The organism is Streptomyces sp. NPDC104307 (assembly GCF_055584045.1).
The window spans coordinates 1-57,671 of the sequence record NZ_JBVJMU010000014.1; the positions used below are offsets into that span (position 1 = coordinate 1).

The window sequence follows — 57,671 nt, forward strand, 5'->3', positions numbered from 1 at the left end:
GCCGGGGGTCCGGCCATTCTTCTCGCCCCCGGCTCTTCCCCCGCAACTCCAGCAGCGGGGGTTGTACATGTCCCCCCGGCCCGGGGGCGGGGCGGGGGGGGGGGGCCCCCCCCCCCCCCCCCCCCCCCACCACCGGCGTATCCGCTTACGGTCGTCCCGCTGCGAGTCGCCGATCCAACGGTGGCCGCCCACAAGGGAGATCGGGGGTGTGCTCGTGCGGATCGGACTCCTCACCGACGGTGGTTATCCGTATGCGACCGGTGAGTCCAGACTCTGGTGCGACCGTCTGGTACGGGGACTTTCGCAACACGAGTTCGATCTCTTCGCGCTGAGCCGCGACGCCGAACAGGAGGCGCGCGGCTGGGTCCAGCTCCCCCTCCAGGTGAGCCGGGTGCGGACGGCGCCGCTGTGGACCGCCGACGAGGACGCCCTTGGCCTGCACGCCCCCAGGGGGCTGCTCGCTCGACTGCTGACCGGCGGGGGCGCGCACTCCTACGGACGGCGTGAACGACGGCGCTTCACCACCCACTTCACGGCGCTCGCGACCGCGGTCTGCGCTGCGGGCGCGTCCCTGACCGAGCGGGGCGACGGCCCCGAGGACGGGCTGCCCGCCGAGGACGCCCGGTTCATCCGGTCCGCGCGGCCGACCGGTGCCGGGCGGCCTGCCGACGACGTGCGCCTCACCGATGACGCGCGGTTCACGGACGGCCTCTACGGGCTGGCCGAACTGGCCTGCGAACACGGCGGACTTCCCGCGGCGCTCCGCTCCGAGACCGCGGTACGGATCCTGGAGGCGGCCTGCCGCGCGCCCGGCACCGGCCGCACCGTCCAGGCCGCCACCGTCCCCGACCTCCTCGCCTTCGCCGCGGAACTCGACCGGTTGCTCCGCCCGCTCTCCCTCGACTGGTACGACGAGGAGAGCCTCGGTGCCGTGGACCTCTGCCACGCCACCTCCGGAGGCGCCGCCGCCCTGCCAGGGCTGCTGGCCAAACGCTTCTTCGACGTGCCGCTGCTGGTCACGGAGCACTCCGTGCGCCTGCGGTCGCACTACCTCGCGGCGGCGGGCACTCCGCTCAGTGCGCCGGTGCGCGCCCTCCTCGCGAACTTCCACGGCCGGCTCGCCGCCGAGGTGTACCGGCAGGCCGCGCTGATCACCCCGGGCAACACCCACGCCCGCCGCTGGCAGGAGCGCTGCGGCGCGGACCCCGCCAAGGTGCGCACGGTCTACCCCGGAATGGAGTCCGGCCGGTTCGCGGCGCTGGGCGAGACCGAGGGCGATGGCGGCCCGGACACCCTGGTGTGGGTCGGCCGGATCGAGCCGGCCAAGGACCTGGTCGCCCTGCTGCACGCCTTCGCGGAGGTGCGCGGGGCCGAGCCCGACGCCCGGCTGCGCATCATCGGCGCGGCGGCCCAGGGGCCGGAGGGCGCCGGCTACCTCGCACAGTGCCGGGCGCTCGCCGCCCAGCTCTTCCCGGACGAGGCCGCCGACGCGCACGCCGTGGGCGACAACCCGGTCTCCTTCGAGGAGATCGGCGGGGCCGAGGTGCCCGACCTCGCCCAGGCGTACGCGGCCGGCGGGATCGTGGTCCTCTCCAGCGTGGTCGAGGGCTTCCCGATCAGCCTGGTCGAGGCGATGTTCTGCGGCCGGGCCACGGTCTCCACGGACGTCGGCGCGGTCGTCGAGGTCATCGGCGGGACGGGGCTCGTGGTGCCGCCGCGCAATCCCCGGGCGCTCGCGGACGCCTGTCTGGCACTGCTGCGCGACCCCGAGCGCCGTGCGCGCCTGGGTGCGGCCGCCCGCGCCCGCGCGCTCGAACTCTTCACGGTCGAACAGAACCTCGCGGCATTTCGCGGCATTTACCTGGAGCTGATCGCCGGTGCGCCGGTGCGCAGGGACGCGGTGACGGCGAACGAGGACGGCGGACCGCGCCCCTTCGCCACCCCGCCGGAGGCCCATGTCCTGGGCCTGTGGCCGGAGCTGGACGAAGACCTCGCCCCGGGACCGGCCGAGCGCACACCCAGCTGGGCCGGGAGCGGAGTCTGCGCGGGGGCGCGCGGAGGGGGGGACGGCGATGCGTGACCAGAAGGCGGCCGGACCGGGCCGCCGTACAGAGCGGACCGGGCCGCCCGGCGCCCCCGGTGAGGAGCACGGAGGAACGACGATGGGCCGCCCGACCGAGGTACCCGGCGCACCGGCGACCGGAAGCGGCTGGGACCCTCGCTCGCGGGCGCTCGTCCCCGGTTCACCGGCCGGGAGCGCCCCGGCGGCGACGGCAGTCCAAGGCACACCCGAGCACCCCGACGCGCCAACCCAAGACGCCCCGGAGCATGTGACCGAGCCCGCCGCGCCCGCCGCGCCCGCCGCACCTTCCGCGCCCGCCGCGCCTTCCGAGCCCGCCGAGCCCGCCAAGCACTCCACCTCCTCCGTACCCTCCGCGTCGTCCACGTCCTCCGCACCCCCCAAGTCCTCCGCGCCCTCCACCCGCGCCCCCGAGATCGGGCACGCCGCCCCGGTGCGGAAGCTCAGTACCGGGCGGCGCGGTCCGGCCGATCCGGTGAAGTCGCTCATGCACCGGCACCGCGAACTCTGCGAACGTGCCGTCGACCCGCTGGAGATCGCCGCCGGGCTCGAAGCCTGCGGCGTCACCGACCGCACCGCCGCCCGCTACCGGCACCGCGACGTCTTCTCGCTGGCGGAGGAACTGTTCGCCCGGGTACCGGGTATCCCTCGGGAGCCCGTCGCCGTGCTCTCCGCTCCGGCGCGTGACATCCGGACGCGCGCCGCGTGGTCGCTCCGGGCGCTGCTGCCGGGCGCCGCCTGCCTGGCGACCCTGCTCACGCTGCGGCTCACCGACGGGGTACTCGGCGGCGGGGCGCGGCTCGCCATCGGCAGCGGCGGCGCCCTCCTCGCGCTCGTCGGGCTCGCCGTCACCCTGCGCACGGGGCCGCTCTCCGCCGGCGGCCGCGCCACCGGAGCCGCCAACCTGTACGGCTGCTGGCTGCTCGGCTACGCCCTGTACGGCGAGGCCCTGCTCCGCCAGGTGCTGAGCGGCGGACCGGAAGGCCCCTGGGACATCACCCCGGCGCCGCTGCTCGGGCTCGCCGTCGCGGTCGCCCCGGCCGCCTGGTGCGCGCACCTCTTCTCCGTGCACGCCCACCGCAAACTCAACGGCAGCCGCGCACTGGAGGAGTTCGCGGCAGGCGTGCGCCCCCTGCTGTTCGGTGCCGTCGCGTTCTTCCTCTGCGCCGTCACCGGGCTGCTGTACCTGGCCGGACTCGGGACCGGGGGCGGCGCCCCCGTCGGGGCCGCCGGACTCGGGGTACTGCTCCTGCTGGCCCGGCTCCTCACCGTCCACGGCTTCCCCGGACCGGCCACCACCGGACTCGCCGCCGCCTGCGCCGTCGAGGCCGCCGCCCCCGCCCTGGTCCTGGGCGGCCGGCTGCCCGGCCTCCACCCCCTCGCCCGGCCCGTCGACGCCCTCGTGGCGGCGGCGGGTGCCGGCGCCGTACCCGCCGTGGCCTGCGGCGCGGCCGCGCTCGGCCTGCTGACCACCGCCACCGTCGCGCTCTCCCGAGCCTCCGCCCACACCGCCGCCTGACGCACACCACGACGCACCACAGACACCCCGCGGAGCCGACGCCGCGGGTCCCTTCCCGCACCGCACGCAACTGCCTCAAGGAGACACCGGACATGACCCCCCAATACCTCGCACCGGCAGCCCGCCGTCGGCACCCAGGGGGCGCACGATGAGGGTGCTGCTGCTCGGAGCCAACGGATTCCTCGGCCGGTTCGTCGCCGACCGGCTGCTCGCCGACCCGGCCGTACACCTCACGGCGCTCGGCCGGGGTGACGACGCCGACGTACGGTTCGACCTCGCCAGCGGCAGCCCGGGAGCCCTCACCCGCTTCCTGGACGCCGTCCACCCCGGAGTCGTCGTCAACTGCGCGGGCGCCACCCGCGGCGGCGCGCGCGACCTGACCCGCCACAACACCGTCGCCGTCGCCACCGTCTGCGAGGCGATGCGGCGCAGCGGCTGCACCGCCCGGCTGGTCCAGGTCGGCTGCTCCTCCGAGTACGGACCCTCGCAGCCCGGCTCTTCCACCGCGGAGGACGCCATCCCGCGCCCCGGCGGCCCGTACGGCGTCAGCAAGCTCGCCGCCACCGAACTCGTCCTCGGCTCCGGCCTCGACGCGGTCGTGCTGCGGGTCTTCTCGCCGGTCGGCCCCGGCACCCCGGCCGGTTCCCCGCTCGGCCGGCTCGCGGAGGCGATGCGCCGCGCCATGCAGTCCGGCGACAGCGACCTGAAACTCAGCGGCCTCGGCGTGCAGCGCGACTTCGTCGATGTGCGCGACGTCGCGCGCGCCGTGCACGCCGCCTCGCTCTCCGCCGCCCAGGGCGTCGTCAACATCGGCACCGGCCGGGCCGTGCGCCTGCGTGACGCCGCCGCCGTACTGGCCAAGGTCGCCGGTTACGCGGGAGCGCTCCACGAGCTGGACACGCCCCCCGCCCGGCTGCCCATCGGCGCCCCCCGCACCTCCACCGAATCGGTCATGGAGCACCTCTCGGCCACCCCCTCGCCCTACCCGGACGGCTGCGGCGCCTGGCAGCAGGCCGACGTCCGCACGGCCAGGGACCGGCTCGGCTGGCGCCCCCGGATCAATCTGGAGGAGTCCCTCGCGGACATCTGGATGGAGGCCGCGTGCCGTATCTGACCAGCAGCGGCACGGCCCGCCGCACCAGCGGCGCGGAGCGGCTCGGCTTCGGCGTCCCCGGCTACGCGCACCCGCTGCTCGCACCCGTCGAATGGGCCGAGCTGACCCGCCCCGGCACCCCGCTGCACTGGGCCGTCCTCGACATCGACAACGGCCCCGGGACCCGTCCCGACCCGCACTGTCTGGAGGCCGCCGGCCGGCTCCGTAACGCCCGCGAACGGGCCGTGCACGGCGACGAGGCGCTGGACACCGTACGGGCCTCGGCCGGACGGCTGCTCGGACGGCTCGATCTGGCCTTCGGCAACCGGCCGTTCGACGAACTGCTCACCGACGCCAGGTCGTTCCTGGACTGGTACCGCGTCGACGGCTTCTACCTCGACCGGTGCCCGGCAGAGCGTCCTGGGCTCCCCGCGGTGCGCCGGCTCACCAGCACGCTCGCCGCGCTCCTGGCGGACAGCGACAGCGCGCGGGACGGCGGGCACCTGGTGCTCGGGCACGACACCCACCCGTACCCCGGCTACGCGGAGGCCGCCGACCAGCTCGTCACCTTCCGCGGCCCGTGGACCGACTACCGCTGGTCGCAGGTGGCGGAGTGGACCGCCGCCTACCCGCCCGGCCGGTTCGCGCACTTCGTCCACGGCGTCCCGCGCAGCCACCTGGAGGAGGCGATGCGGATCGCGCGCTGGCAGGGCGCCGGGACGATCTTCTTCACCGACCGCACCGGGGCGGCGGACCCGGCGCACGGGCGTGGACAAACCGATCCATTCGCGACGCTGCCCAGCTACTGGGACGAAATCGTCTCGCGGATCGGACCTGGTATCTCGGAATGAGAGGGGGCGTGGCAGTGTTACGGCAAGAACAACCGTACGTAGTCGAAGTACGTAGAAACCGACCACCTGCATTGTTGAGGTTCCTGTGTCGCTGCCACCCCTGGTCGAGCCAGCTGCTGAGCTCACCGTCGACGAGGTCCGCAGGTACTCCCGCCACCTGATCATCCCGGATGTCGGGATGGACGGGCAGAAGCGGCTGAAGAACGCGAAGGTGCTCTGTGTGGGCGCCGGCGGTCTCGGCTCGCCGGCCCTGATGTACCTGGCCGCCGCCGGTGTCGGAACGCTCGGCATCGTGGAGTTCGACGAGGTCGACGAGTCGAACCTGCAGCGCCAGATCATCCACAGTCAGGCCGACATCGGCAAGTCCAAGGCCCTGTCGGCCAAGGAGACCGTGCAGGGGATCAACCCCCTGGTGAACGTGATCCTTCACGAGGAACGGCTCGAAGCCGAGAACGTGATGGACATCTTCGCCCAGTACGACCTGATCGTGGACGGCACGGACAACTTCGCCACCCGCTATCTCGTCAACGACGCGGCCGTGCTGCTGAACAAGCCGTACGTCTGGGGTTCCATCTACCGGTTCGACGGCCAGGCGTCCGTCTTCTGGTCCGAGCACGGCCCCTGCTACCGCTGCCTCTACCCGGAGCCGCCGCCCCCCGGCATGGTTCCCTCCTGCGCCGAGGGCGGGGTGCTGGGCGTGCTCTGCGCGTCCATCGGCTCCATCCAGGTCAACGAGGCCATCAAGCTGCTCGCCGGAATCGGTGACCCGCTCGTCGGCCGGCTGATGATCTACGACGCGCTGGAGATGCAGTACCGCCAGGTCAAGGTCCGCAAGGACCCCGACTGCGCGGTCTGCGGCGAGAACCCGACCGTCACCGAACTCATCGACTACGAGGCCTTCTGCGGCGTCGTGTCCGAGGAGGCCCAGGAGGCGGCGCTCGGCTCCACGATCACTCCCAAGCAGCTCAAGGAGTGGATCGACGGCGACGAGAAGATCGAGATCATCGACGTCCGCGAGCCGAACGAGTACGAGATCGTCTCGATCCCCGGTGCGAAGCTGATCCCGAAGAACGAGTTCCTGATGGGCAACGCCCTCCAGGACCTGCCGCAGGACAAGCGCATCGTGCTGCACTGCAAGACCGGTGTCCGCAGCGCCGAGGTCCTCGCGGTCCTCAAGTCGGCGGGCTTCGCGGACGCGGTGCACGTCGGCGGCGGCGTGATCGGCTGGGTCAACCAGATCGAGCCCGAGAAGCCGGTGTACTAGAAGAACACGTCGAAGGGCCCGGTCCGCGCGGACCGGGCCCTTCGACGTGCCCAGAGGTTATGGACAGGTCCTGCCGTCCGCCGGGACCTTCCCGTCCAGGAAGTACGTGTCCACCGTCGACGTCACGCAGGTGTTCCGGCCGTAGGCGCCGTGCCCCTCGCCCTTGTTGGTGAGCAGCACGCCGACGCCCTTGCCCAGCTCGTCCGCCATCTTCCGGGCACCCTCGTACGGTGTCGCCGGGTCGCCGGTCGTCCCCACGACCAGGATCGGAGCGGCCCCCGGAGCGCTCGCCTCCGGGTTGGCGCGCTCACCCTTCACCGGCCAGTCCGCGCACCAGCCCGCCGTGTCCCAGGCGAGGAAGGCGCCGAAGACCGGTGACAGCTTCTCGAACTCGGGGAGCAGCGCCTTCGCGTCGGCCGCCGTCGGCCGGGCGCTGCTGTCCGCGCAGGAGATGGCTCGCTGCGAGTGGCTCTCGGTGCCGTAATGGCCCTTCTCGTCACGGCTGTTGTACGAGTCGGCCAGCTGCAGAAGCATGCTGCCCCGGCCGCCCTCCGCCTCGTCCAGAGCCTGGGTCAGGACCGGCCAGCTGTCCTTGGAGTAGAGCGGCATCACGATGCCCGTGAGCGCCAGCGACTCGTTGAGCTCGCGGGACGTGCCGGTCGGCAGCGGCTTCCTGTCGATCTTCGCCAGCAGCCGGGCGATGCGCTGGGTGCCCGCCTTCGGGTCCTGGCCCCGGTCCTTGAGGTAGTTCTCCAGTGCACGCTGGAAGCCGGTCGTCTGGTTGCGGGCGTGCCCGACGGCGTCCGCCGTGGGGTCGACGACGGCGTCCAGGACGGCGCGCCCCACGTTCCCGGGGAAGAGGTGCGCGTATGTGCCGCCCAGCTCGGTCCCGTACGACATGCCGAAGTAGGTCAGCTTGCGGTCACCGAGCACCTCGCGGATCAGGTCCATGTCGCGGGCGGCGTTCGATGTGCCGACGAACGGCAGGACCTTGCCGGAGCGGCGCTCGCAGCCGGCGCCGAAGTCCGCGCCGTCCTTCATGAACGCCGCCTCCTCCGCCGCCGTGTCCGGAGTCATGTCCACCTTCCGGGCGGCGTCCTCCTGCTCCTGGTCGGAGCGGCACCGCACCCCGGCGCTCCCGGCCACCCCGCGCGGATCGAAGCCCACCAGGTCGTAACGGGTGTTGAGCTTCCCGTACGAACCGGCGGCGCGCGGCAGGATGGAGACGCCGGAACCGCCGGGGCCGCCGAAGTTGAACAGCATCGAGCCGAGACGCCGCCCCTTGTCGCGGGCCTCCTTGCGGATCAGCGCGATCCCGATCGTGTCGCCCCCCGGCTTCGCGTAGTCCAGCGGGACGCGGACCGTCGCGCAGCGCCAGTCCGCACCGGGAGCGGTCCCGCCCTCGGGGGCCTCGCAGCGCTTCCAGTCCGGGTGCTGCGAGGTGAGCGAGCCGGGCAGGGCCGGGAGCCGCGCGGGCTTCCCGTCCTCGGTGGACGAAGCTGCGGCGGACGGTGAGCCGGCCGTACCGCCGTCCGCCGCCCTGCCGGGCTTGTCGTCCGTACCGTCGTCGCAGCCCGCGAGCACCCCCGTCAGCAGCAGCGCGGCGGCGGCCAGCGCCCCGGCCCGTGCGTATGAGACCACGTGCGTCCCTCCCCTGTGTCCCCCGTGTTTCACCCTGCCGGATCGGCAGTTCGCCCATCGTAGGACGGTGCCGGGACGGTGCCGGGCCGCGCTGCTCAGCCGCAGACGGTTCCGGCCGCCGGCACCTTGCCGTCCAGCAGATAGCCGCCCACCGCCTTCTGCACGCAGGCGTTGCCGCTGTTGTACGCGCCGTGCCCCTGGCCCTTGTACGTCATCTCCACGCCGACGCCCTTGCCGAGCTCCTCCGCCATCGCCTTCGCGCCCTTGTAGGGGGTCGCGGGGTCACCGGTGTTGCCGATGACCAGTTGGGGGGCCGAGCCGGGGGCGCTGACATCGGGGTGCGCCCAGACACCGGCGACCGGCCATTCGGTGCACGCCATCAGGCCCCAGCCCAGGTAGTCACCGAAGACCGGTGAGGCCTCGCGGAAGCGCGGCAGCTTCTCCTTCGTCTCCTCCAGCGTGAACCGCTCCTTGGAGTCGGCGCAGCTGATGGCGGTGTTGGCCGCGGCGGAGTTGTCGTAGTGGCCCTTGTCGGAACGGCCGTTGAGGGAGTCGGCCAGTGCCAGCAGCAGCCCGCCGCTGCCGCCGTCGGCCTCGTCGACGCCCTGCTCCAGCAGCGGCCAGGTCTCCTTGGAGTACAGGGCCGCCGCGATGCCGGTGGTGGCCTGGGTCTGGGTCAGCTTGCGTGCGCCGAGCCCGGCCACCGGCCGCTTCTCCAGCCGGTCCAGCAGATCGGAGATCCCCTGCTCGACCCCGTCGGCGTCGGAACCCGGCAGCTTGCAGGCGTCGCCCCGCTTCGCGCAGTCCTTGGCGAAGTTGTCCAGCGCGAGCTGGAACCCCTTCGCCTGGCCCAGCGAGGACTGCTCGGCGTCCTCGGTCGGGTCCACCACCGCGTCCAGTACCGACCTGCCCACGTTCTTGGGGAACAAGTGGGCGTAGACGCCGCCCAGTTCGGTGCCGTACGAGATGCCGAAGTAGTGCAGCTGGTGGTCGCCCAGCACCTGACGCATCAGATCCATGTCGCGGGCGGCGTTCGTCGTCCCCACGAAGGGGAGCTCCCGGCCCGAGTTCTTCTCGCAGGCGGCCGCGAACGCCTTGGTGTCGTCGGTGAACGCCTTCTCCTCCGCGGCGTCGTCCGGCGTTCCGTCCTCCTGGTAGCGGGCGTCCAGCTGCTTGTCGGTCTCGCACCGCACGCCGTCGCTGCGGCCGACCCCGCGCGGGTCGAAGCTCACCAGGTCGTAGCGGGTGCGCAGCTTGTCGTAGTCGGTGCCGAAGGCGGGCAGGGTGGTGACGCCGGAGGCGCCGGGGCCGCCGAAGTTGAAGATGAGGGAGCCGATCCGCTTCTTCGGGTCCATGGCCTTCGCGCGGATGAGCGCCAGGCCGATGGTGTCGCCCGAGGGTTTGGCGTGGTCGAGCGGGACCTTCATGACGGAGCACTCCCAGACGGCCCCGCCGGGCAGCGGCGAGGGTGCGGCGCCGCCGCCCTCCGCCTGGGACGGGGCGGGGCAGCGCTTCCACGTCAGCTGCTGGGTGGCGAGGGCGGACGGACCGGGGCTCGCGGCGGCGTTCGCCGGGTGCGGCGAACCCTGCGAGCGGTCCGGCGCGTCGTTGTCACCGCCGTCCGAGCAGCCGGTGAGCGGAAGCAGCACGGTCACGGTGGCGGCGAGGGCGGCGGCACGCAGGGCAGGGGAGGTCCTCATCGCTCCATCGTGCGGCGGTGGCGGGGAAGGTGCACGGGGCACCGGTCCAAGCGGGTGGCCCGCCGCCCGGACCGGCGCCACAGTGGCTTCTAGAGCTCGCCCTTGCGGGTGAGGTGGTTGAAGCAGATCCAGCCGGGCAGCACTGGCAGCCACAGGGTCATCAGCCGGAACAGCAGCACCGCCGGGGCCGCGACCTCCTTCGGCAGGCCGACCGCGATCAGACCCAGCGTCAGCGCACCCTCGACCGCGCCCATACCGCCCGGGGTCGGCGCGGCAGAACCCAGCGCGTTGCCGGCGAGGAAGACCACCGCGATGCTCGCGTAGCTGAGGTGGGGGGTGTCGGGACCGCTGAACGCCCGGACCGACGCGTCCAGGCACATCACGAACAGGCCGGTGAGCAGCAGCATTCCGCCGATGCCGGTGAGCAGCTTCTGCGGTCGCTGTACGACGTCGAGCATGCGCGGTACGACCCCGGCGAACAGCGACCGCACCCGGGTCACCACGAACTTCCGCAGGAACGGGATCGCCGTCACGACCAGCACCAGCACCGCGACCGTCAGCAGCCCCGCGATCACCGTCCTGGACGGGGTGAGCGAGGACGGGGTCTTCTCGGTGCCGGTCAGATAGCCGAAGGCGCCGAGCAGCAGGATGTGACAGCCGAGGCCGAAGAGCTGCGAGGCTCCGACACTCGCGACCGCCAGCCCCGGGCGTACGCCGGAGCGTTGCAGGAACCGGGTGTTCAGCGCGACACCGCCCACCGCGGCGGGCGCCACGATCTTCACGAACGAGCCGGCGATCTGCGCCAGTACCGTCTTGCCGAACGGCACCCGCTCCGGCACGAAGCCCAGCAGGCTCATCGCCGCCGCGATGTAGCTGAGGGCGGAGAAGCCGAGCGCGGCCGCCACCCAGCCCCACTCCGCCTGCTCGACCACCGCACCGAAGTCGGCTTCCGTGACCTGCGAGATCAGGAAGTAGGCGGCGATGGCGCCCGCGATGAAGCTGAGCAGGGTGCGCGGTTTGATGCGCTCCAGCCGGACCGGCTCGACCGGGGCCTGCGGCCGGATCAGCAGCACCTCGCGGCGGATCAGGGTGAGCAGATCCTCCTCGCGCGCCCCGTCCAGCGCGTCGTCCATGGCCCGCTTCTCGGCCTGCTTCTCGGTCCGCAGCGACTTGCGGGCGGCCTTGCGGTCCGCGTCCCCGGAACTCGCGGCGCCCTGGGTACGGGCCCGCTTCGCCGCGTCCGACGCGTCGAGCACCGCCTCGCGCTCCCGCTGCGACCGCTCCCGGGCGAGCCTGCGCAGATGCGCCCGGGTGGAGCGGCTGAGCGCGATCGGCTGGAGCAGCGGCAGGCAGTCCGCGACGGTGTCCGGGCCGACGACCGCGAGTGCGGCGGCCACCGCCCGCTCCGCGCCCACCCGCAGACCGGTCGTGGTGAGCAGCTGGGCGATGTCCATCCGCAGCACCAGGTCGCCCGCCGCGATCTCGCCGCCGCGCAGGTCCGTGACGAACACCTTGCCGGAACGGTCCACCAGCAGGGCGTCGCCGGTGAGCCTGCGGTGCGCGATCCGCCGGGACTGGAGCGCCTGCACCTGGCGCCAGGCGTCGCGCACCAGGTCGTCGGTGATGTCGGCGTCCTCCAGCGCGTCCAGCGAGCGCCCGCCGATGTGCTCGTACACCAGCATCACGGCGTCGGGGCCCAGCTCGGAGGTGGCGATCAGCTTGGGCGCGTTGGCCCCGGCGGCGATCGCCGCGTACGCGAGCAGTGCCTCCTGCTCCAGCGCCTGGCGCAGCGACTGGATGGACCGCCGCTGGGTGATCCCGCGCAGGGTGAGCCTGCGCCACACCCGGTAGAAGAAGCCCTGGGCCTGCTGTTCCCGGTCGACGACCGTCACGTCGAGCGGTGCGCCGTCCTCCAGGGAGACCAGGTAGCGGCGGCCCCGGTCGTTCTGGTCGCCGGAGTCGGGGGCGTCGTCGGCCCGCATCGCGGTGACGGGTCGGAAGCCGACGTGGCGCAGACCCGCCATCAGGTGCTGGCCGGTCGGCCGGACGTTCGGCGAGCCGACCGCGTACAGCGTGCCGTACGCCACCGTCCAGCCGATCAGCACCGTGAGGATGATCGAGAGCGGTGTCGTGTAGCCGCCGACCAGCATGGCGAAGGCGTCGAGCAGCAGCACCACCCACAGCACGACCCGCCAGCGCGGCCGTCTCGCCATCCCGACCGCCGTCATATAGGCGATCACCGGGGCGAGATAGCCGTGCACGGGATCGGTGAGCGCGTCACCGGGCGCCGGCTGGGTCAGGGCGTCCTGGATCGTTCCGGAGGCGGTCTTGGCGACCCACAGATCCGCCGCGAGCGTCACTCCGTGGGCCAGCACGGCGGCCAGCACACCGTCCGCGATCCGCAGCCCGTCGCGTTTGATCAGCCGCTCGATCGCGAAGGCGACCGGCACCAGCAGGACGGCGATGCTGGAGACCAGGCCGGCGATCTTGATGAGTACGTCGGGCGCCTGGCCGGTGCCCTTGTTGATGTCCTCCTCAAGACCGGTGGTCGTGCCGTGGGCGAACGCGGCGACGGAGAACAGCACGACGATCGCCAGGACGCCGATGAGGAGCCGCAGCAGATCGGAGGGACGGTGCACCCGGGCGGGGAGCAGGGGTTCGTCCCCCGAGACGCGTTCGGACAGCTCCTCTTCCGAGGTCGACAGCGTCGAGCCGGCCGGCCTCCCGGAAGGACTCTCCGGACCGGTGCCGGAATCCGGCCGGCCCTCTTCCGGGCGCGGCTCGGCATCAGAGGCGTCGGCCGCCTTCGGTGGCTGCACGCCCTGCTCCTTCGTCGCCTCTGATTGGTCTTCGTGTTCTCGTATCACCGGTCACCGCCCGGACGATGGTGGCACGGCCTGTGGACGCAGGAGGGCATCAGGGTGCGATGCAGGGGCGCGCGAAGCGCAAGATACGCCCCTTTTCCCGGCCTCCGCACGCTGTGTGTGCGGCCGGACACGGAATCGGCCGGGCTGTCGGTGGCGTACGGCAGGATGGGCCGGATGAGCGAGAACCCGACGAGTGACGCGCTGCCGGAGTACGCGGAGCGCGTGCTCGACGTCGCCGAGCTGATCCCGCCCGGCCGCGTCATGACGTACGGCGACATCGCGGAGTGGCTGGGGGACGGCGGCCCGCGTCAGGTCGGCCGGGCCATGGCGCTGTACGGCTCTGCGGTGCCGTGGTGGCGCGTGGTGCGCTCCGACGGGACGCTGCTGCCCGGCCACGAGCTGCGCGCGCTGAACCACTACCGCGCGGAGAGCACCCCGCTGCGCGAGGCCCCGGCCAGTGCGGACGGTCACGTTCCGCGCCTGGACATGAGACGGGCGCGGTGGGACGGAGTGCCGGGCGCGGCGGCGGACGGCAGGGCGGGCGGTCCGGGGGCGGACGGCGGCGGGGGTGCTCACACCTGACAGCTTCGGCCATCCGGCGGCCCATCGTGCGGAGCCGGGCCCGTACGGCGTACGGGAAGCGTGACGTGCGCAGCGCGCGGAGCCCGCTGCCCGCCGGGCGTGCGCCGCCCACGTGGAGTGCGCTGGTCCTGGAGCCTGCACCGGTCCCGGAGTCCGCGCCTGTCCTGGAGTCCGCGCCGTGCGTACGGATTCCGCCGGCCCCGGCGCGTCCGTTGTCGTCCGGCCCGGCTCCACCGGATTCGCCGTCCGGGCCGAACGTGACGATCCCCGCATCCGTACCGCCGCGATCGGGCCCGTCGCCGGAGTAGCGTCGTCAGTTCGCGGCAGCTGCCGCGCCCCCAGCATCAGCACACCCACCAGGACCGGCGACCCACGTGAGCTCCTCCTCCACCACCCGGCACAGTCCGCACCGTCAGGCACGGCGTGGGACCACGGGCGCGTACCGGCTGGTGCGTACCCCGCCGGGCTCCGTGGAACCCCCTCTCCTGGACGCGGCGCAGCGCGCGGTGGTTGACCACCAGGGCGGGCCGCTGCTGGTCCTCGCCGGACCGGGCACGGGCAAGACCACCACGCTCGTGGAGACCGTCGCCTCGCGCGTCGCGCGGGGCGCGGACCCGGCCCGCGTCCTGATCCTCACCTTCAGCCGCAAGGCCGCCGTCGAACTCCGCGACCGGATGGCCGCCCGGCTCGGCGCCGTCCGCAGCCCGCAGGCCACCACGTTCCACTCCTTCTGTTACGCCCTGGTCCGCGCCCATCAGGACGCCGATCTCTTCGCGGACCCGCTGCGGCTGCTCTCCGGTCCGGAGCAGGACGTCACGGTCCGCGATCTGCTGGCCGGCCAGCTCGACCTGGAGAAGCAGGGGCGCGCGCACATCCGCTGGCCCGACGAGCTGCGGGCCTGCCTGACCACCCGGGGCTTCGCGGACGAGGTACGCGCGGTGCTCGCCCGCAGCCGTGAGCTGGGCCTCGGCCCGGACGCCCTCGCGGACTTCGCCCGGCGCACCGGCCGCCCCGACTGGAGCGCCGCCGCCGAGTTCCTCGCGGAGTACCTCGACGTGCTGGACGCCCAGGGGGTGCTGGACTACGCGGAGCTGGTCCACCGGGCGGTGCTGCTCGCGGAGCGCCCCGAGGTGTCCGCGCTGCTGGCCGGCCAGTACGACCTGGTGTTCGTCGACGAGTACCAGGACACCGACCCGGCGCAGGTGCGGCTGCTGCACGCGCTGGCCGGGAACCGGGGGAGCACCCCGGGCGGCGGCGGTGGCCGGGACCTGATCGCGTTCGGTGACCCGGACCAGTCGATCTACGCCTTCCGGGGCGCCGATGTGAACGGCATCCTCGACTTCCCCGAGGTCTTCCGGCGGGCGGACGGTGCCCCGGCCCCGGTCGGCGTCCTCAGCACCTCGCGCCGCTCCGGGGACCGGCTGCTGGCGGCCACCCGGCTGCTCACCCGCCGGATGCCGCTGACCCGGCTGCCCGCCGCGAAGGTCCGCGCCCACCGGGAGCTCGGCGCGGTCCGCGAGGGCGGCACCGTCGAGACGTACACCTACCCGACCGCCTCCACGGAGCTCGACAACATCGCGGACCTGCTGCGCCGGGCGCATCTGGAGGACGGGGTGCCGTGGCACGAGATGGCGGTACTGGTCCGGTCCGGCGGCCGCACGATTCCCGCGATGCGGCGGGCCCTGACCTCGGCGGGCGTTCCGCTGGAGGTCGACGGCGATGACCTGCCCCTGCCCCACGAACCCGCGGTGGCCCCGCTCCTGACCGCCCTGCGCACGGTGGCGACGGCGGCGCTCCACCGGAACGCGGGCGCGTCAGCAGAGACAGAGGCGGCGGCAGAAGCGGAGGCAGAACCCCAGGCAGACCCCGAAACAGAACCCCAGGCGGAACCGGAGCGCCAGCCCCCCGCCCCGGCGGCCTGGCTCGACACCGAGACCGCGCTGACCCTCCTCGCCTCCCCTCTCGGCTCCATGGACGCCGCCGATCTGCGCCGGCTGGGCCGGGCCCTGCGCGACGAGGAGCGTGCCGCCGGGAACCGGGTGCCCGCGCCCTCCGGCGATCTGCTGGCCCGCGCCCTGGCCGAGCCGGAGCGGCTCGTCGCGCACGATCCGGCGTACGCCCGTGGCGCCCAGCGCCTCGGCGCCCTGCTGCGCAAGGCGCGTGAGCTCCTGGAGGGCGGCGGCACCGCGGAGGAGGCCCTGTGGGAGCTGTGGTCCGGCACCCCCTGGCCGGGCAGGCTGGAGCGGGCCGCGCTGCGGGGCGGCGCGGGCGGGCGCAACGCCGACCGCGATCTCGACGCGGTCTGCGCCCTGTTCGACACGGCGGCCCGCGCGGAGGAGCGCACCGGCGGGCGCGGCGCGCTCAACTTCCTGGAGGAGGTCGACGCCCAGGACATCGCCGCCAACACCCTCTCCAGGCGCTCCGCCCGGCCCGATGCCGTACGGCTGATGACCGCGCACCGGTCCAAGGGCCTGGAGTGGCGCATGGTCGTCGTCGCCGGGGTGCAGGAGGGCCTCTGGCCCGACCTGCGACGCCGGGGCTCGCTGCTCGAAGCGGACCGGATCGGCCGCGACGGTCTCGCCGAACCCCTCACCCCCGGCGCCCTCCTCTCCGAGGAGCGCCGGCTGTTCTACGTCGCCGCCACCCGCGCCCGCGAACGGCTCGTCGTCACCGCCGTCAAGGCGCCCGCCGACGACGGCGACCAGCCGTCCCGATTCCTGACCGAACTCGGCGTCGATCCCCGCGACGTCACCGGCCGCCCGCGCCGCCCCCTCGCCGTGGCCGCCCTGGTGGCCGAACTGCGCGCCACCACCGTCGACCCCGGCGCGTCCGACGCCCTGCGCGAGGAGGCCGCCCACCGCCTCGCCCGGCTCGCGGCGCTCACCGACGACGAGGGGCAGCCGCTCGTGCCCTCTGCCCACCCCTACCGCTGGTGGGGCCTGTACGAGCCGACCCGCTCGGCCGTCCCGCTGCGCGACCGGGACCAGCCCGTCGCCCTGTCCGGCAGCGCGCTCGACCAGCTCGCCAACACCTGCGCGCTCCAGTGGTTCCTGGGCCGCGAAGTGAAGGCCGACGCCCCGGCGACCGCCGCCCAGGGCTTCGGCAACGTCGTCCACGTACTCGCCGACGAGGTGGCCTCCGGCCGTACGCCCGCCGACCTGGCCGTCCTCATGGAGCGGCTCGACTCGGTCTGGGACGGGCTGGTCTTCGACGCCCCCTGGAAGTCGCAGCAGGAGAAGGAACAGGCGCGCGTCGCCCTGGAGCGCTTCCTGCGCTGGCACGTCATGGACCGCACCGGCCGTACCCCGGCCGCCAGCGAGCACGACTTCGACGTGACGCTGGAGGCGGGGGAGTACGAGGTGCGCATCCGGGGCTCCATGGACCGGGTGGAACGGGACGACGACGGCCGCGCCTACGTCGTCGACTTCAAGACCGGCAAGCAGTCCCCGACGAAGGAGGAGGTCGCCCGCCACCCCCAGCTCGCCGTGTACCAGCTGGCCGTCCGGGAAGGCGCGGTCGACGACGTCTTCGACGGCCGGCGCCCCGAGTCCGGCGGGGCCGAACTCGTACAGCTGCGCCAGCCCGCGCCCAAGAAGGAGGGCGGCGACGCCGTTCCCAAGGTGCAGGCCCAGCAGCCGCCGGACACCGAATGGGTATCCGACCTGTTGGCGACCGCCGCGGGCCGGGTCCTGGACGAGCGGTTCACCCCGACGACCGGCCAGCACTGCACCCACTGCGCGTTCAGGGCCTCGTGCAGTGCCCAGCCGGAAGGGCGGCAGGTCCTGGAGTGAGCGGGCGCGCGAGCGGGCGCGCCCGGCCCCGGCCCATCACGGTTTGCGGGCCATCACCCCGTACACACTGACGTCCGCGTCGGTGACGTCGTTGATGTCCTGGTAGCGCGTCCGGTCCAGGACGTCCAGGCTCGCCACGAACTCCTGGTCGAGGTGGGCGGCCTCGGGCAGATCGGTGACCTGCTCGGGACGCCAGCGGTGCACCGGGACGACGCCGGGGTCGAGCAGCTCCAGACCGTTGTCGGTCACGAAGCGCTCCACCTGGGCGTGCGAGCGGCGGACCATGGCGAAGCCGCGTTCCTTGAAGGCCTTCGTCACCTGGCCGACCTGCTCGGGGTTGAGGTCCGAGCTGACGTTGCTCAGTACGAGATGGCTGCCCGACGGGATGGCATCGACGAGCTGCCTGACGATGGGGTAGGCCTCCTCGTCCTCGATGAAGTGGAGGACGGCCGCGAGCACCAGGGTGACGGGGCGGTCGAAGTCGAGGGTGCGGCGGGCGGCTTCGAGGATCTTGGCGGGGTCTCGCAGGTCCGCCTCGATGTAGTCGGTACGCCCCCGTGGCCCGCTGGTGAGCAGGGCCTGCGCGTGGACCAGCACCACCGGGTCGTTGTCCACGTACACGACCCGCGCCTCGGGCGCGATGGCCTGCACGATCTGGTGGACGTTCTGCTGGGTCGGCAGCCCCGTGCCGACGTCCAGGAACTGCCGGGCGCCGTTCCTGGCCGCGAGCGTCACCGCGCGCCGCATGAAGTCCCGGTTGTGCCGCACGGTGAGGTACCCGCGCGGATTGGCCTTCAGCGCCATGGCCGCTGCCTCGCGGTCGGCGGGGTAGTTGTCCTTGCCGCCGAGGAAGACGTCGTAGACCCGGGCCGGATGCGCCTTCGTTGTATCGATGCGCTGCCTGAGGCCGGCGGTGTCGGAGGTGGCTGCGGGGGTGTCGGAGCTCATCTGACCGTCCTCGTAGGGCTGTTGATACGACAAGAGTCAATCTAAGGGCTGTCCCGGCTCACAGCCGTCCACATGCGCCCGCTCGCGGGGCTTCGTGGGTTGTCGCGTGCGCTCGCTCGCGGGGCTTCGTGGGTTGTCGGCGTGCGCCCGCTCACGGTCGTCGGTGTGCGCCTGCTCACGGTCGTCCGGGTGGGCCCGCTCACGGCTTCGTGGGTTGTCGGCGCGTCCGGTTAGCCTCTGTGGAGTGTCCTCACACCTCACCGATCCCGAGCAGCTCAAGGAGCTCCTCGGGATCCCCTTCACCCCGGAGCAGACGGCGTGCATCACCGCGCCGCCCGCCCCGCAGGTGATCGTCGCCGGAGCCGGGTCGGGGAAGACCACGGTGATGGCGGCCCGTGTGGTGTGGCTCGTCGGGACCGGACAGGTCGCCCCCGAACAGGTCCTCGGCCTCACCTTCACCAACAAGGCGGCCGGCGAGCTGGCGGAGCGCGTCCGCAAGGCCCTGGTCGCGGCCGGCGTCACCGATCCGGAGGTCATCGACCCGGACAACCCGCCGGGCGAGCCCAGCATCTCCACGTACCACGCCTTCGCAGGGCGGCTCCTGACCGAGCACGGGCTGCGGATAGGGCTCGAACCCACCACCCGACTCCTCGCCGACGCCACCCGCTTTCAGCTCGCCGCCCGCGTACTGCGCGAGGCCCCCGGCCCGTACCCGGCCCTGACCAGGTCGTTTCCCACGCTGGTCAGCGATCTGCTGGCGCTGGACGCCGAACTGGCCGAGCATCTCGTACGCCCCGAACAGCTCGCGGAGTACGACACGGATCTGCTCCGCACCCTGGAGAGCGCCAAGCTCAGCAACGCCGAACTGCGCAAGATCCCCGAGACCGCGGAGGCCCGCCGCGAGCTGCTCTCGCTGACCCGTCGCTACCGCGAGGCGAAGCGGAGCCGCGACCTCCTCGACTTCGGTGACCAGATCGCCCTCTCCGCACAGCTCGCCCTGACCCGTCCCGAGGTCGGCGCGATCCTGCGCGAGGAGTACCGGGTCGTCCTGCTCGACGAGTACCAGGACACCTCCGTCGCCCAGCGCCTCCTGCTCTCCGCCCTCTTCGGCAGCGGCCCCGACGGCGTCCCGTCCGGGCACGCGGTCACCGCCGTGGGCGACCCCTGCCAGGCCATCTACGGCTGGCGCGGCGCCTCCGTGGCCAACCTCGACGACTTCCCGAGCCACTTCCCGCAGGCCGACGGCGCCCCCGCGACCCGCTACTCCCTCAGCGAGAACCGCCGCAGCGGCGGCCGCCTCCTCCACCTCGCCAACGGACTGGCCGAACCGCTGCGCGCCATGCACGAGGGCGTCGAGGCGCTGCGCCCGGCCCCCGGCGCCGAGCGCGACGGCCTCGTCCGCTGCGCCCTGCTGCGTACCCACACAGAGGAGATCGACTGGCTCGCGGACTCGATCGCCCATCTCGTGCGGACCGGCAAGGCGCCCGGCGAGATCGCCGTCCTGTGCCGCACCGCCGGGGACTTCCCGCAGATCCAGGCCGCGCTGGTGGCCCGGGACATCCCGGTCGAGGTCGTCGGCCTGTCCGGGCTGCTGCACCTCCCCGAGGTCGCGGACCTCGTCGCGGTCTGCGAGGTCCTCCAGGACCCCGGGGCCAACGCCTCCCTGGTCCGGCTGCTCACCGGCCCCCGCTGGCGCATCGGCCCCCGCGATCTGGCACTGCTCGGCCGCCGGGCCCGCCTCCTCGTGCACCGCGCCTCGCACGGCGACGACGAGGACTTCGACCCCGACCGCCGCCTCGCAGAAGCGGTCGAGGGCGTCGACCCGGCCGAGGTGATCTCGCTGGCCGACGCCCTGGACACCTTCCTCGACTCCGGCGGCGAGGAGGACGACCGGCTGCCGTTCTCCACCGAGGCCCGCATCCGCTTCGCCCGGCTCGCCACCGAACTGCGCGAACTGCGCCGCTCGCTCTCCGACCCCCTGATGGACGTACTGCACCGGGTCCTGAGCGCCACCGGACTCGAAGTCGAGCTCTCCGCCTCCCCGCAGGCCCTGGCCGCCCGCCGCCGCGAGACCCTCGCCAACTTCCTCGACGTCGCGGCCCGCTTCGCCGCCGTCGACGGAGAGGCCACGCTCCTCGCCTTCCTCGGCTTCCTGCGCACCGCCGCGCAGTACGAGAAGGGCTTGGACAACGCGCTGCCCGGCGGCGAGAACACCGTCAAGGTCCTCACCGCCCACAAGTCCAAGGGCCTCGAATGGGACGTCGTCGCCGTGCCAGGACTGGTCAGCGGCCAGTTCCCGAGCGGCCAGTCCCGTGATGCCTGGACCTCCCAGTCCAAGGTCCTCCCGCACGCCCTGCGCGGCGACACGGCCACCCTGCCCGTCATCCACTCCTTCGACGCCAAGGGCCTCAAGGGCTTCAAGGAGGAGATGAAGGAGCACCAGCACACCGAGGAGCTGCGCCTCGGCTACGTCACCTTCACCCGCCCCCGCTCCCTGCTGCTCGGCTCCGGCCACTGGTGGGGCCCCAGCCAGAAGAAGACGCGCGGCCCGTCCGGCTTCCTGCACGCGCTGTACGAGCACTGCGCGGCCGGCCACGGCGAGATCGAGGCCTGGGCGGACGAGCCGGCCGAGGACGAGGAGAACCCGGCCCTGGCCGAATCCGCGGCCGACCACGCCTGGCCGCTGCCGCTGGACGACACCGCGCTGACCCGCCGCAGGGCCGCCGCGGAGACGGTGATGGCCCACCTGACGGCCCTGGCTGAGAAGGGACCGGTGCCTGACGGGTACCCGGCGGCTCGTCCGGCGGAACAGCCGCCTCCGCCGGACGAGCCGCCCTTCGACGACGAGGAGCTGTTCCCCGAGGACGACCCCTTCCTGGACGAGGCACCCGCCCCCGACGGCACTCAGCCCTCCCACGCCCCGCACATCCCCGCTGCCCGGCTGCCCGAGCCGGCCCCCTCGCGGCCCACCCCCGAGGAGTCCCGCCCCCTCACCCCCGAGGAGTCCCGCACCCTCGCCTCCTGGGACCGCGACCTCGACGCCCTCGCCGGGGAGCTGCGCAGGGCCCGCGCCACCGTGCGCGACGTCCTCGTCCCCGCCTCGCTCTCCGCCACCCAGCTGATGCGCCTGGCCGACGACCCGGACGGCTTCGCCCAGGAGCTGGCCCGGCCCATGCCCCGCCCCCCGCAGCCCGCCGCCCGCCGGGGCACCCGCTTCCACGCCTGGGTCGAGTCCCGCTTCGAGGAGCTGCCGCTGCCCATGCTCGGCCCCGACGAGCTGCCCGGCGGCGAGGACAGCGACGCCGAGATCGCCGACGAGGCCGATCTCGCGCTGCTCAAGGAGGCCTTCGAGCGCACCCCGTACGCCCGCCGGACCCCGTACCGCGTTGAGACGCCGTTCCAGATCACGCTGGCCGGCCGGATCGTCCGGGGCCGTATCGACGCGGTGTACCGCACCGGGGACACGTACGAGATCGTCGACTGGAAGACCAGCCGCACCAACACCGCCGACCCCCTCCAGCTCGCCGTCTACCGCCTCGCCTGGGCCGAACTGCACGGACTGCCGCTCACCGACGTCTCGGCCACGTTCCTCTTCGTCCGCACCGGTGAGAGCGTCCGCCCCGGCCGCCTCCCGGGCCGCCGGGAACTGGAGCGCATCCTCCTGGACGAGCCACCTCCCACGGACGGATAAGCTGAAGGTCATGAGCGACACCCCGGACAGCGCCGTCCGTACGTACACCGAGCAGCACCGCGCGGCCTTCCTCGACGACCTCGCGGAGTGGCTGCGCATTCCCTCCGTATCCGCGCAGCCGGAGCACGACGGAGACGTACGGCGCAGCGCCGAGTGGCTGTCCGCCAAGCTCAAGGAGACCGGCTTCCCGGTCACCGAGGTCTGGGAGACGGACGGTGCGCCCGCCGTCTACGCCGAGTGGCCGTCCGACGATCCGGACGCCCCCACGGTCCTGGTGTACGGACACCACGACGTGCAGCCCGCCGCCCGCGAGGACGGCTGGGACACCGAGCCGTTCGAGCCGGTGATCCGGGACGGCAGGATGTACGGGCGCGGCGCGGCGGACGACAAGGGCCAGGTGTTCTTCCACACCCTCGGCGTCCGGGCCCACCTCGCCACCACCGGCCGCACCAGCCCCGCCGTGCACCTCAAGCTGCTCGTCGAGGGCGAGGAGGAGTCGGGCTCCCCGCACTTCCGCGCCCTGGTCGAGCAGCGGGCAGACCGGCTCACCGCGGACGCCGTGATCGTCTCCGACACCGGTATGTGGGACGAGGCCACCCCGACCGTCTGCACCGGCATGCGCGGACTGGCCGAGTGCGAGATCGAGCTGCGCGGCCCCGGGCAGGACATCCACTCCGGTTCGTTCGGCGGCGCAGTCCCGAACCCGGCGACCGAGATCGCCCGGCTCGTCGCGGCGCTCCACGACGCGGACGGACGGGTCGCGGTCCCCGGGTTCTACGACGGCGTGAGCGAACTGACCAGCACCGAACGCGAACTCTTCGCCGCGCTCCCCTTCGACGAGGCCACCTGGCTGCGCACCGCCAAGTCGCAGTCCGCGTCCGGCGAGGCGGGCTACTCCACCCTGGAGCGCGTCTGGGCCCGCCCCACCGCCGAGGTCAACGGCATCGGCGGCGGCTACCAGGGCGCCGGGAGCAAGACGATCATCCCGTCCGCCGCCCTGGTCAAGATCAGCTTCCGGCTGGTCGCGGGCCAGGAGCCGGACCGGATCCAGGAGGCCGTACAGGCCTGGGCAGAGGCCCGTATCCCGGCCGGAATCGGCCATCGGATCACCTTCCTCCCCGCCACCCGCCCCTGCCTCACCCCGCTCGACCACCCCGCACTCCAAGCCATCACCCGCGCCATGGGACGGGCCTTCGGCAAGAAGATCCTCTTCACCCGCGAAGGAGGCTCGGGACCCGCCGCGGACCTACAGGACGTGCTCGGCGCCCCCGTCCTCTTCCTCGGCATCTCCGTACCGTCCGACGGCTGGCACGCCCCCAACGAGAAGGTCGAACTCGACCTGCTGCTCAAGGGCGTGGAGACCACCGCCCACCTCTGGAGCGAACTGGCGGCGGCACTCCGCTGAATCCTCTGAACACCCGATCCATCCCGGGGGAGTAGGAAGCACCTGTGAGCACCTTCGACAACGCCATCACCGACCGGCCCATCGGTCTGACCGCGCCCAGCGGCATCGACCGCGCCGCGCACCACCGCCTCGACGAGGCCTGGCTGGCCGCGGCGTGGAGCCACCCGACGACCCGGGTCTTCGTCGTCTCCGGCGGGCAGGTGCTGATCGACGACACCGACGACGGCACCGAACTCGTGATGACCCCCGCTTTCGAGGCGCCCGTCACCGAGACCCACCGCTACTTCCTCGGCACCGACGAGGACGGCGTCAGCTACTTCGCCCTGCAGAAGGACTCCCTGCCGGGCCGCATGGACCAGTCGGCGCGCCCCGCCGGGCTGCGCGAGGCCGGACTGCTCCTCGGGGCCCGCGACGCCGGACTGATGGTGCACGCGGTGGCCCTGGAGAACTGGCAGCGGCTGCACCGCTTCTGCTCGCGCTGCGGCGAACGCACGGTCATCGCGGCTGCCGGGCACATCCGCCGCTGCCAGGCCTGCGGCGCGGAGCACTACCCGCGTACCGACCCGGCCGTGATCATGCTCGTCACCGACGACCAGGACCGTGCCCTGCTGGGCCGACAGGTCCACTGGCCGGAGGGCCGCTTCTCCACCCTGGCCGGATTCGTCGAGCCGGGCGAATCGATCGAGCAGTCCGTGGCGCGCGAGGTCTTCGAGGAGGCGGGCATCACGGTGGGCGAGGTGGAGTACGTCGCCAGCCAGCCCTGGCCCTTCCCATCCAGCCTGATGCTTGGTTTCATGGCACGGGCCACGACGTACGAGATCAACGTCGACGGCGAGGAGATCGAGGAGGCGCGCTGGTTCTCCCGCGAGGATCTGACAGCCGCCTTCGATTCGGGCGAGATCCTGCCCCCGTTCGGCATCTCGATCGCGGCCCGGCTGATCGAGATCTGGTACGGGAAGCCCCTCCCGAGGCCGCGCAGCGCCGGCTGACAGGCGCGGCTCCGGCCGGTACGCCCGGCTCCGGCCGACACGCGCAGCGCCGGCTGACACCGGAGCGAGGACGCGAGCGGGGAGTGCGCTCGCACTCCCCGCTCGCGTCCGCGCGCCTCTACAGTGGGTGCGGGCCGTGACTGGCGCTGAGGTGGAGCACCACCGGGGAGCGGCCGCAGAGAACACCGGCAGTCCATGGGGCTGCCGGAGCCGTGCGCCTGGGCGACCGACCACGATCCCGCGATCCCCGCGGCCCGTCGGCCGACGCGATCGCCCGAGCGCCCAGGAGTACCACGTGAACCCGACCCGCACGGCTCAGCTGATGGACGGCACCGGCCTCGCCCGCCGGAGTGTCGAGGAGACCGCCGCCGCGGCCGCGGAGATCCGGCTGCGCACCGGAACACCGCCCTGCCTGGCCACCGTCCTCGTCGGTGAGGACCCGTCCTCCGTGACGTACGTCAAGATGAAGCGCAACCGGTGCGCGCGTGCGGGCATCGAGTCCCGGCACGTGGCGCTCCCCGCCGACGCCACCACCGCGGATGTGGTCGCCGCGGTGACCGCGCTGTCGAACGACCCGGGAGTGCACGGCATCCTGCTCCAGCACCCGATGGGCCCGCACGTCGACGAACGGGCCGCCTTCGAGGCGATCGCCCCCGAGAAGGACGTCGACGGGGTCACCATGCACTCCTTCGCGGCGATGGGTTTCGGCCTCCCCGGATTCGTCTCCTGCACCCCCGGCGGCATCATGCGGCTGCTCGACGCGTACGAGGTCGGCCTCGCGGGCAAGCACGCGGTGGTCGTGGGACGCAGCGCCATCCTGGGCAAGCCCGCCGGAATGCTCCTCCTCGGCCGCAACGCCACGGTGACGTACTGCCACTCGCACACCGCAGAGCTCTCCTCGATCGTCCGGCAGGCGGACGTCCTGGTGGTCGCGGTCGGCCGGCCGCGCTTCATCACCGGCGCCGACATCAGGCCCGGCGCGGTGGTGATCGACGCGGGCTACAACGAGGGCAACGTCGGTGACGTCGATTTCGAGACAGCGGCCGAGCAGGCGAGCCTGATCACCCCCGTCCCCGGCGGAGTCGGCCCGATGACCATCGCCGTCCTTCTCGAACAGACGGTGGCGGCGGCGTCCCGCCAGCTCGGCCTGAGCTGACCCCGGGCGCACCGCCGCGAGGAGGGCGGGACCGCACAGGTCCGAGTGCGTCAGTCGATCAGCGCGGCCGTGAACGTGTCGCGCTGATCGGCCAGCCAGCCCTGCACGCGGTCCCAGCGCTCCCATCCGCCGCGGTCGGCCAGCGCCTGGAGGTAGACCGGATCACCGTCGGCCACGCGACGGGCGACGAAGCCCCGGCAGGTCTCCGTGGCCTGTTCGATCACCCCCGGCAACGCGGCGCGCTCCGCCGCCGGGAGGCCGTAGCCGTCGGCGAGGATCCGCAGCCGGGCGCACACATCCGGCCCGCCGGGATACAGGGCGGCCGCGGACACCGGATCGAGCATGGGCACCCAGTAGCGGGCAGCCATGGCGAGGTCCCAGAGAGGGCGGCCCGGAGCCGCCAGGTCGAAATCGATCAGGGCGGCGGCCCGGCCGTCGCGGAAGACCACGTTGTCCGGGCACACGTCGTTGTGGCACACCATCGTTCCTCCCGCCGGGTCGGCGAGATCCTGCGGCCAGCCGTCGTCCGCACCGGCCCCGACGGCCTCGCTCGCCGCATGCAGGCGGCGCAGCAGTCTCCCCACCGATTCGAGGGCGGTTGTCGTCAGCACCCAGTCCGGGAACGGTGGCAGAGCCACCTCGCCGGGGATGAAGGTCAGCTGCTCACGGCCGTCAGGGGTGAGGCCGAGGGGAGTCGGCGCCGCGTCGAAGCCGTGCTCCCTCAGCGCCCGGAGGTGGGCGTGCAGGGCGGGGGCGTTGGGCGGTGCGGGCCGGTCCACCAGCTCACCCCGGCGGAAGACGGCGCCCGCGTTCGCCATGCCCCCATGCAACGCCTCGCCGTCCGCCCCGCCCCCGGTCGTCATGCGCATCACGCTACCCGCGAGCCGGTCTCGCAGGGCGGACCCGGGGAATCCGGCGGACATGGAAAACCCCCGATCCGGCACCGGGCCGGTCGGGGGCGTGCGCGACGACGCCGGTCAGGCGCCGAGCGCCTGCTTCACCTGGGCCAGCGAAGGGTTCGTCAGCGTCGAACCGTCCGGGAAGAGAACCGTCGGGACCGTCTGGTTCCCGCCATTCGCCTTCTCGACGAAGGCCGCCGACTCCGGGTCGTGCTCGATGTTGATCTCGGTGTACGCGATGCCCTCGCGGTCCATCTGGCCCTTGAGCCGACGGCAGTATCCGCACCACGTGGTGCTGTACATCGTCACAGTGCCCGGCATGTCTTGGCGCTCCTCTGTCTCTTCGATCGCGGCAATCCCGTCACATCCCGTCACGGTCTCGTCCGTCGTACCCACGAGCCGGGACGTGCGTCACCGCACGAAAGGGGAACGTACGCAACCCGGCCGCCATTCCCGGACCGCCCCGTATTAGTACGACGGATACGGCACCATTAGTACGACGAATACGGCACCCCTGTGGACAACCTCAGCACCGGCCCCTTCCGACCTGGCAGCATGGCGGGGTGACATCAGCAACGCATTCCACCCTCTTCCCTCAGGTCCCCGACTCCGCCGACGCCATCCTGGACGGGCTCGACCCCGAACAGCGCGAAGTCGCCACGGCCCTGCAGGGCCCGGTGTGCGTGCTGGCCGGAGCCGGTACGGGCAAGACGCGGGCCATCACGCACCGCATCGCCTACGGGGTGCGTGCCGGGATAGTCCAGCCGACGAGTGTGCTCGCCGTCACGTTCACCAACCGGGCCGCCGGCGAGATGCGGGGACGGCTGCGCCAGCTCGGGGCGGGTGGCGTGCAGGCGCGGACGTTCCACTCCGCGGCCCTGCGCCAGCTCCAGTACTTCTGGCCGAAAGCTGTCGGTGGCGATCTGCCCCGGCTGCTGGAGCGCAAGGTCCAGCTGGTGGCAGAGGCGGCCGCCCGCTGCAACATCCGGCTCGACCGCAACGAGCTGCGCGATGTCACGAGCGAGATCGAATGGGCCAAGGTCACCCAGACCGTGCCCGCCGACTATCCGGCCGTGGTCGCCAAGTCCCAGCGCGACGCCCCACGCGATCCCGCCGAGATCTCGCAGGTCTACGCGATGTACGAGCAGCTGAAGCGGGACCGCACGGTCATCGACTTCGAGGATGTGCTGCTCCTGACCGTCGGCATCCTCCAGGACCGGCACGACATCGCCGACCACGTGCGCCGGCAGTACCAGCACTTCGTCGTCGACGAGTACCAGGATGTCAGCCCGCTCCAGCAGCGGTTGCTGGACCTCTGGCTGGGCGACCGGGACAACCTCTGCGTCGTGGGCGACGCCAGCCAGACGATCTACTCCTTCACCGGGGCCACCCCCGACCACTTGCTGAACTTCCGCACCCGTCACCCCCGGGCCACCGTCGTCAAGCTCGTCCGGGACTACCGCTCCACACCGCAGGTGGTCCACCTGGCCAACGGGCTGCTCGGCCAGGCCAGGGGCAGGGCCGCCGAGCACCGGCTCGAACTGGTCTCGCAGCGCGAGCGCGGCCCGGAGCCCGCCTATACGGAGTACGCGGACGAGCCGGCGGAGGCCGAAGGCACCGCCCGCCGCATCCGCGACCTGATCGCGGCCGGTGTCCCGGCGGGCGAGATCGCCGTGCTCTACCGGGTCAACTCCCAGTCCGAGGTCTACGAACAGGCCCTGGCCGACGCGGGGGTGCCGTACCAGCTGCGGGGCGCGGAGCGGTTCTTCGAGCGCGCGGAGGTGCGGGAAGCGGGCGTCGCCCTGCGCGGCGCGGCCAGAGCCGGAGGCAACGACTCCCTGCTGGACGATGCGCAGGGGCTGCCCGCAGAGGTCCGCGCGGTGCTGTCCACCAAGGGCTGGCGCAGCGAGCCGCCCGCCGGCTCCGGCGCGGTGCGTGACCGCTGGGAGTCGCTGGCCGCCCTGGTCAGACTCGCGGAGGACTTCGAACAGGCCAGGCCCGGCGCGACCCTCTCCGACCTGGTCGCCGAGCTGGACGAGCGGGCCGCGGCCCAGCACGCCCCCACGGTCCAGGGAGTCACCCTGGCCTCGCTGCACTCCGCGAAGGGCCTGGAGTGGGACGCCGTGTTCCTGGTCGGACTGACCGAGGGCATGATGCCGATCACCTACGCGAAGACGGACGAGCAGATCGAGGAGGAGCGCCGGCTGCTGTACGTCGGCGTCACCCGGGCCCGCTTCCACCTCTCGCTGTCGTGGTCGCTGGCCCGCTCGCCCGGCGGCCGGTCCGGCCGCCGCCCGAGCCGCTTCCTGAACGGGCTGCGCCCCGGCTCCGCGGCGTTGGGGTCCAGGAGTGCTGCGAGTGGTGGCGGCGGCGGTATCGAGCGGCCGGCGGCGGCCCGCCGCAAGCGGCGCGGGCCCGCGCTGTGCAGGGTGTGCGGCAGAACCCTCACCGACGCCGGTGAGATGAAGCTGATGCGCTGTGACGACTGCCCGTCGGACATGGACGAGGCGCTGTACGAGCGGCTGCGCGACTGGCGCGCGCTCCGGGCGCAGGAGATCAGCCAGCCCGCCTACTGCGTGTTCACCGACAAGACGCTGATGGCGATCGCGGAGGCAGTGCCGGGCAGCGAGGGCGAGTTGGCCGGGATCCCTGGGGTCGGCGCGCGGAAGCTGGGCCGGTTCGGTGCCGCGGTGCTGGACATCTGCGCAGGTGGGGACGGGGTGGAGGAGCCTGCGGAGGGCGACGAGGAGGTGTGAGAAAAACTCGTCGAAAAAATAGTTTGCGCCCGCCCCAGTAGGCACCATAGGTTCTTAACCACGGGAACAGCGACTTCTCTGAAGCCCTGATCCTGTGCTGTACTTATCCGAATACGTAGGACCGGCTCGGTCGGTCCGCCCTAGACGCCGAGAGGAGGCGATTGAAGTGATCAGCACCATCGAGACCAACAAAATGACCGATCTTTCGGTCGTCTCCGCCTGCTCGCTCGGCCTCGCCTGCTCTTCGACGTCTTCCCTGCGTGGCACCGGTATGTCCGGCATTTCCGCCGTCAGCCCGCTGCCCCTGGTGAGCCTTCCCGAGCGGGAGCGTAATGAGCGACCGACCCAGGCACCGACAGCAGCAGTAGCGAAGGGACAGGCCCAGGCCTATGCCTTTGCGGCCGTCGGTGCGGGAGCGGAAGCCGGAGTCACGAAGCAGACGACGCATCACCACTCGATGTGGGCCTTCCGTGGGCCTGAACCCTGGAGAGATCCAGCCTGATCGACGATCAGGCCGGCGCCTTCAGGGCCGCGGAACCCCACTCGGGATCCGCGGCCCTTTTGTTTTGTCCAAACGGACGAGACAGCACGAAGGAGCCTCGGGACAAGTAACACCTGGTACCAGCCGCCCCCCGGCCAACAGGCCGGAAACGACCAGACGAGGACACCACCACCGTGCAACTCGAAGCGCACGCCCCGTCCGTACCGCCTTCCGAAACGATCCCCCCGCCCTGCCTCACGGAGGACTCCACCTTGCAGCCCCTCACCGCGCTCACCGCGCTCGATGACGCCATCGAGAACCTCGGCGTGCCCGTCCCGTGCCGTTCCTACGACCCCGAGGTCTTCTTCGCCGAGTCCCCGGCGGACGTCGAGTACGCCAAGTCCCTCTGCGGCACCTGCCCGCTCGTCGAGGCCTGTCTCGCCGGCGCCAAGGAGCGTCGCGAGCCGTGGGGTGTCTGGGGTGGCGAGCTCTTCATCCAGGGCGTCGTCGTTGCTCGCAAGCGGCCGCGTGGTCGTCCGCGCAAGAACCCGGTCGCGGCGTGATCGCCGGCCTGGGGGTCACGGCCCCCAAACCCATGAAGCGCATCGGAACCATCGACCGTCCCCAGACCCACGATCCCCGAAACCAGGAACCAATGACCATCCCCACGAGGGAGCCCGTCGGCTCCGCGACACCGGACGTCACCATCATCGGCGCGAACGACTCGCGTCAGAACAGGACCCGTGAGATGCAACTCATCCCAGAAGCCCTGGCTCGTGCTCATATGCACGACCGCCTGCGGGAAGCCGACGCGGAACGTCAGGCCGTACGCCTGGTCTCCGCGCGGCGGATGCAGCGCCGGGCCGAGCGCGCCTCGATGCGCGCCCGGCGTGCGCTCGCCATGGCGGTCATGCACTGATCCGACCAGGACAGAAGCAGTGCAGAACACAGCAGTAAAGAACACAGCAGTAAAGAAGACGCAGCAGTAGACGAGCACAGCGGTACCGAACGCCGGCCGTACAGAACCTCGGCCGTACCGCTGCGGGGCAGCCGCTCTCTGGCCCGCAGCGAACGGTACCCAGCACCGACATCACCACCCCTGCCTCGGGGCCGGTCCACGCGGACCGGCCCCGAGGCCGTTCCGTGTGGTGCCGCGTCGGCACCGACCGGTGGGTGACCGGCGGCTAGGTGGCGAGCTCCGAAGGAGCTTCCCCGGGACACTCCTCCTCGGCCCACTCCTCCTCTTCCTGCGGCAGGAACCCCGGCAGCCAGGATTCGAGCTCCTCGCGCAGCCGGACCGTCGCGCCGAGCTGGCACAGCACTCCTATCGTGCTCAACGTCACGCGGTGTATGAGCAGATAGGCGGGCGGCAGATTCAGCTGCTTGCCCAACTGGTGGGCGGGAGAACGCGGATCAGCTATCCGGGCGGCCTGATTACGCATCCAGCCCCGGCTGAAGGCGAACTCCTCCACCAGGGCGGGTTCGATGATCGGCTGCAGGTAGTCGAGCACCGCGTCCGGGGCGAGGTCGACCGAATCCTTGACGAACCCCTCCTCACGCAGCAGCCCGTACACCGCGTCCGCGTCGCCCTGGAGCGTCAGCCGCAACGAGTTGCCGATGGTCTGCGGCAGTCCGCCCGGCAGCCGGTCCACCGTCCCGAAGTCGAGGACACCCAGCCGCCACCGATCGGCCCCGGCACCCGCCGTGCCGTCGATGTCCGCCGGGTCCTCCGAGCCGGCCGGGTCGGTCGGTTCGGTCGGGTCCGGGGGCAGCAGCCGGAAGTTGCCCGGGTGCGGGTCGGCGTGCAGCAGCCCGGTGCGCGCGGGGCCGGAGAAGAGGAACCGGGCCAGCAGCTGACCGGCCCGGTCCCGCTGCTCCGCGGTTCCGTCGGCGATCACATCGGCCAGCGGCACACCGTCGATCCACTCCGTGACCAGCACCTGATCTGACTGGTGGACCACGCCCGGGACCACGACATCGGGATCGTCGGCGAACTCCTCCGCGTGCTCCCGCTGCGACTGCGCCTCCTGCTCGTAGTCCAGCTCCTCCGACACCCGGTCACGCAGCTCCGTGATCAACGGCTTGATGTCCATGCCCGGAACCAGCGGGCCGAGCAGCCGGGCGAACCGGCTGAGCTGGGTCAGGTCCGAGAGCAGCGCCTCCCCGGCACCCGGGTACTGCACCTTCACCGCGACGTCGCGCCCGTCGTGCCACACCGCCCGGTGCACCTGACCGATCGACGCGGCGGCCGACGGTTTGTCCTCGAAGCTCAGGAACAGCTCCCGCCAGTCCTCACCGAGCCGCTCGGCCAGCACCGCGTGGACCGTGCTGTTCGGCATCGGAGGCGCGGCCTCCTGGAGTTTGGTGAGGGCCGCGCGGTAGGGGCCGGCGACCTCCTCCGGCAGGGCGGACTCGAAGACGGACAGCGCCTGCCCGAGCTTCATCGCCCCGCCCTTCAGCTCGCCCAGGACCTTGAAGAGCTGGTCGGCGGTCCGCTGTTGAACCTCGCGGGCGACAAGCTCCGCGGACTTCCCGCCGATGCGCTTGCCCAGCCCCCAGGTGGCGCGGCCCGCGAACCCCAAAGGCAGCGCGGCCAGCTTGGCGGTTCGGGTGACCGCCTTCCGGGGAAGATCAGACATATGCCCCTCCAAATCCCAGACTGCCGCGCTGCGTGCGGCGGCTACCCGGCCATTGTGTCGTGCGCCGTGCCGGCCCCGGAGGTGCGCACCCCCTCAGTGTGCCCACCCGCTCCACAGGAACAGTCGAGGTGCGCCCGGATCCGCTCCGACCGCCAGTCCAACAGCGGCAGTGCGGCTTCCCACCGGGCCCCGGTGCAGGCGGGCAGCTCCCCGTCGAGGAAGGCCAGAGCGTGGGCGGCGGCCAGACCCGCCACCGCGGTCGCCAGGCCCAGATCGCAGGCCTGCACGGCGGTGCGCCGGCCGGACTGCCACTGAGCCAGCATCCGCGGCCACTGCGGGTCCCGGTCGCGCCGGTGCAGATCGAGGCACCCCGCGCACGCCGTGCCGCCCGGCAGCACCAGGGGGCCGACGAATCCGGTGGCCTCGATCACCCCGGCGTAGAGATGAGGTGTGCCCGAGGCGACCCACGGCTCGGCGGTGCGCGGATCGGGGACGTAGGCGGAGAGGCTCTCGCGAGGGGCCACCACGATCAAGGACAGGCCCGGCTCGCCGCTCGCGGGCGGGCCGCCCGACGACTGGGTCGCCCGCGGCGCCGGAGACGGAGCCGAGCGCCGCACCAGCTGCCGGGCCGAGGTGTCCCGGCGCTCTCCGGCCGCCGAGGGCGGCAGGCCCGCCGGCGAGATGTCGCCGGGCTCGACGCCGCCGCCGTCCAGGACCTCGACGTGGCCCACCCCGGATCCGGAGAGCACCGCGGCGAGGGCCGCACCGACCCGGCCCGCTCCTCGTACCTGGACACGCATGGAGCGGCGGGCGGCCAGCCGGCGCATCCCACCGCCGGGCTCGGGATGCACGACGGAGAGGGATGCCAGGTCGGGCCGGTGACGCTCCATGGCGTCCGCCCGTTTCCGTAACGCATCGGTCTCCGGCCCGCCGGCCCGTACGTCGTCGATGAGCCCCGCGTCCAGCAACCGGACCACGAGCGTGTCCACTTGGCGTTCGGTGAGCTCCAGCGACCTGGCCTCTTCGCGCAACAGCGGCATCCCGCGCGTTCCGTCGAGGAGTTCCAGGAAACAGCCCGTCGCGATGTCCATCGGGCCGACCTTCACCGCATGTGCGGGCGTCACACCGAATTGGACGGTGCCGCTGCCGCGCCATGCGCGGCGCAGCGCGGGTTTCAACATCGGATGCACGGCTACCCCCGGTCTGTACGTCTGCGTGAGATCCATTGCCAGAATGCAGCGCACCGCCGGAGCGGGTGAAAAGTTATCCACAGGCGGGGGGTATTAGTCGTTCAAATGGTGCACGCCGTGTGGCGGATCATGTGTGAACCGTTCAGGAGACGGGACTTCCCCCACCGGCAACGGGTAACGTCGTGCCGTGCCCGCCGACCCGTCACCCGGCCTCGCCGGGGAGACCCCCGCGCGCAGCGCCGGAATCCAGCAGCGCAGCGCGGCAGACCATCCGCCCCGCGGCTCGACGACGAGCGCGGTCGAGGTCCGCCGGAGCTCCCGCCGCAGCAGAACGGTCTCCGCGTACCGGGAGGGCGACCGCACGATCGTGCTGATCCCCGCGCGGATGTCCGAGGCCGAGGAGCAGCGCTGGGTGAGCGTCATGCTCGACAAGCTGGCCGCCCAGGAGAGCAGACGCGTTCTCGGTGACAGCGAGCTCGCCGAGCGGGCGGAGCGGCTGTCCGCGCAGTATTTCGACGGCCGGGCCAGACCCGTCTCGGTCCGGTGGGTGACCAACCAGAACACCCGGTGGGGGTCCTGCACCCCGGCCGAGGGCAGCATCCGCCTGTCGCACCGGCTGCAGGGCATGCCGGAGTACGTCGTCGACTACGTGCTCGTCCACGAACTGGCTCATCTCCTGGTGCCCGGACACGGTCCGCGGTTCTGGCGGCTCCTGGACGCCTACCCCCGTACCGAGCGGGCGCGCGGCTATCTCGAAGGGGTGGTGGCGGCAGAGCGGCTGCCGCATCTGCCCGCCGCACGGGACGAGTGACGTTCGGCGATTCTGTACCGGGTCTGTACCGGCTTGGCCCGCGGCGGGACTTTGCGGTTAGCCTGACGCGACGCATTCAGGATCCGGATGGGGGACGGTCGTTACGCATGGCCAGGGAATTCCAACGCGGCCACAAGGCCAAGATCAGCGATCTCACACCGGGGACGGACCTGTACGTAGGTGTGCAGATCGCCGGCCCGGGACTGACCTTTGACATCAGCTGCTTCGGCCTCGATGCCAATGAGCAGCTCTCCGACGACCGGTATTTCATCTTCTTCAATCAGCCGAAATCGCCCGAGGAGTCCATTCAGCTCCTGGGCGCACAGGCCGGTGACACCGAGTCGTTCCGCGTGACTCTGGACCGCGTTCCGGCGAGCATCCACAAACTGTCGTTCACCGCGACGCTGGACGGCGCCGGACAGATGGCGCAGGTCGGCCCCGGTTACATCCGGATCGTCGCGGGTGGCGAGGAAGTCGTCAGGTACGCCTTCACCGGCTCCGAGTTCACCACTGAGCGTGCCGTGATGCTGGGTGACTTCTACCTGAAGGACGTCTGGCGGTTCGCCGCTGTCGGCCAGGGCTTCGACGGCGGCCTTGACGCGCTGCTGAAGAACTTCGGGGGCGAGGTCGCGGAGGAGGAGCCCGCGGCTCCGCAGCCGCAGTCCGCCGCCCCGTCGTTCGCCCCGCCCGCCCAGGCCTCGGCGCCACCTCCGGCGTTCGGTGCCCCGGCCGCACCACAGGCACCACAGGCACCACAGCCCGCGCCGTCCTTCGGCGCACCGGCCGCGCCCGCGCCCACTCCGCAGCAGCAGATGCACGCCGCGCCCACCATCGTGGCGCCGCTGGCGCCACAGGGCGGCAGTGTGCCTCCGCCGCCCCCGCCCCCACCCGCTCCGTACGGGCAGCCGGGGCAGCCGCCCCAGCAACCGCAGTTCGGACAGGTACCGGGACAGGCTCCCGCGCCGTACGGTCAGCCGGCTCCGGCCCCGTACGGGCAGCAGGCGCCCGCTCCGTACGGGCAGCAGCCGCCCGGCATGCAGGGCGGCATGCCGCCGGGCGTGCCGCAAGGGGTGCCGCAGACCGGGGCAGGGCTCCTGGCCGCGCTCCAGCCGTACAAGGAGACGGCCACCGGCCAGCGCTGGACCTCGCAGAACCAGCAGCTCATGAGGGTCGACCTCACCAACGGTGGCGGGGGAGTGCTGGCCAGGCAGGGCAGCATGGTGATGTACCAGGGCAAGGTCGACTTCGGCTACAAGGGCGCCGGTTTCGCCGGCCGGATCGTCGGCAACGCCACCGGCCAGGAAATGCAGCTGATGCGCTGTACCGGCCGGGGCCAGGTCTTCCTCGCGGAGGAGGGCGCCCATCTGCACGCCGTCGAACTCCAGGGCGACGGCATCTGCGTCTCCTCGGAGAACGTGCTCGCCTTCGACGAGTCGCTCCAGTACGAGGTCCGCAGGATCGAGGGCCACGGCATTCCCGGAGGCGCCCTGTTCACCATGCAGTTCCAGGGCACCGGCACCGTCGTCGTCAAGACCCACGGTGTGCCGGTCGTCCTGCCGGTCACCCCGACCACCTTCGCCGACTGCAACGCCGTCGTGGCGTGGTCGTCGGCGTCCCAGGTGATCGTCTCCAGCCAGGTCCGGTTGCGCCGCAACGCCTACCCCGGACACAGCGGAGAGACCGTCAACCTCCAGTTCCGGGGCGCACCCGGCAACTTCATCGTCGTCCAGCCCTACGAGGTCTGAGGGAGCCCGTTATGAATCAGCAACTCGCGGGCTACGCCCCGACCCCCGTCACGGCCCGGATGGAGAACCACGGCCATTCGATGCTGAAGGTGGCCATGGCCACCGGCCAGGACCTGTACGCGCGCACCGGCTCGATGGTGGCGTACGAGGGCTTCATCCAGTACGAGCCCAACCCGCCCGCCGTCCGCCAGCTGGCCTCGCAGTGGATCACCGGCGAGGGCACGCCCGTGATGAAGTGCTCCGGTGACGGGCTGCTCTACCTCGCGGACTACGGCGCGGACGTGGTCGTCATCAATCTCAACAACGACTCGCTCTCGGTCAACGGCACCAACCTCCTCGCCTTCGACGCCCATCTCACCTGGGGTGTCGAACGTGTCAAGGGCCTTGCCAAGTTCGCGGGGCAGGGCCTGTGGAACGTCTGCGTCTCGGGCACCGGATGGGTCGCCATCACCTCCCGCGGTACGCCGATCGTCGTCGACTGCGGTCGCGGCGAGGACGAGACGTACGTCGACCCGGACGCCCTGGTGGCGTGGTCCCCGAACCTCAAGGTGAAGGGGAAGCGCAGCTTCAAGGCCTCCTCGCTCATCGGGCGGGGCAGCGGAGAGGCGTTCCAGATGGCCTTCTCCGGTGAGGGGATCGTCGTCGTCCAGCCGAGCGAAGACAGTACCGACCGCCTGCGGGTCCGGAACTGACGGGGAGGGAGAACACACCATGCAGAGTCCGCTCTTCAGCTATACGGAACAGCAGTCCCAGGACCGGTACGCGGTGCAGAACCCGCAGCTCCTGCGGGTCTCGCTGACCGGCCACGACGACGTCCTCGCCCGCAAGGGCGCCATGGTCGCCTACCAAGGACTGATGGAGTTCGACGGCGAGTACCAGTCGCACGGACAGCGCCGGGCCCGCGCGAGCACCGGTGAGGGCCTCGACCTGATGCGGTGCTCTGGCCAGGGCACCGTCTACCTCGCCAACCTGGCGCAGTACGTCCACGTGGTGGATGTCGACCGCGATGGCATGACGGTGGACAGCGCCTACGTCCTGGCGCTCGACTCGTCACTCCACACCGAGGTCATCGCGGTGGACAGCCAGTACGGCATCTCGGGCACCGGCAAGTACCAGCTCAATATCTCGGGCAGCGGCAAGGTCGCCCTGATGACCTCGGGCCAGCCCCTGATGATGCAGGTCACGCCCGACAAGTACGTCAACGCGGACGCGGACGCGGTCGTCGCCTGGTCCAGCTCGCTGCGCGTGCAGATGCAGGCCCAGACGCACTCCTCCGGCGTCATGCGCCGACGCGGCAACACCGGAGAGGGCTGGGAGCTCAGCTTCCTCGGACAGGGCTTCGCCCTGGTCCAGCCGAGCGAGGTGCTGCCGCCGCAGAGCGCCCAGATCGGCCAGGGGCTGGCTGCCCAGTACGGCATGGGCCAGCAGGGCGTCCACGCCCAGAACCAGAACAACGCCTGGAACTGAGCCGCGCCCGGTGCGATCGGTAAGGGGCGGCCTCCATGGAGGCCGCCCCTTACTCGTGCTGTCGTGGCTCCGCTACCGGACGACGCCGTCCAGCGCTGCCCGCGTACGTTCCACCAGACGCACCACCGAGGAGTCGGCGACCCCGGAGACCTCGTCGTAGGTGAACCAGCGCAGGTCCAGCGATTCGTCGCTGATCCGCTCCGTGGCACCCGAGGGCGCCAGCGCCGCGTACTGGACATCGAGGTGCCAGTTGCAGGGCGCCGGGATCGGGTGCCGGTCCAGGGTGACCGGGCCGCCCGCCAGCAGCGTCAGACCGGCGATGCCGGACTCCTCCGCGGCCTCTCGCAGCGCCGCCCCGGCCAGCGAGGTGTCCCCGGGCTCGCAGTGACCGCCCATCTGCAGCCACATCCGAAGCTTCCGGTGCAGGGTGAGCAGCACCTTTCCGCGCTCCGGGTCCACGACCAGCGCGCTTGCCGTCAGGTGTCCGGCTCCGCAGGCCTTCCACATGCCGTCGGGGTGGAGCGCCAGATGATCCAGGTAGGCCAGCCGCAGCTCCTCCTGGACGGCGTCCGCACCGGGCCCGTAGTTCTCCAGTACGAGAACGGCGTCGTCGTGCAGGCTCACTTTTCGGTGTCGTCCTTGCCGTCGCCGGGGGTGTCGTCGTCGGTCTTGCCTTCGGCACTGTCGGGGCTCGGCCCGCTCTCGCCGTCGGTGCCGGCGGTGGGCTTCCGCGGCCCGTTCGCGGCCTCGCCGAGCATCTTGTCCAGCTCGGAGAAGTCCAGCTGCTCGTGGTGCACGAAGCCGTCCGGGTCGTCCAGGTCGTGGGCGGTCGGCAGCATGTCGGGGTGCTCCCACAGCGCGTCGCGTCCGTCGAGGCCCCGCGCGTCCGTGAGCGAGGCCCACAGCCGTGAGGCGTCACGCAGCCGCCTCGGACGCAGCTGGAGGCCGATCAGCGTGGCGAAGGTCTGCTCGGCGGGACCGCCGGAGGCGCGCCGCCTGCGCATCGTCTCGCGGAGGGCGTCCGCCGAGGTCAGCCGGGACTTCGCGGCCTCGTGCACCACCGCGTCCACCCAGCCCTCGACCAGCGCGAGGGCCGTCTCCAGCCGGGCCAGGGCGGCCTTCTGCTCCGGGGTGTCCTCCGGCTGGAACATGCCCTGCTGAAGGGCTTCCTGCAGCTGCTCGGGCTGTGACGGGTCGAACTGGCCGACCACGTCCTCCAGCTTGCTGGTGTCGACCTTGATGCCGCGCGCATACCCCTCCACGGCACCGAACAGATGCGAGCGCAGCCACGGCACGTGGGCGAAGAGCCGCTGGTGAGCGGCTTCGCGCAGCGCCAGGTACAGCCGCACCTCGTCCTGCGGCACGCTCAGGTCCTTGCCGAACCGCTCGACGTTCAGCGGCAGCAGCGCGGCCTTGCCGGCCGGGCCCAGCGGCAGACCGATGTCGGTCGAGCCGACCACCTCGCCGGCGAGCACCCCGACAGCCTGCCCGATCTGCTGGCCGAACATCGCGCCGCCCATCGACCGCATCATGCCGATCAGCGGGCCCGCCATCGCCTGCATCTCCTCGGGCAGCACGTCGCCCATGGCGAGGCCGACACGCTCGGCCACCGGGTCGACGAGCTTCTGCCAGGCGGGGAGGGATGCCTCGACCCACTCCGCACGGCTCCACGCCACGGTGGAGACGGAGCCGGACGGCAGTGACGTCACCCCGTCCAGCCAGAGGTCCGCCAGTCGCAGCGCCTCATCGACAGAGGCACGCTCGGACGGGCCCACGCTCGCGTCCTTCGTACCGTCCGCGTTGCCCTGCGAGACGGTCTGGCGGGCGATCTGCTTGGCCATGTCCCAGTTCACGGGACCGCCCTCGTAGCTCAGCATCTGGCCGAGCTGCTGGAAGGCGGCGCCCAGGTCGTTCGGGTTCATCGAACCGAACATCGCGGCGAAGGGGTTGTCACCGCCCGCGCCGGGGCCGAAGCCGAGCGGGTTCGCCGGACCGCCCGAACCCTGCCCACCTCCGGTGGGGTCCTTCTTCTTGCCATGGTCGCCGTCGTCCGGCTCCTCCGGCGGAAGGCCGAATCCGAATGGGGTGTCACTCACGGGTTTCCTCGGCTCGTAGGGCCGCCGGAGGGAACCGACGGCGACTGCCCGACATCACCATCCAGCGTAGACACCAAGTCCGCTCAGGGCCTCAGTGCTCCGCCGGCTCCCGGCCTGCGGCAGGATGGACGCCACCTGGTACGTACGCGTCATTCGGGTACGTACTGAAGACAACCGCTGGAGACGCCCGGTGAGTTCCCCAGATCCGCAGGTTCGCGCAGCGCGAAACCTGGCCGACCCGCAGCCCGAGAACAAGTCGCAGAAGAAGTCGCGGAACGAGCAGTCGCAGGACGAGCCGCAGGGCCCGGCCGACCGCACGACCGAGAACGCCGAGAACGCCGAGAACAGGGCCACCGGCACCGCGGCCGAGAGCGCCGAGACCAAGGCCGAGGCCGAGGCCGTCCGGAGCCGCTCCAGGAGCCGAGGGCCCGTCGTGGCCATCACCGGAGCCGCCACGGGGGTCGGTGAGCTGCTCGCGGCCCGGCTCGCGGCCTCGGAGGAGATCAAGCAGGTCGTCGCCATCGACGAGCGCCGCGGGGAGGTCTCGGAGGCGACCTGGCACATCCTCGACGTCCGCGACCCGGCCATCGCGGAGAAGCTGCGGGGCGCGGACGTCGTGGTGCACCTGGCGCTCGATCTCGACCTGGAGACCGATCCCGCCGCCCGCACCGCCTACAACGTGCGCGGCACCCAGACCGTGCTGACCGCCGCCGCGGCCGTCGGCGTCCACCGGGTCGTGCTGTGCACCTCCGCGATGGTCTACGGCGCGCTGCCCGACAACGACATCCCGCTGGCCGAGGACGCCGAGCTGCGGGCCACCGCGGAGGCGACCGGCGTCGGCGATCTGCTGGAGATCGAACGGCTCGGCCGCCGCGCGCCCCGCGCCCACCCCGGGCTCCACGTCACGGTGGTCCGTCCCACGGTGCTCGTCGGCGGTACCGACACGGCGCTGACTCGTTACTTTGAGTCACCCCGCCTCCTGGTCGTCGCCGGATCGCACCCCACCTGGCAGTTCTGCCACGTGGACGACCTGGTCACGGCGCTGGAGTACGCCGCGCTGGAGAAGATCGACGGGGAGTTCGCGGTCGGCTGCGACGGCTGGCTCGAACAGGAGGAGGTCGAGGAGATCAGCGGCGTCCGCCGGATGGAGCTGCCCTCCGCCGTCGCGCTCGGCGCCGCCGCCAGGCTGCACCGGATCGGCCTGACCCCGTCCCCTGCGGGTGATCTGGCGTACACGATGCACCCCTGGGTGGTGAGCGTGAGCCGGCTGCACGACGCGGGCTGGCGCCCGAGCTGGACCAACGAGGAGGTGCTCGCCGCGCTCCTCGAAGAGGTGGAGGGACGGCACACCCTCGCCGGCCGCCGGCTCGGCCGCAAGGACGCCACCGCGGCCGGTGCCGCCGGTGCGACCGTGGCCCTGCTCGGCACCGCCGCCCTGGTGCGACGCGCCCGCAAGGCACGCCGCCGTATCTAGGCCGCGTCTGTAGGAGGCTCCAAGGGCGACGGCGGCCCACCAGCGGATTGCGCTATTCCGTGACGCCGGAGCGGTACGGCACGATGGCCCGTATGGCACCTACGTATGACCACCCCGGCGAGCAGGCGGCCCAGGACCCCATCCGGCTGCTGGAGATCCGCGACACGCCGCTGTCGCTGGACGAGGTCTTCCGTGCCGTCGGCGACGACGCCGCCGGCGGCACCGCGCTCTTCGTCGGCACCGTGCGCAACCACGACGCCGGCCAGGACGTGGGGGCGCTCGGCTACTCGTGCCATCCCTCCGCGCAGGACGAGATGCGCCGGGTTGCGGAGAAGGTGGTCGGTGACTTCCCGGTCCGTGCGCTCGCCGCCGTCCACCGAGTGGGTGAACTGGAGGTGGGCGATCTCGCCGTCGTCGTGGCGGTCTCCTGCCCGCACCGCGCGGAGGCCTTCGAGGCCTGCCGCAGGCTCATCGACGACCTCAAGCACGAGGTTCCGATCTGGAAGCACCAGCGCTTCTCTGACGGCACGGAGGAGTGGGTCGGCGCCTGCTGAGCGCAAACCCCGCCGGGTGGGCTTCCCCCCGATTTGCGTAACCGCACCCCTGCCGTGAGCGTTGGCCCTGCAGATGGTTAATCTGCTGATCGGTCAGTTGCGGTTGCTCATGAGGCAGGGAGGTCGTCATGGCAGCACTCGCCTGGTTGTTGATTCCGCTTTTCGCTGCGTTCGGTGCGGCGATATGGGGAAGCTGGGCCGCCCGTAATCGCACGACCGGCGATGTGACCGAGCTCGCCGGCTACGCCAGGTTCCGTGAGGCGATGGAGAAGCCGGACTCCGGTTCGGAACCGGTCGAGCAGATATCGAACGTCTGACGCCACGCCGAACGTACGCGGTCGCCAATCCGTGCCACCCCGTCGTCAGCCGAAACCTGCCGACGCGTCTCCGTAGCCCCGTTCCGGACCTCGTACGGACCGGCCCCGGCGGTGGACATACGGACCCTTCCCGTACTGTCGTTCCATGCCACGCCGAACCGCGACGATGCTCGCCTCCACCCTGGTTCTGATCGCGCTGCTCTGCGCGGGCGTGCTGATCAAAGTGCCGTACTCGGAGATGTCCCCCGGGCCGACCGTGAACACGCTCGGAGAGGTCGACGGCGCTCCGGTTCTGCAGATCACCGGGCACAAGACGTACAAGACGTCCGGGCACCTCAACATGACGACGGTCAGGGTGACCGGCGCCGACTACAACATGAACCTCGTCGAGGCCGTCTACGGATGGCTGGGCCACGACAGCCTGGTCGTACCGCACGACACGCTCTACCCGGACGGAAAGACCGAGCAGCAGTCGACGCAGGAGAACGCCGAGGAGTTCAGCCAGTCCCAGGAGAGCGCCAAGGTCGCGGCCCTCACCGAACTGGGCATCCCGGTCTCGTCACGGGTCGTGGTCTCCACGGTCGTCAAGGACAGCCCCGCACAGGGCAAGCTGCACGCCGGCGACGTGATCAAGGCCGTCGACGGTACGGCGGTCAAGCAGCCGGAGGATGTCGCGAAGCTCGTCACCCGGCACAAGCCCGGCCAGGACGTCACCTTCACGGTCATCCCGGCCAAGACCGCGGCGGCGGCCGAGAAGTCCGGCAAGGAGCCCCGGGGCACCGAGAAGATCGCCCTCACCACCGCGAAGGCCCCCAAGGAGAACCGCGCGATCGTCGGCATCCAGGCGGGGACGGACCACACCTTCCCGTTCGACATCGACATCAAGCTCGCCGACGTGGGCGGCCCCAGCGCCGGTCTGATGTTCTCCCTCGGCATCATCGACAAGCTCACCCCCGGACAGCTGACGGGTGGCAAGTTCGTCGCGGGCACCGGGACCATCGACGACAAGGGCAAGGTCGGCCCCATCGGCGGCATCAACATGAAGCTGGTCGGCGCGCGCAACGCCGGCGCGCGCTACTTCCTGACCCCGGACGACAACTGCAAGTCGGCCGCCTCCGACACCCCCGACGGACTCACCCTGGTGCGGGTGAAGACGATCGACGACGCCAAGAAGTCGCTGGACAGGATCCGCTCGGGGGACACGGCCGGCCTGGCGAGCTGCTCGACAGGCTGACCGGGCCCCCGCACCGGCCGGGTGGTCAGGACTCGAAGGTCGCGGCCAGTGCCTCGGCCAGCCCCGGCACCAGACCGGCGCCGGTCAGCACGTCGTTCGGGGAGTCCTTCTCCCGCAGCCGCACGGCCGACTCCCGGGCACCGTCCCGCAGGACGGCCACGGTCATCCGCACCTCCTGGCGGTCGGGGTGCTCGGCGACCCACTCGGTCAGCTGGGTGTCGTCGAGGCCTTCGGGGACGGAGGCCTCCGCGGACGGCGGCAGCATCAGCCGCTCCACCGTCATCGCGCACCCGACCACCGCGTCGGGCCAGGCGATCGTGGCGAGGAACTCGTCCAGCGCGGTACCTGCGGGAAGCTCCTCCTGCTCAATAGGGGTGAGTGCGGCGGCCTTCGAGCCGTCGTCGTCGAGGCCCAGCTGGGCGGCGAGGCCCGGCTCCTGGGCCCGCAGCCGGGCGGTGTCGACGAGGGCGAAGAGCCGGGCGGGCTGATCCCAGCCGAGACCGGAGATGTATGTGTCGATTTCGAGCACCGCCACGGTGAGCGGGCTCGCGGCCATCGGAGGGCCTGAGGGGGAAACGTTGGACATGGACAACATCCTGCCTCCTTCCGCCCCGGGAACGGGAACTAGGTAAAGCCTCAGTAAGTTGCATAGGTGGGCTCTACGATCGCGGGGCCCCTTCAACACGACCGCGAACTTTGAGGTGCGCACGTTGGCTTTCCAGATGCCGGACCGCGGCGGAGGCCCGACAGGGCCACGGATCAGAGTCGGCCGCCCGTCCCGGCGCGCCCGAACCCTGCTCATGACACTGGGCGTCCTGGCGATCCTCGCCATGGCGTTCGTCATGTTCGCTGGGTTCTGGACGGACTGGCTCTGGTACAGGTCGGTCGCGTATTCATCCGTCTTCACCACCACCCTGTGGACCAAGATCGGACTGTTCCTCGTCTTCGGACTGCTGATGGCCGTGGCCGTCGGCGTGAACATCTGGCTCGCGCACCGGCTCCGGCCGCCGCTGAGCGCGATGTCGCTGGAGCAGCAGAGCCTGGACCGCTACCGGATGAGCCTCGCCCCGTACAAGAAGTGGGTGCTGCTCGCGATCACCGCGCTCGTCGGTCTGATCGCCGGAGCGTCCTCCTCCGGCCAGTGGCGTACCTGGCTGATGTACGTGAACGGCGTGTCGTTCGGGCAGAAGGACCCCCAGTTCCATCTGGACGTGTCCTTCTTCGCCTTCGACCTGCCCTGGTACCGCTTCCTGCTGGGCTTCGGCTTCGCGGCCACGGTGCTCTCACTGGTCGCCGCCGCGCTGACGCACTACCTGTACGGCGGGCTGCGCATCACCAGCCCCGGCGCGCGGGCGACGGGGGCGGCCACCGGCCATCTCTCGGTGCTGCTCGGCATCTTCGTGGCGCTGAAGGCCGTGGCGTACTGGCTCGACCGCTACGGGCTGGCCGTGAAGTCCAGCGACTTCAAGGCCACGGACAACTGGACGGGTCTGCGGTACGTCGACGCCAACGCCTATCTCCCGGCGAAGACGATCCTGTTCTGCATCGCCGCGATCTGTGCCGTGCTGTTCTTCGCGACGCTCTGGCGCCGCACCTGGCAGCTGCCGGTGATCGGTTTCGGGCTGATGGTCCTCTCCGCGATCCTGATCGGCGGGCTCTACCCGGCGATCGTGCAGAAGTTCCAGGTCCAGCCGAACGAGCAGGCCAAGGAAGCCCCGTTCATCCGGAAGAACATCGAAGCCACGCGTGACGCCTACGACATCGACAACGCACAGGTCGACGACTACGCGGGCAAGAGCACCACGGAGGACGAGACGAAGCTCCGCGCCAGCGCGGACGCCGCGGCCAGCTACCGGGTGATGGACCCCAACGTCGTCTCCCCGGCCTTCCAGCAGCTCCAGCAGAAGAGGAACTACTACCAGTTCCCCAAGACGCTGGACGTCGACCGCTACAAGGACGAGGCCGGCAAGGAGCAGGACACGGTCATCGGTCTGCGCGAGCTCAACCTCCAGGGCATCCCCAAGCGCAACTGGATCAACGACCACTTCACCTACACCCACGGCTACGGTGCGATCGCCGCCCGGGGCACCACGACCGGCAAGAACCCGAAGGGATCTCCCGACTTCACCGAGTCCGGCCTGCCGACCACCGGTGAGCTGGGCTCGTACCAGCAGGAGATCTACTACGGCGAGAAGACCGAGCAGTACTCCATCGTCGGCGGGCCCCAGAAGGAGCTCGACTACGAGGAGGACGGCGAGAAGACCACCAGCTACAAGGGCAAGAGCGGAGTCAGCCTCTCCAACGCGTTCAACCGCGCCGCCTACGCGGTAGCGTTCAGCGAACCGCAGATCCTGTACTCGGGAGCCATCGGTGACGGTTCGCGGATCCTGTACAACCGCACCCCCAAGGAGCGGGTCGAGGCGGTCGCTCCCTGGCTGACCATCGACGGCGACGCCTACCCGGCCGTGGTCAAGGGCCGCATTCAGTGGGTCGTCGACGCGTACACCACGACCAACGGCTACCCGTACGCCTCGCGTACGACGCTGGGCGACACCACGGCCGACTCGCTGACCACCAATCAGCGTGCCGTCGTCGCCCAGCAGAACCAGGTCAACTACATCCGCAACTCGGTGAAGGCCACCGTCGACGCGTACGACGGCACGGTCAAGCTCTACGAGTGGGACACCGAGGACCCGATCCTCAAGACCTGGCGCAAGGCGTTCCCGGGGACCGTGAAGCCCCGGGCGGACATCCCGCAGGACCTGATGGACCACCTGCGCTATCCGCAGGACCTGTTCAAGGTGCAGCGCGAGCTGCTGACCCGCTACCACGTGGAGAACCCCGCCCAGTTCTACAGCGGCAGTGACGCGTGGCAGGTCCCGGACGACCCGACCAACAAGGAGTCCGGTGCCGTTCCGCCGTACTACCTGAGCATAAAGATGCCGGACCAGAAGGCTCAGAAGTTCTCGCTGACGACGACGTTCACTCCCAAGGGGCGGCCCGACCTGGGGGCGTTCATGGCGGTGGACGCCGATGCGTCGAGCAAGGACTACGGCACGATAAGACTGCTCAGAGTCACCACCACGGTGAAGGGGCCGGGCCAGGTACAGAGTGAGCTCAACGGCAACGACGACGTCGCCGAGTTCGTGAGAAACCTCAAGGGCACCGACTCCGACATCGAGTACGGCAACCTGCTGACGGTGCCGCTCGAAGGGGGCTTCCTGTACATCGAGCCGGTGTACACGCGCGGTGGCACGCAGAACTATCCGCTGCTGCGCAAGGTCGCCGCCTCGTACGGGTCGAAGATCGTGTTCGAGAACAGTCTCGGGGAGGCGCTCAACGCGGTCTTCGGGGTGGACGACTCCGATACGAGCCAGCCACCGGCCGAGAACACGCGACCACCGGGTGACACCACGCAGCCGCCGGCCACCGGCGACGCGGCGCTGAAGAAGGCGATCGCGGACGCCCAGAAGGCCTATACGGAAGGCGAGGCGGCCCTGAAGGAGCAGGACTGGACCGCCTACGGCAAGGCCCAGACGGATCTGCAGGACGCCCTGCAGCGGGCAGCGGCCGCGCAGCCCAAGTCCGGCAGTCCCAGTGACACGGACAAGTCCGATAAGGCTGATAACGCCAGCAAGACGGACAAGGAAGAGAAGAGCGACAAGGCCGACAGTGGTGGCTGAGTAACTCGGTAAAGCTTCACCTTCGCGCCGTGGTACGGTTTGAACACAACGGCGCGGGGTGGAGCAGCTCGGTAGCTCGCTGGGCTCATAACCCAGAGGTCGCAGGTTCAAATCCTGTCCCCGCTACTGAAAGACGAAGGCCCGGATCCTTTCGAGGATCCGGGCCTTCGTCGTGTCGCCGTGACTTTTCCGTGCGGCCGTGCGTGAAGTGCGGTTCATGGGGCAGCAGTTGGACAGAGGTGTGCTTGACTTGTCTCTCTGTGGGCAAGTCGACAAAACGCTGAAGTGACCTCACTGGCCGCGATATACCAGGTGTACGCGGGTTACAGGTGGTGCGACGATGGTATTTATGGGGGACAGGGCAACTCTGTTGGAGACACGCCGGTTTGGTCAGCGTCACGCCCATCCGGCAGAAAACGTGCTGGATGTGGCATTTGCCGCCGCCGCACGGTACAACGACTACATCGAGACCGCCGAGACTGCGGAGTGTGCCGCGACCGTCGAAAGTGCAGAGACCGCAGAGTCCGCGGACGGCGTGGAGAACGCCGAGGGCGCGGAGACCGCAGAGAGTGCGGACAACGCCGAGAGCGAGGCGCGGCACCGTCGCGCCGCCGACGCCGGAGACACCGCGTCGATGAGCGTCCTCGGCGCGTTGCTGCTGCGCCGGGGCGATCTCGCCGGTGCCGAGACCTACCTGCGCGCGGCCACCGCCGACGGTGACCGTGCGGCGGCCAACAACCTGGGCGTTCTGCTGCACCAGCGCGGCTACCCGGACGAGGCGGCCGACTGGTGGCGGATCGCCGCCGTCGCCGGCTCCGCCGCGGCCGCGCACGCCCTAGGGCGCCACTACCGCGAGCGCGGCGACGAGCCCGGCGCCGAGTACTGGCTGCGCCAGTCCGCAGAGCAGGGCCACGCGCTGGGGGCGTACGCCCTCGCGGATCTGCTGGAGCACCGCAGCGACGTCGGCGCCGAGCGCTGGCTGCGCGCCGCCGCGGAACAGGGGCACCGCGAAGCCGCGTACCGGCTGGCACGGATGGTGGAGCGCCACGCGGCGGACGACGCGCACGACGCGTTCGGCCGGCAGGGCCCCGGCGGTCTCCGTCCCCGCACCGGAACGGACGACGGAACGGACACCGCCGCAGGCCGGGGCGCCGTGCGCAAGGACGACAGCCCGGTCGCCGGACCCGAAGCGGGCCGGGTCGGTGAGGCCGAGCAGTGGTACCGGCAGGCCGCCGCGCGCGGGCACCGTCGTGCCGCCCTGCACCTCGGCGCCATCCTGGAGCAGCGCGGCGAGCTGAAGGAGGCCGGCCGCTGGTACCTCATCGCGGCCAAGGCGGGCGAGGCGCGGGCCGCCTGCGCGCTCGGCTTCCTGCTCCGTGACGCCGGAGACCGGGAGAGCGCGGCCGTGTGGTGGCTGCGTGCCGCGCAGGAGGGCGACGGCAACGCCGCCAACGCGCTTGGTGCGCTGCACGCGGCCCGCGGCGAGCAGCAGACCGCCGAGCGCTGGTACCGCGCGGCCATGGACGCCGGTGACGTCAACGGCGCGTACAACCTGGGGCTGCTCTGCGCCGCCCAGGACCGTACGGCGCAGGCCGAGCAGTGGTACCGGCGCGCCGCGTACGCCGGTCACCGGGAGGCCGCCAACGCGCTGGCCGTGCTCCTGCTCCAGGCGGGTGACGCGACCGGCGCGGAGCCCTGGTTCTCCAAGGCGGCCGAGGCGGGCAGCGTCGACGCCGCGTTCAACCTGGGCATCCTGCACGCCGGGCGCGACGAGGACCGGGCCGCGCTGCTCTGGTACGAGCGCGCGGCTGCGGCCGGCCACACCGAGGCGGCGCTCCAGGTCGGCATGGCGCTGCTGCACCGCGGCGAGGAGCGGGAGGCGGAGCGCCACCTGCGCTGCGCCGCGGGTGGCGGCAGCGCGGAAGCGGCCTTCCGGCTCGCCGGGGTGCTGGACTCGCGGCTGCCGCCGCCGGGGCCGCCCGCGCTGGGGGAGCCGATGCCCGAGAAGTCCGAGTGCGAGGAGTGGTACGAGCGCGCCGCCGAGCAGGGCCACCGCCGGGCCCAGGTGCGCGTCGGGATGCTCGCCGCGTCCCGGGGCGATGTGGAGAGCGCGAGCCGGTGGTACCGGGCGGCGGCGGAGTCGGGCAGCCGCAACGGGGCCTTCAACCTCGGTCTGCTGCTCGCCCGCGAGGGCAGTGAGCGCGAGGCGGCGCTGTGGTGGAGCCGCGCCGCGAATGACGGGCATGGGCGGGCCGCGCTCCGCCTGGCCCTGCTGGCCGCGCGCCGCGGTGAGCTCACGGAGGGGCAGCGGTGGTGTGCGCGGGCGGTCGAGCTGGGGCCGGCGGAGGTCTCGGAGCGGGCCGCGCGGTTGCGCGAGGCGCTGCATCAGGAGCTGACCGCGTAGGCGGGGTGGCGGGTGCGGGGCCGGGGGCCGGGTGCGGGGTTGAGGCGGGTGTTCGGGGGCGCGGCGCCTTCGGCCCCGCCTTTGTCCTCAATCGCCGGACGGGCTTGATAGGGCTGGTGTTCTCGGTCATCGGACGGGCCTGATAGGGCGTGGCTGTGGCTGTGGCCGGCCCGGGAAGGGATTTGCGCTGGTCCGGAGGGGTGACGTAATGTGGGGATCACAACGGCGCGGGGTGGAGCAGCTCGGTAGCTCGCTGGGCTCATAACCCAGAGGTCGCAGGTTCAAATCCTGTCCCCGCTACTAAAGACAGAAGGCCGGATCCTTTCGAGGATCCGGCCTTCTGTGCATGCCCCTTCTGTGCATGCCCCTTCTGTGCATGCCCCTTCTGCGCATGCCCACGAGGCGGCCCGGCTCAGGGTTTGTGGCCCACGGCCTCGCTGTACATCGCACGGTCCACGGCCTTCTCCTCCGGGACCGGTGTGCCCGTCTCGACGCCCGAGTCGGCGTACGCCTTCTGCACCCGGTCCGTGGTGCCCTCGCGGATCTCCCAGTCCATCCGCATCGAGGGTGTCGAGCGCAGGGTGGCCGCGTCGGTCTTCATCAGCTCGGCCAGCTCGCTGACGAAGGCGGGGTCGGACTTGTAGTCGCCGGCGAAGTAGGTGTTCACCGTACGGATGTAGGCCCGGAGGAAGGCGACGCCCGCGTCCGGGTCCTTGTTCAGCAGCGTCGGGCCGAACAGGAGACCGCCGAGCGGCTCACCGACCGGCTGGCCGCCGAGGAAGGCGAACTTCTTGTCGCCGTCGACCTTGCGCCAGATCGGGTCGAGCAGCCAGGCGGAGTCCACGCCCCCGTTCTGCAGGGCGGTCAGTACGTCCGCGGAGCCGAGCTGCTGGAAGCTGATCCTGTCGAGGCCGCCGCCGTGCTTCTTCAGCGAGGTGTCCATCGGGTAGGCGATCACCGAGCCCTTGCCGATCATCGTGCCGAGCTTCCGGCCGGCCATGTCGACGTGCTCTGCGCTCTCGCCGTTCTTGAGGCGCACCCACAGTCCGCTCTTCGACGTCGGGTCGGGGGAGAAGTTGCCCGCGACCCACTTGATGTCGAAGCCGCCGTTGATGCCGTTCATCACCGCGACCTCCGGCGCCGCCCACTGGGCGTCGACGTCGCCCTTGGCGAGCAGGGGCAGGGCGTCCGGGGTGGGGAGCACCTTCAGCTGGACGTCCAGGCCCTCCTTCGCGAACTCGCCCTTGGCCACCGCGACCTGGAGCGGAGCGACGTACTCCGCGCTCAGGGTGCCGGTGGCCAGCACGATCTTCCGCTTCTTCGCCAGCGGCCTGGGAGCGGGTGCCCCCTTCTCGCAACGGGCGGGCTTGCGGCCGGGTGCCAGGTCGGAGGGGTCGGTCCAGCTCCCGGCGCCGCAGCCCGCGACGGGCTTGACGGTGCGGGGCGCGGCGGCGCCGGCGGAGTCGTCGCCGGAGGAGTCGTTCCCGGCGCAGCCCGCCGCGCCGAGCAGGGATGCCGCCACGAGCACGGCGGTGCGGGTGAAGGGGGTAGGTGTGCGCACAGTGCCTCCGTACGGGGAACGAGGTTTGCGGTTCACGACTGGCTGCGACCCCGGTCGCGCGGGGCCCAGGGAGTGAGCAGCCGGCCGGCGATCCGGACCACTTCGGAGAAGACGACGCCGAGCACCGCCACACAGACGATGCCGACGAACATCACGTCGTTCTGGAACAGCGCCCGGGAGTCGAAGATCAGGTGGCCCAGCCCGTCGGCCGCCGCGATCTGCTCGGAGGCGACGATGACCAGCACCGCCACCCCGGCCGCGATCCGGGCGCCGACCAGCACCGCGGGCAGCGACGCCGGCAGGAGCACGTGCCGGAACATCTGCCAGGGCGAGGCGCCGAACACCTGACCCGCGTCCCGGTGGCCGACCGGGACGGCGAGCACGGCGGCCATGGTCGAGATCCAGACGAAGAAGAAGACGGTGGCGGCGACCAGGGCGATCTGCGGCCCTTCGCCGAGGCCGAACATGTTGAGGAAGACCGGCAGCAGGGCCAGTTTGGGTACGACGTACAGGGCGTCGAGCAACGGCTCCAGCGCCGCCCGCACCAGGGCGAGCGAACCCATCAGCAGGCCGAGCGCGTAGCCCGCGACCGTGCCGATCACATAGCCGCCGAGGACTCGTTTGAGCGTGGCCCACACATCCGGCCACAGATCGCCGTCGGCGGCCCGGTCCCAGCCGTCCGCAAAGATGGTGGAGGGTGCGGGATAGACCCGGTCGTCGATCCAGGACTGAGCGGCGGCCAGCTGCCAGAGCAGCACCAGGAGCAGCGGTACGGCGACGGCGAGCGCGATTTCGAGGGTGCGGCGCCTGCGGTGGGTGCGTACGGGATGCAGTTCCTGCGGCCCCGGCCTGCGGACCAGCACCTGCTCCTCCTCGTGCGCGGACTTCACGGCGGTGCTCATGCCAGGGCCGCCTCTCCGCGGACCTCGCCGCGCAGCAGATCCCACAACTCGCCCTTCAGCGCGGTGAATTCCGGCGTCGAGCGGATGTCGCCGGTGCGCGGCCGCTCGAACGGCGGGCGGTGCTCCGCGATGATCCGGCCGGGGCGGGCGGACATTACGAGCACCCGGTCCCCGAGCACGATCGCCTCCTCCAGGCTGTGCGTGATGAAGAGGGTGGTGGTGCGGGTGGTCTGGGTGAGCTCCAGCAGTTCGTCCTGGAGGATCGTGCGCAGCTGGGCGTCGAGCGCGGCGAAGGGCTCGTCCATCAGCAGGATCTCGGGCTCGACGGCGAGTGCGCGGGCGATCGCCACCCGCTGGCGCATCCCGCCAGAGAGTGCGGCCGGGTAGGCGCCGGCGAATTCCGCGAGCCCGATCCGGGACAGCCAGTCGTGCGCCCTGGCGTCGGCCTCCTTGCGGGGGACGCGCTGGATGTCGAGGCCGAAGCGGACGTTGGCCTGGACGGTCTTCCAGTCGTAGATCCCGTAGTCCTGGAAGATCATCGCGGCGGGCCGGGCCGCTGCCGTACGGATGGACAGCTCGCCGGCGCTGGGGCGCAGCAGTCCGGCCGCGATCCTGAGCAGGGTGGACTTGCCGCAGCCGGACGGGCCGACGATGCAGGCGAACTCGCCCGGCACGATGTCGAGATCGACCGGCCCGAGAGCGGCCAAGGCCTTGGCCCCCCGTCCGAAGGAGCGGGCCAGGGAGCGGGCGCGGAGTTTGGGGGCGTCGGTGGACGGCGGTGGCGATGGCGCGGGGGGTGGGTTCGGGTGCGGGTCTCCCACGGGTCTCTCCTCGTACGTGTTCGAGGTGCGGAGCCGCCGCGGCCGGGCCCGCGAAGCGGCGGTGATCGTCGATGACGATATGACGACCCGTCAGATTCGGGAAGGGGGTGCGCGGGGGTCAGTACCGCGGGCGGGCAACGGAAGAAGCCCCGCGCCGGGGTCTCCGGTGCGGGGCCTCCAGTGCGGGGCCGAGGGGGGCCGGGGTGTGTGGCCCCAGGGTGCGGCAGGCCGCGTCAGGCTGCCGCGGCGCAGTTCGGGCAGATGCCCCGGTACGTCATCTCGACGCCGGAGATCGTGAAGCCGAAGCGCTCGCCGGCCGGCAGGTCCGCCAGTGGGTCGCCCGCCGGGTGCACGTCGCGGATGGCGCCGCAGGTGGCGCAGACCAGGTGGTGGTGGGGGCGGTGCGCGTTCGGGTCGTACCGCTTGGCCCGGCGGTCGGTGGAGACCTCGATGACCTCACCGAGCGTCACCATCTCGCCCAGCGTGTTGTAGACGGTGGCCCTGGAGATCTCGGGCAGCTTGGCGACGGCGCGGGCGTGCACCTCGTCGGCCGTCAGGTGCACATGCTCCCCGTCGAGCACCTCGGCCACGACGCGCCGCTGTGCGGTCATGCGCCAGCCGCGTCCACGAAGTCGTTCCAGCAGGTCACTCATGAGGGCAAGCCTAGCAGTGGAGGGGTCCTGTTCCGAACTGGTGTGACTCTGGATCCCTGCTTGACTTGGATTAAGTCCAATGTAGGATCATGTTTGAAGCAGGCCAGGGGACAGGCTGTGCACGGCATGACGACATGCCGCATGTGCAGGAATGACGCAGGAGGCGCACGTGACGCAGGGACCGCTCACCACAGAGGCCGGAGCACCGGTCGCCGACAACCAGAACAGCCAGACCGCCGGCATCGGCGGTCCGGTGCTGGTGCAGGACCAGTCGCTGATGGAGAAGCTCGCCCACTTCAACCGCGAGCGCATCCCGGAGCGCGTCGTGCACGCCCGGGGCGCCGGTGCGTACGGCACGTTCACGCTGACCCGTGACGTCTCGCAGTGGACGCGGGCGAAGTTCCTCTCCGAGGTCGGCAAGCGGACCGAGACCTTCCTGCGCTTCTCCACCGTCGCCGGCAACCTCGGCTCCGCCGACGCGGTGCGTGACCCCCGCGGCTTCGCGCTGAAGTTCTACACCGAGGACGGCAACTACGACCTCGTCGGCAACAACACCCCGGTGTTCTTCATCAAGGACGCCATCAAGTTCCCCGACTTCATCCACACCCAGAAGCGCGACCCGTACACCGGCTCGCAGGAGGCGGACAACGTCTGGGACTTCTGGGGTCTGTCGCCCGAGTCCACCCACCAGGTGACCTGGCTCTTCGGTGACCGGGGCATCCCGGCCACGCTGCGCCACATGAACGGGTACGGCTCGCACACCTACCAGTGGAACAACGAGGCCGGCGAGGTCTTCTGGGTCAAGTACCACTTCAAGACCGACCAGGGCATCAAGAACCTGACCCAGGACGAGGCCAACAAGCTGGCCGGTGAGGACCCGGACAGCCACCAGCGCGATCTGCGTGAGTCCATCGAGCGCGGCGAGTTCCCGTCCTGGACGGTGCAGGTGCAGATCATGCCGGCGGCAGAGGCGGCCACGTACCGCTTCAACCCGTTCGACCTCACCAAGGTGTGGCCGCACGAGGACTACCCGCCGGTCGAGATCGGCAGGCTGGAGCTGAACCGGAACCCGGACAACGTCTTCGCGGAGACCGAGCAGTCGGTCTTCAGCCCCGCGCACTTCGTTCCCGGCATCGGCCCGTCCCCGGACAAGATGCTCCAGGGCCGCATCTTCGCGTACGGCGATGCGCACCGCTACCGGGTCGGCATCAACGCCGACCACCTGCCGGTGAACCGCCCGCACGCCGCCGAGGCGCGGACGTACGGCCGTGACGGCTACCAGTACGACGGCCGCCACAAGGGCGCCAAGAACTACGAGCCGAACAGCTTCGGCGGTCCGGTCGAGACCGGCCGCCCGCTCTGGGAGCCCACCCAGGTCACCGGCGCCACCGGCACCCACGAGGCCACCGTGCACGCGGAGGACGACGACTTCGTCCAGGCGGGCAACCTCTACCGGCTCTACTCCGAGGACGAGAAGGTCCGGCTGATCGACAACCTCGCCGGGTTCATCTCGAAGGTCTCGCGCGACGACATAGCCGAGCGCGCGATCAACAACTTCCGTCAGGCCGACGGCGAGTTCGGCAAGCGGCTGGAAGCGGCGGTCCAGGCCCTCCGCGGCTGACAGCAGCCTGCCCGGCCGGCCCGGCCCTCCGCGTGGGGGGCCGGGCCGGCCGTTCGTATGCCTGCTCGGTCGGCCGGTGCCGGTGCCGCTGTCTGCCTCAGCCGACCAGCGCCGCCGGATGACGGCCGGCCGGCGCCCAGCAGCGGATGATGTCGCGCACGGAGACGACGCCGACCGGGCCGTTGTCGTCCAGCACGATCAGATGCCGGAAGCCGCCGTGCGTCATGGCCTCGGCCGCCTCCTCCAGGGTCCAGGCCGGCGCGGCGAAGACCACGTCGGTGGTGGTGTGGGTGGCGGCGGTCTCGACGTCGGGGTTCTGGCCGGAGCCGACCGCGTTGAGGATGTCGCGCTCGGTGATGATGCCGAGACCGCAGGTGTCCGGGTCGTGGACGACCGCTGCTCCGATCCGGCGCGCCGACATCAGCCGGGCTGCCTGGCGGAGGGTGTGGGTGGGGCCGATGGTGAGGACCACCGTGCTCATGGCGTCACGGACGAGCATGAAGGGAGCCACCTCCTTCGTGAGCGACTCTGTGAGTCGGTTCACAAGTTCACAAGCGGGGGGACTCTCAGAGTCGCACTGATCAGAGGCGGCAACAAGGGGTGGTGAAGATCATCGGAGGGGCGTGCGGTGGTGCGGCACGCCCCTCCGATGGCCGGTACGCCTGCTCAGCGCCGTACCGCCGGGTCCGGGACGGTCAGTAGCGCTGGTTCAGATAGCCCAGCAGTTCGTGGTGGAGTGTTCCGTTCGAGGCCGCCGCGTTGCCGCCGCCCGGTCCGGGGACCCCGTCCAGGCTGGTGAAACGGCCGCCCGCCTCCTCCACGATGATCGCGTTCGCCGCCATGTCCCAGAGCGAGAGCTCCGGCTCGGCGCAGATGTCGACCGATCCCTCGGCGACCATCATGTACGGCCAGAAGTCCCCGTATCCACGGGTACGCCAGCAGGCCCGGGTCAGATCCATGAAGCCGTCGAGCCGGCCCTGCTCCTCCCAGCCGGTCAGCGAGGAGTACGCGAACGAGGCGTCCGCGATCCGCTCGACCTTCGACACCCGCAGTCGGGACGCCGAGGTCAGGCTGCGGCCGGTGAAGGCACCCGCGCCCTTCGCCGCCCACCAGCGCCGGTTCAGCGCGGGCGCGGACACCAGGCCGACCACCGGCTGGAACCCCTCCTCACCCGCCTCCATCAGCGAGATCAGCGTCGCCCAGACCGGCACACCGCGTACGTAGTTCTTGGTCCCGTCGATCGGGTCGATCACCCAGCGCCGGGGGCCGGTCCCCTCGACCCCGAACTCCTCGCCCAGGATCGCGTCGCGCGGGCGGGCCCGATGGAGGTGGCCGCGGATCAGCTCCTCCGTGGACTTGTCGGCCTCGGTCACCGGCGTCATGTCCGGCTTCGTCTCGACCTTGAGGTCCAGGGCCTTGAACCGGTCCATCGTCGTCGCGTCGGCAGCGTCGGCCAGCACGTGGGCAAGGCGCAGATCATCGTGGTAGTCGGGCATGACCGTCACAGTATCGACCGCGGGTGAACAGAGCCAAAGGGCCCCGGGGCGCTGCCTGGACTCTTGACAGTCCGGGGGAGCGCGTCAACTCTGAATCGCAGGCCCCTGCGTGGGAGGCAACGATGCCGACAGCGCGAGAAGCACTGCTGGACGCCGCCCGCGCGGCCCTGGCCACCCGGCCCTGGCCGGCCGTGCGGATGGTCGATGTGGCAGCCGCCGCCGGGGTCTCCCGGCAGACCCTCCACAACGAGTTCGGCGGCAAGGACGGGCTGGCCCGCGCTCTGGTCGGCCGGGCCGCCGACACCTACCTGGCCGGTGTCGAACGGGCGCTGCGGACAGCGGGCGGTACCGGCGACAAGCTGGCCGCCACCGCTGCCTGGACGGTCCGGGCCACCCGGAAGGACGAACTGGTCCGAGGGCTGCTCACCGGCTGCTGGGGGGACCGATTACCGGGCCCGCTCCGGCCGCCCCACCCGCTCCGGCCGCCCGGCGCACTCGTGCCCGCGCGGCGGCGGGCCGATGCCGGACCGCCGACACCCGCCGAACTGCTCGACCGGATCAGGGACCGCGTGGTGGCCGCGCTGGATGACGGAGGGCGCCCGCCGTGTGACCCCGCTGCGCTGGTGGCGACCTGCGAACTCGTCCTGCGGCTCGCCCTGTCGTACGCACTGGTGCCCCCGTCCCCCGGGACGCCGGGGGACGGGGTGCCGCTGGTGCGGGACGTGCTGGAGCGGGCCGCGGGCGCGGTTGCCGGAACCGACCGGGGTGCGACGGGAGCGGAGGCTACTTGAGCCAGCCGACCTTGGCGTAGTCCGTGTCGCCCAGTCCGGACGCGCCGAAGTTGGCCAGGCCCTTGCGGACCGCGTTGATCTGCGGGCGCTGGTAGAGCTCGATGGAGTGGCCGAGCTTCCAGATCTCGACGTCGGCCTCGTTGTACAGCTTGACGGCCTCGGCGTGGTCTGTGGTTCCGGCGGCCTTCGTCAGCAGCCCGTCGATCTTCGGGGAGCCGACCGAACCGAAGTTCTGGAAGAGGTTCTTCCCCTTGGGGCTGATGAAGACGGGGGTCAGCATCGTCTGGTAGACGGCATCGACGTTACGGAAGCTGACGATGTCGAAGTTGCCGGTGTTGACGAACTTGTTGAAGTAGTCGTTCGCGGGGACCTGCTTGATGCTCACCTTGATCCCGACCGCGCCGAGCATCTGCTGCACCAGCTCGGCCTGGTCCGTGGCGGACGAGGTGGACCCCGCGCTCAGTGTGTAGTCGAGTGTGAGCTGCTTGCCGCCCTTGGT

At 71.5% G+C, this 57,671-nt stretch carries 45 protein-coding genes, 2 tRNA genes and 1 riboswitch (1 of these 48 running past the window's edge); of the genes, 29 read left to right on the plus strand and 18 right to left on the minus strand.

Annotated elements, in window-relative coordinates; all coding sequences use genetic code 11:
• The first annotated feature begins 214 nt into the window (after positions 1–214).
• The 5 genes from ACZ601_RS28395 (at position 215) to moeZ (ending at position 6,807) form a co-directional block, all read left to right on the plus strand.
• The gene (locus ACZ601_RS28395) at positions 215–2,080 is read left to right on the plus strand and encodes a DUF3492 domain-containing protein (protein WP_469543530.1); all 1,866 of its coding nucleotides are present in this window, start codon (positions 215–217) and stop codon (positions 2,078–2,080) included.
• Between the two features lie 82 nt (positions 2,081–2,162).
• Complete coding sequence (locus tag ACZ601_RS28400; RefSeq protein WP_469543532.1) at positions 2,163–3,599, plus strand: hypothetical protein; 1,437 nt, start codon at positions 2,163–2,165, stop codon at positions 3,597–3,599.
• A gap of 148 nt (positions 3,600–3,747) precedes the next feature.
• On the plus strand, positions 3,748–4,713 hold the full coding sequence (locus ACZ601_RS28405; RefSeq protein WP_469543204.1) for an NAD-dependent epimerase/dehydratase family protein: 966 nt from the start codon (positions 3,748–3,750) through the stop codon (positions 4,711–4,713).
• Positions 4,701–5,543 (plus strand): spherulation-specific family 4 protein, encoded by an 843-nt coding sequence (locus ACZ601_RS28410; RefSeq protein WP_440579356.1) that lies wholly within the window; start codon positions 4,701–4,703, stop codon positions 5,541–5,543. Before ACZ601_RS28405 ends, ACZ601_RS28410 begins: the two co-directional genes overlap by 13 nt.
• A gap of 85 nt (positions 5,544–5,628) precedes the next feature.
• Positions 5,629–6,807 (plus strand): adenylyltransferase/sulfurtransferase MoeZ, encoded by a 1,179-nt coding sequence (gene moeZ, locus ACZ601_RS28415; protein ID WP_311303375.1) that lies wholly within the window; start codon positions 5,629–5,631, stop codon positions 6,805–6,807.
• A 57-nt stretch (positions 6,808–6,864) separates the two neighbouring features.
• Here the strand turns inward: moeZ and ACZ601_RS28420 are convergent, their stop codons facing one another.
• The 3 genes from ACZ601_RS28420 to ACZ601_RS28430 form a co-directional block, all read right to left on the minus strand.
• Positions 6,865–8,448 (minus strand): alpha/beta hydrolase, encoded by a 1,584-nt coding sequence (locus ACZ601_RS28420; RefSeq protein ID WP_469543208.1) that lies wholly within the window; start codon positions 8,446–8,448, stop codon positions 6,865–6,867.
• A gap of 95 nt (positions 8,449–8,543) precedes the next feature.
• Positions 8,544–10,148, minus strand: coding sequence for an alpha/beta hydrolase (locus ACZ601_RS28425; protein ID WP_469543211.1), 1,605 nt, complete (start codon positions 10,146–10,148; stop codon positions 8,544–8,546).
• Positions 10,149–10,237: 89 nt separating this feature from the next.
• Complete coding sequence (locus tag ACZ601_RS28430) at positions 10,238–12,967, minus strand: lysylphosphatidylglycerol synthase transmembrane domain-containing protein (RefSeq protein ID WP_469543213.1); 2,730 nt, start codon at positions 12,965–12,967, stop codon at positions 10,238–10,240.
• Positions 12,968–13,189: 222 nt separating this feature from the next.
• Here ACZ601_RS28430 and ACZ601_RS28435 point away from each other — a divergent pair, with 222 nt between their 5' ends.
• Together ACZ601_RS28435 and ACZ601_RS28440 are read left to right on the plus strand one after the other, a co-directional pair.
• Entirely contained in the window at positions 13,190–13,597 is a 408-nt protein-coding gene (locus tag ACZ601_RS28435; RefSeq protein ID WP_469543215.1) for an MGMT family protein, read from the plus strand.
• Between the two features lie 374 nt (positions 13,598–13,971).
• On the plus strand, positions 13,972–17,388 hold the full coding sequence (locus ACZ601_RS28440; protein WP_469543218.1) for an ATP-dependent helicase: 3,417 nt from the start codon (positions 13,972–13,974) through the stop codon (positions 17,386–17,388).
• A gap of 36 nt (positions 17,389–17,424) precedes the next feature.
• Here the strand turns inward: ACZ601_RS28440 and ACZ601_RS28445 are convergent, their stop codons facing one another.
• Positions 17,425–18,336: an SAM-dependent methyltransferase gene (locus tag ACZ601_RS28445; protein WP_469543221.1), complete on the minus strand. Its 912-nt coding sequence runs from the start codon at positions 18,334–18,336 to the stop codon at positions 17,425–17,427.
• 244 nt (positions 18,337–18,580) lie between these two features.
• Between ACZ601_RS28445 and ACZ601_RS28450 the strand changes: the two genes are divergently transcribed.
• From ACZ601_RS28450 to ACZ601_RS28465, 4 genes are all read left to right on the plus strand, one after another.
• Complete coding sequence (locus ACZ601_RS28450) at positions 18,581–22,027, plus strand: UvrD-helicase domain-containing protein (RefSeq protein WP_469543224.1); 3,447 nt, start codon at positions 18,581–18,583, stop codon at positions 22,025–22,027.
• A gap of 10 nt (positions 22,028–22,037) precedes the next feature.
• Complete coding sequence (locus ACZ601_RS28455) at positions 22,038–23,432, plus strand: dipeptidase (protein WP_469543227.1); 1,395 nt, start codon at positions 22,038–22,040, stop codon at positions 23,430–23,432.
• A gap of 44 nt (positions 23,433–23,476) precedes the next feature.
• Complete coding sequence (gene nudC, locus ACZ601_RS28460) at positions 23,477–24,421, plus strand: NAD(+) diphosphatase (protein WP_440577472.1); 945 nt, start codon at positions 23,477–23,479, stop codon at positions 24,419–24,421.
• 126 nt (positions 24,422–24,547) lie between these two features.
• Positions 24,548–24,652: riboswitch (ZMP/ZTP riboswitch) on the plus strand.
• A gap of 91 nt (positions 24,653–24,743) precedes the next feature.
• Positions 24,744–25,577 (plus strand): bifunctional 5,10-methylenetetrahydrofolate dehydrogenase/5,10-methenyltetrahydrofolate cyclohydrolase, encoded by an 834-nt coding sequence (locus ACZ601_RS28465; RefSeq protein WP_469543534.1) that lies wholly within the window; start codon positions 24,744–24,746, stop codon positions 25,575–25,577.
• Between the two features lie 50 nt (positions 25,578–25,627).
• Here ACZ601_RS28465 and ACZ601_RS28470 read toward each other — a convergent pair whose 3' ends face one another.
• The gene (locus ACZ601_RS28470) at positions 25,628–26,440 is read right to left on the minus strand and encodes a phosphotransferase (RefSeq protein ID WP_469543230.1); all 813 of its coding nucleotides are present in this window, start codon (positions 26,438–26,440) and stop codon (positions 25,628–25,630) included.
• A 114-nt stretch (positions 26,441–26,554) separates the two neighbouring features.
• Complete coding sequence (locus ACZ601_RS28475) at positions 26,555–26,797, minus strand: mycoredoxin (protein ID WP_024492713.1); 243 nt, start codon at positions 26,795–26,797, stop codon at positions 26,555–26,557.
• Between the two features lie 242 nt (positions 26,798–27,039).
• Between ACZ601_RS28475 and ACZ601_RS28480 the strand changes: the two genes are divergently transcribed.
• The 4 genes from ACZ601_RS28480 to ACZ601_RS28495 all read left to right on the plus strand — a co-directional run bounded on the left by ACZ601_RS28480 (position 27,040) and on the right by ACZ601_RS28495 (position 30,632).
• A complete protein-coding gene (locus tag ACZ601_RS28480; RefSeq protein WP_469543233.1) occupies positions 27,040–29,232 on the plus strand; it encodes an ATP-dependent DNA helicase UvrD2 in 2,193 nt (730 codons plus the stop codon).
• A 166-nt stretch (positions 29,233–29,398) separates the two neighbouring features.
• Positions 29,399–29,734, plus strand: coding sequence for a hypothetical protein (locus ACZ601_RS28485; RefSeq protein ID WP_440577475.1), 336 nt, complete (start codon positions 29,399–29,401; stop codon positions 29,732–29,734).
• Between the two features lie 173 nt (positions 29,735–29,907).
• The gene (locus tag ACZ601_RS28490; RefSeq protein ID WP_073736556.1) at positions 29,908–30,276 is read left to right on the plus strand and encodes a WhiB family transcriptional regulator; all 369 of its coding nucleotides are present in this window, start codon (positions 29,908–29,910) and stop codon (positions 30,274–30,276) included.
• Positions 30,277–30,308: 32 nt separating this feature from the next.
• Complete coding sequence (locus tag ACZ601_RS28495; RefSeq protein WP_440577476.1) at positions 30,309–30,632, plus strand: hypothetical protein; 324 nt, start codon at positions 30,309–30,311, stop codon at positions 30,630–30,632.
• A gap of 265 nt (positions 30,633–30,897) precedes the next feature.
• On the opposite strand, the gene ACZ601_RS28500 is transcribed toward ACZ601_RS28495, so the two are convergent.
• Both ACZ601_RS28500 and ACZ601_RS28505 read right to left on the minus strand, forming a co-directional pair.
• On the minus strand, positions 30,898–32,352 hold the full coding sequence (locus ACZ601_RS28500) for an ABC1 kinase family protein (RefSeq protein ID WP_469543235.1): 1,455 nt from the start codon (positions 32,350–32,352) through the stop codon (positions 30,898–30,900).
• A 41-nt stretch (positions 32,353–32,393) separates the two neighbouring features.
• Positions 32,394–33,542: a ThiF family adenylyltransferase gene (locus tag ACZ601_RS28505; RefSeq protein WP_440577478.1), complete on the minus strand. Its 1,149-nt coding sequence runs from the start codon at positions 33,540–33,542 to the stop codon at positions 32,394–32,396.
• Between the two features lie 187 nt (positions 33,543–33,729).
• Between ACZ601_RS28505 and ACZ601_RS28510 the strand changes: the two genes are divergently transcribed.
• The 4 genes from ACZ601_RS28510 to ACZ601_RS28525 all read left to right on the plus strand — a co-directional run bounded on the left by ACZ601_RS28510 (position 33,730) and on the right by ACZ601_RS28525 (position 37,565).
• The gene (locus tag ACZ601_RS28510; protein WP_440577479.1) at positions 33,730–34,353 is read left to right on the plus strand and encodes a M48 metallopeptidase family protein; all 624 of its coding nucleotides are present in this window, start codon (positions 33,730–33,732) and stop codon (positions 34,351–34,353) included.
• Positions 34,354–34,460: 107 nt separating this feature from the next.
• Positions 34,461–36,098: a TerD family protein gene (locus ACZ601_RS28515; RefSeq protein ID WP_469543239.1), complete on the plus strand. Its 1,638-nt coding sequence runs from the start codon at positions 34,461–34,463 to the stop codon at positions 36,096–36,098.
• 11 nt (positions 36,099–36,109) lie between these two features.
• The gene (locus ACZ601_RS28520; RefSeq protein WP_440576948.1) at positions 36,110–36,790 is read left to right on the plus strand and encodes an AIM24 family protein; all 681 of its coding nucleotides are present in this window, start codon (positions 36,110–36,112) and stop codon (positions 36,788–36,790) included.
• Positions 36,791–36,809: 19 nt separating this feature from the next.
• Positions 36,810–37,565: an AIM24 family protein gene (locus tag ACZ601_RS28525; protein WP_073737052.1), complete on the plus strand. Its 756-nt coding sequence runs from the start codon at positions 36,810–36,812 to the stop codon at positions 37,563–37,565.
• Between the two features lie 72 nt (positions 37,566–37,637).
• On the opposite strand, the gene ACZ601_RS28530 is transcribed toward ACZ601_RS28525, so the two are convergent.
• Both ACZ601_RS28530 and ACZ601_RS28535 read right to left on the minus strand, forming a co-directional pair.
• Positions 37,638–38,189: an NUDIX hydrolase gene (locus ACZ601_RS28530; RefSeq protein ID WP_440576949.1), complete on the minus strand. Its 552-nt coding sequence runs from the start codon at positions 38,187–38,189 to the stop codon at positions 37,638–37,640.
• On the minus strand, positions 38,186–39,661 hold the full coding sequence (locus ACZ601_RS28535) for a zinc-dependent metalloprotease (RefSeq protein WP_440576950.1): 1,476 nt from the start codon (positions 39,659–39,661) through the stop codon (positions 38,186–38,188). Before ACZ601_RS28535 ends, ACZ601_RS28530 begins: the two co-directional genes overlap by 4 nt.
• 124 nt (positions 39,662–39,785) lie before the next feature.
• On the opposite strand from ACZ601_RS28535, the gene ACZ601_RS28540 reads away from it, so the two are divergent.
• The 4 genes from ACZ601_RS28540 to ACZ601_RS28555 all read left to right on the plus strand — a co-directional run bounded on the left by ACZ601_RS28540 (position 39,786) and on the right by ACZ601_RS28555 (position 43,240).
• Positions 39,786–41,135, plus strand: coding sequence for an SDR family oxidoreductase (locus ACZ601_RS28540; RefSeq protein WP_469543245.1), 1,350 nt, complete (start codon positions 39,786–39,788; stop codon positions 41,133–41,135).
• Between the two features lie 92 nt (positions 41,136–41,227).
• Complete coding sequence (locus ACZ601_RS28545; RefSeq protein WP_469543248.1) at positions 41,228–41,689, plus strand: molybdenum cofactor biosynthesis protein MoaE; 462 nt, start codon at positions 41,228–41,230, stop codon at positions 41,687–41,689.
• Positions 41,690–41,817: 128 nt separating this feature from the next.
• Positions 41,818–42,006 (plus strand): hypothetical protein, encoded by a 189-nt coding sequence (locus tag ACZ601_RS28550; RefSeq protein ID WP_440576953.1) that lies wholly within the window; start codon positions 41,818–41,820, stop codon positions 42,004–42,006.
• A gap of 145 nt (positions 42,007–42,151) precedes the next feature.
• A complete protein-coding gene (locus ACZ601_RS28555; protein WP_469543253.1) occupies positions 42,152–43,240 on the plus strand; it encodes a YlbL family protein in 1,089 nt (362 codons plus the stop codon).
• A 25-nt stretch (positions 43,241–43,265) separates the two neighbouring features.
• On the opposite strand, the gene ACZ601_RS28560 is transcribed toward ACZ601_RS28555, so the two are convergent.
• Positions 43,266–43,835, minus strand: coding sequence for a PPA1309 family protein (locus tag ACZ601_RS28560; protein ID WP_469543255.1), 570 nt, complete (start codon positions 43,833–43,835; stop codon positions 43,266–43,268).
• Positions 43,836–43,962: 127 nt separating this feature from the next.
• Between ACZ601_RS28560 and ACZ601_RS28565 the strand changes: the two genes are divergently transcribed.
• The 4 genes from ACZ601_RS28565 to ACZ601_RS28580 all read left to right on the plus strand — a co-directional run bounded on the left by ACZ601_RS28565 (position 43,963) and on the right by ACZ601_RS28580 (position 49,627).
• Positions 43,963–46,923 (plus strand): UPF0182 family membrane protein, encoded by a 2,961-nt coding sequence (locus ACZ601_RS28565; protein ID WP_469543536.1) that lies wholly within the window; start codon positions 43,963–43,965, stop codon positions 46,921–46,923.
• 52 nt (positions 46,924–46,975) lie between these two features.
• Positions 46,976–47,049, plus strand: a tRNA-Met gene (locus tag ACZ601_RS28570).
• Positions 47,050–47,263: 214 nt separating this feature from the next.
• Positions 47,264–49,327, plus strand: coding sequence for a tetratricopeptide repeat protein (locus ACZ601_RS28575; protein WP_469543258.1), 2,064 nt, complete (start codon positions 47,264–47,266; stop codon positions 49,325–49,327).
• A 226-nt stretch (positions 49,328–49,553) separates the two neighbouring features.
• Positions 49,554–49,627: transfer RNA gene (locus tag ACZ601_RS28580), tRNA-Met, on the plus strand.
• A 112-nt stretch (positions 49,628–49,739) separates the two neighbouring features.
• On the opposite strand, the gene ACZ601_RS28585 is transcribed toward ACZ601_RS28580, so the two are convergent.
• The 4 genes from ACZ601_RS28585 to ACZ601_RS28600 all read right to left on the minus strand — a co-directional run bounded on the left by ACZ601_RS28585 (position 49,740) and on the right by ACZ601_RS28600 (position 53,264).
• A complete protein-coding gene (locus tag ACZ601_RS28585) occupies positions 49,740–50,888 on the minus strand; it encodes an ABC transporter substrate-binding protein (RefSeq protein WP_469543261.1) in 1,149 nt (382 codons plus the stop codon).
• 32 nt (positions 50,889–50,920) lie between these two features.
• Positions 50,921–51,790, minus strand: coding sequence for an ABC transporter permease (locus ACZ601_RS28590; protein WP_469543264.1), 870 nt, complete (start codon positions 51,788–51,790; stop codon positions 50,921–50,923).
• The gene (locus tag ACZ601_RS28595) at positions 51,787–52,611 is read right to left on the minus strand and encodes an ABC transporter ATP-binding protein (protein ID WP_469543267.1); all 825 of its coding nucleotides are present in this window, start codon (positions 52,609–52,611) and stop codon (positions 51,787–51,789) included. Before ACZ601_RS28595 ends, ACZ601_RS28590 begins: the two co-directional genes overlap by 4 nt.
• 233 nt (positions 52,612–52,844) lie before the next feature.
• The gene (locus tag ACZ601_RS28600; RefSeq protein ID WP_311303346.1) at positions 52,845–53,264 is read right to left on the minus strand and encodes a Fur family transcriptional regulator; all 420 of its coding nucleotides are present in this window, start codon (positions 53,262–53,264) and stop codon (positions 52,845–52,847) included.
• A gap of 151 nt (positions 53,265–53,415) precedes the next feature.
• Here ACZ601_RS28600 and ACZ601_RS28605 point away from each other — a divergent pair, with 151 nt between their 5' ends.
• Positions 53,416–54,885 carry a catalase gene (locus ACZ601_RS28605; protein ID WP_469543270.1) on the plus strand — a complete coding sequence of 490 codons (1,470 nt, stop codon included), beginning with the start codon at positions 53,416–53,418 and terminating at the stop codon, positions 54,883–54,885.
• Positions 54,886–54,982: 97 nt separating this feature from the next.
• On the opposite strand, the gene ACZ601_RS28610 is transcribed toward ACZ601_RS28605, so the two are convergent.
• Both ACZ601_RS28610 and hisN read right to left on the minus strand, forming a co-directional pair.
• Positions 54,983–55,384 carry a CBS domain-containing protein gene (locus ACZ601_RS28610; protein ID WP_328865488.1) on the minus strand — a complete coding sequence of 134 codons (402 nt, stop codon included), beginning with the start codon at positions 55,382–55,384 and terminating at the stop codon, positions 54,983–54,985.
• 196 nt (positions 55,385–55,580) lie between these two features.
• Complete coding sequence (gene hisN, locus ACZ601_RS28615; RefSeq protein WP_469543274.1) at positions 55,581–56,381, minus strand: histidinol-phosphatase; 801 nt, start codon at positions 56,379–56,381, stop codon at positions 55,581–55,583.
• Positions 56,382–56,503: 122 nt separating this feature from the next.
• On the opposite strand from hisN, the gene ACZ601_RS28620 reads away from it, so the two are divergent.
• Positions 56,504–57,172: a TetR/AcrR family transcriptional regulator gene (locus ACZ601_RS28620; RefSeq protein WP_469543276.1), complete on the plus strand. Its 669-nt coding sequence runs from the start codon at positions 56,504–56,506 to the stop codon at positions 57,170–57,172.
• Here ACZ601_RS28620 and ACZ601_RS28625 read toward each other — a convergent pair.
• On the minus strand, positions 57,165–57,671 hold the 3' portion of the coding sequence (locus tag ACZ601_RS28625) for an ABC transporter family substrate-binding protein (RefSeq protein ID WP_469543279.1). 1,182 nt of this gene lie beyond the right edge of the window; only the last 507 of its 1,689 coding nucleotides appear in the window; the start codon falls outside the window, past its right edge — the gene reads right to left on this strand; its stop codon occupies positions 57,165–57,167. The genes ACZ601_RS28620 and ACZ601_RS28625 overlap by 8 nt on opposite strands.

Coding starts and splice junctions, on each gene's coding strand:
- ACZ601_RS28495 (WP_440577476.1), top strand. CDS start 30,309: ATGAAGCGCATCGGAACCATCGACCGTCCCCAGACCCACGATCCCCGA.
- ACZ601_RS28520 (WP_440576948.1), top strand. CDS start 36,110: ATGAATCAGCAACTCGCGGGCTACGCCCCGACCCCCGTCACGGCCCGG.
- ACZ601_RS28525 (WP_073737052.1), top strand. CDS start 36,810: ATGCAGAGTCCGCTCTTCAGCTATACGGAACAGCAGTCCCAGGACCGG.
- ACZ601_RS28555 (WP_469543253.1), top strand. CDS start 42,152: ATGCCACGCCGAACCGCGACGATGCTCGCCTCCACCCTGGTTCTGATC.
- ACZ601_RS28605 (WP_469543270.1), top strand. CDS start 53,416: ATGACGCAGGAGGCGCACGTGACGCAGGGACCGCTCACCACAGAGGCC.
- ACZ601_RS28400 (WP_469543532.1), top strand. CDS start 2,163: ATGGGCCGCCCGACCGAGGTACCCGGCGCACCGGCGACCGGAAGCGGC.
- ACZ601_RS28475 (WP_024492713.1), bottom strand. CDS start 26,797: ATGCCGGGCACTGTGACGATGTACAGCACCACGTGGTGCGGATACTGC.
- ACZ601_RS28405 (WP_469543204.1), top strand. CDS start 3,748: ATGAGGGTGCTGCTGCTCGGAGCCAACGGATTCCTCGGCCGGTTCGTC.
- ACZ601_RS28470 (WP_469543230.1), bottom strand. CDS start 26,440: ATGACGACCGGGGGCGGGGCGGACGGCGAGGCGTTGCATGGGGGCATG.
- ACZ601_RS28455 (WP_469543227.1), top strand. CDS start 22,038: ATGAGCGACACCCCGGACAGCGCCGTCCGTACGTACACCGAGCAGCAC.
- ACZ601_RS28540 (WP_469543245.1), top strand. CDS start 39,786: ATGGACGCCACCTGGTACGTACGCGTCATTCGGGTACGTACTGAAGAC.
- ACZ601_RS28575 (WP_469543258.1), top strand. CDS start 47,264: ATGGTATTTATGGGGGACAGGGCAACTCTGTTGGAGACACGCCGGTTT.
- ACZ601_RS28500 (WP_469543235.1), bottom strand. CDS start 32,352: ATGTCTGATCTTCCCCGGAAGGCGGTCACCCGAACCGCCAAGCTGGCC.
- ACZ601_RS28590 (WP_469543264.1), bottom strand. CDS start 51,790: ATGAGCACCGCCGTGAAGTCCGCGCACGAGGAGGAGCAGGTGCTGGTC.
- hisN (WP_469543274.1), bottom strand. CDS start 56,381: ATGCCCGACTACCACGATGATCTGCGCCTTGCCCACGTGCTGGCCGAC.
- ACZ601_RS28435 (WP_469543215.1), top strand. CDS start 13,190: ATGAGCGAGAACCCGACGAGTGACGCGCTGCCGGAGTACGCGGAGCGC.
- ACZ601_RS28610 (WP_328865488.1), bottom strand. CDS start 55,384: ATGCTCGTCCGTGACGCCATGAGCACGGTGGTCCTCACCATCGGCCCC.
- ACZ601_RS28445 (WP_469543221.1), bottom strand. CDS start 18,336: ATGAGCTCCGACACCCCCGCAGCCACCTCCGACACCGCCGGCCTCAGG.
- ACZ601_RS28550 (WP_440576953.1), top strand. CDS start 41,818: ATGGCAGCACTCGCCTGGTTGTTGATTCCGCTTTTCGCTGCGTTCGGT.
- ACZ601_RS28560 (WP_469543255.1), bottom strand. CDS start 43,835: ATGTTGTCCATGTCCAACGTTTCCCCCTCAGGCCCTCCGATGGCCGCG.
- ACZ601_RS28565 (WP_469543536.1), top strand. CDS start 43,963: ATGCCGGACCGCGGCGGAGGCCCGACAGGGCCACGGATCAGAGTCGGC.
- ACZ601_RS28515 (WP_469543239.1), top strand. CDS start 34,461: ATGGCCAGGGAATTCCAACGCGGCCACAAGGCCAAGATCAGCGATCTC.
- ACZ601_RS28620 (WP_469543276.1), top strand. CDS start 56,504: ATGCCGACAGCGCGAGAAGCACTGCTGGACGCCGCCCGCGCGGCCCTG.
- ACZ601_RS28425 (WP_469543211.1), bottom strand. CDS start 10,148: ATGAGGACCTCCCCTGCCCTGCGTGCCGCCGCCCTCGCCGCCACCGTG.
- ACZ601_RS28600 (WP_311303346.1), bottom strand. CDS start 53,264: ATGAGTGACCTGCTGGAACGACTTCGTGGACGCGGCTGGCGCATGACC.
- ACZ601_RS28465 (WP_469543534.1), top strand. CDS start 24,744: ATGGACGGCACCGGCCTCGCCCGCCGGAGTGTCGAGGAGACCGCCGCC.
- ACZ601_RS28545 (WP_469543248.1), top strand. CDS start 41,228: ATGGCACCTACGTATGACCACCCCGGCGAGCAGGCGGCCCAGGACCCC.